A 57,671-nucleotide genomic window follows, 5' to 3' on the forward strand; every position below is an offset into this window, starting at 1 on the left:
ACCGTTGGGATTTTTCGCCTGATCCGAAGCATCATCGCGAGGCTCATGCCGTTCCATTCGCGTCATGCCGTGGGACTTGTCACGGACAATGGCGGCCGGATTCGCAACCGTCAGCATCTGTGCATCCGCCGTGCGAATCTCCAGCGGGACAGCGGGTGTTGGTCGCAACGGCGCCTGCCGCGCATTAACCATCAACGGCTTCAACGCACCCGCATGTCGGGTCAGATCGGGCGCCGAGGTCATCTGCGCCAGTCGCAACGCCGAAGCCGCCAGCCATTCCCGGGCACGCGGCGATTTGATCTTGCCCAGTACTTTGGTGCTCAACCGAAGCGGCACACCCATGCCACCTGACACGCACATCAGCAGAAAACTGACCAGAAGTTCAGCGCGTACCTCAGCCACCACCTCGGCCAGAAATTGCGGCGGCAACATCTTCAGCCAACTGGTAAAGGCCGCCAGGTAAATGAACAGCAACGGCTCGTCGCTGAGCATCAGCAGGCCGTTGGCGATGGCCTCGGTGGACGCCTCGAGCAAGGCATCCAGTTCAACGCTGGACAGGTATTGCAGAAGTTTTTCACTGTTGGCCTGCAAGTCGGCGAGCAAGGCAAACAGCTGTTTCACGTCATCCCAGACACCGTTCAGCGCGGATTCGAAACCGTGCCAGTCAGCCTGTTGCAACTGCCCGTAACGCTCGCTTAAACCGGCGCTGGAAAACTCCGTCCACTGCGGTTGAAACCCTTTCCATTCCTCACGCAACCAGCCTTCCAGACCATCAAGAAGGCCCTGATACGAGGCGTACAACGTCTGGATATGCGCCGCGGAAACATCGGGAAAGAAGGTGATGCGATAACGCTGGCCCCGGTCGCAGTCGTCGACCTTGAGAATGCCGCCGGGGCCGATGGTGTAACGCCGCGGTTCGCCAAAACCCGGAACACCGTCGACGTCGGAAATGACCGGTTCAAGGATCACGGGCGTATCGCCGATCGGCACAAACCGCGCGGCTTCGAACATGTGCACCAGCGTCAGGGAGCCGGTGGCGGAGCACATGGCCACGGAGGAACTGATGGGTTTGCGGCTGGTAACCGCTGCACTGAGCCGGACGTCGTTGCCGACCTGGAACACTTGCTCGACACCCAGCGCGGTTACCGTCCAGAACTGCTCGGCCCAGGCGTCATAGTTGTTGAGACAAAGGCGAAACTCACGAACCAGCTTTTCGACGTCAGGCTTGTCAGGGTTCAGCGCAGCGACCACCAGCAAACCAATGCTGTTGTTCAGTTTCAGGAGCTGGTCAGATGGAAGCATGCAGTCACTCGCGCGCATCAGGGGAATGGCGCGAAACTTTGCGGGGGATCAAACAGGAAAGAAGTCAGCCGAGTAGGCGATGTCTGTAGGGCAATTCTCTAAATGTGCGGGAGAGCGTTCGGCGGACAACCGACATTGCCCGTTGCTCAACCTCGGCCACGCTCGTTATGCTGCTGAACCCTTTAATCAGATCCGAGCAGCGGCGCTCCCCACGCCGCCCGGGATGTCTTTGATAACGGATCCGATGATGAATGCACCGCTGAAGGCGTTCGGCCCGATCAAGGCCGTGATTTTCGATATGGACGGTTTGCTGCTGGACACCGAAGGCATCTACACCGAGGTCACCTCGCTGATTGCCGAGCGTTACGGGCGCACGTTCGACTGGAGCATCAAGCAGAACATTATCGGGCGTGGCGCCGGTGATCTGGCCCGTTATGTGGTCGAGGCGCTGGATCTGCCGATTACCGCCGAAGAGTTTCTGGTGATCCGCGAGCCACTGATGCGCGAGCGCTTTCCCACCGCGCAGGCGATGCCGGGTGCCGAGGAACTGATCCGCCACCTCAAGGCGCACAACATTCCGATTGCGGTCGGCACCAGTTCATCGCGCCAGTCGTTCGGTCAGAAAACCACGTTGCACCGCGACTGGTTCGCGTTGTTCGACTTCATTGTTACCGCTGACGATCCGGAAGTCGGCGCGGCCAAGCCGGCGCCGGACATCTTCCTCACCGCCGCTCGGCGCCTGGGTGTTGCGCCGCAAGATTGCCTGGTGTTCGAAGATTCACCGTTCGGCGTGACAGCCGCGAAAGCAGCCGGCATGACCGCCATCGCCATTCCCGATGCCGCCATGGCCGATGAAAAATACGCACACGCCGACGGGATTCTTCGTACATTGAAAGCGTTCACGCCGAGTGCATGCGGATTGCCGGCGCTCGACTGGGCCTGATCAAACCGCCGACATAAAAACGCCGCCCCTCTGTTAAAGGAGGGCGGCGTTTTTCGTTATCGACCATCTGATCAATCAGGCGCCGAAACCGCCATCGATGGTCAGGCTCGCACCGGTGATGTAACCAGCTTCCGGGCTTGCCAGGTAGGCAACGAAGCTGGCGATCTCTTCGGCCTTGCCGTAGCGACCCACTGCCATCAACGGGATCAGACTGTCGGCAAAATCGCCGTGAGCCGGGTTCATGTCGGTATCGACCGGGCCGGGTTGCACGTTGTTGATGGTGATACCGCGTGGACCGAGGTCGCGGGCCAGGCCTTTGGTCAGGCCGACCAGGGCGGACTTGCTCATCGCATACACGCCGCCACCGGCGAAGGGCATGCGGTCGGCGTTGGTGCTGCCGATGTTGATGATGCGCGAGCCTTCGCCCATGTGTTTGGCGGCTTCCTGGCTGGCGATGAACACGCTGCGTACGTTGATTGCCAGGGTCTGGTCGAAGTCTTCCAGTTTGAAGTCTTCCAGCGGCGCGACGGCCAGCACACCGGCGTTGTTGACCAGAATGTCGAGGCGGCCAAAGGTTTCGACAGTGGCGTTCACCGCGTTGCGGATGGCGTCGGCGTCGGCGCTGTCAGCCTTGATCGCCAGGGCTTTGCCGCCGGTGGCAGTGATGCTGTTTTGCAGTTCTTCAGCCTTGGCGGCCGAGCTGACGTAGGTAAAGGCAACCGCGGCGCCTTCCGCGGCCAGACGTTTGACAATGGCGGCACCGATGCCGCGAGAGCCGCCTTGAATCAGAGCGACTTTACCGCTGAGGTGTTGAGTGGTCATGTTCGATCTCCAGAAGTTTCAAGGCGGGCTGCCTTGGTGTGGTGTCGAGTATCTGCCTCTCGCCCCCAGGCGAGTAGACCGTGGTTGCTATAGTCTGTGTAAACCAAAAGTTTAGAGTGGTGGCCATGGAAACCTTCAGCAGTATCGAATGCTTCGTGCGCAGCGCCGAAGTCGGCAGCTTTGCCGAAGCCGCACGACGCCTGAGCCTGACACCGGCCGCCGTGGGCAAAAGCGTGGCGAAACTGGAAGTGCGCCTCGGCGTGAGGCTGTTCCAGCGTAGCACCCGTCGGTTGACTCTGACGGAAGCGGGGCAATTGTTTCTGAGTGAGGTCAGCGGCAGCCTGACCACCATCCAGAATGCGGTAAACAATCTGGCCAGCGCTGGCGGGCAACCGGCGGGCACACTGAAAGTCAGCATGGGCACGGTGTTCGGCCGCTTGTACATCGTGCCGTTGTTGGGAGAGTTCCTGAAAAGGTTTCCGGCGATCAACCCGGACTGGCACTTCGATAACCGTCAGGTCGATTTGATCGGCCAGGGTTTCGATGCGGCGATTGGTGGTGGTTTCGAATTGCCCCAAGGCGTGGTGGCGCGCAGGCTGACGCCGGCGCATCGGGTATTGGTGGCTTGCGCGGATTATCTGGATCGGTACGCACCGATCAACGAGCCGGACGACCTTAAGTTGCACGACGGTATCCTGATCCGCTCACCGCAAACCGGGCGTGTACGCTCCTGGCAGCTGACGCATCGCACCCGACCACACAGCCCGCTGACCCTCAAGGCCCGAATGACCATGAGCGATTCCGAAGCCGCCTGCGCCACGGCGGCGCAGGGGTTGGGGATCGCGCTGGTGAGCATGCCGTTCGCCGTCGGCTACCTTGAGGCGGGGACTTTGCAGCGCGTCCTGCCGGACTGGTACGTCGACGATGGCAACATCTCCATCTATTACGCTGAACACAAACTGTTGCCGGGCAAGACTCGTGCGTTCGTCGATTTTGTCATCGAGCAGTTTTCAACCCTGGGCCTTGCCGAACGGTTCAACGCGCAAAACGAGCTGGCCAACCGATGATGGTTTTTGGACGCGGCGTCGCATACGTGCGCACCTTGGATGTCGACAGCCCCAGTCGCACCAGCGATTCGGCGATGGTCACGGCCGCAGTGACGCCATCCACCACCGGTACTCCGGTGCGCTGACGAATCTTCTCATCAAGCCCGGCCATGCCGCCGCAGCCGAGGCAGATCACTTCGGCCTTATCCTGAGTGACCGCCAGTTCCGCCTGATGCACGATCGCTTCCAACGCCCGTTGCGGCTCGTGCTCCAGCTCCAGAACCGCCAGGCCACTGGCGCGCACCGAGGCGCAGCGGTCCCACAGGCCGGACAGTTTCAGCCGATCCTCGATCAGCGGCACTGTGCGATCCAGTGTGGTGACCACCGAATATGCATGGCCCAGAAACATCGCAGTGCTCGCCGCCGCATCGGTGATGTCCACCACGGGTACGTTGAGCAGTTCCTGCAAACCTTCGCGACCGTGTTCGCCGTAGCCGGCCTGAATCACGGCGTCAAACGGCTGGTCGTAGGACATTACCCGGTCCATCACGGCGATGGCGGCCAGATAACTTTCGAAATTGCCCTCGACTGAATCGGCGCCGAAATGCGGGGTCAGGCCGACAATCTCGGTGCCGGGCGAGGCGACAGTCTGCGCCGAACGGGCGATGGCCTGGGTGATGGATTCGGTGGTGTTGACGTTGACCACGAGAATTCGCATGGGAAGTCCTTATTACGGTTGGTTCTGCGGCCCAGCGAAGGGCCGCCAAAAGATTCAGTGGCTGACGTTGTCGACGGCAATGGCTTCACCATCCACATCGGCGTAGTGCGGCTGGCGTTTGGCGATGATCAGGTAGAGCATCCCGGCAATGCCGGCGCCGATCAGCCAGGAGAAGGGTGAAACGCTATGGAAGCCCGGCACCAGTGCCAGGACGATGGCGATCAGCGCGGCCGGAATGAATGCCGCGACCGCCCGCAGATTGACCCCGCGGCTGTAGTAATACGCCCCGTTCGGGCTTTCGCTGTACAGCTGCGGCACATGGATCCGGCCTTTGCGGATCAGCCAGTAGTCGACCATGATCACGCCGTACAGTGGGCCGAGCAGGGCGCCGAGGCCGGACAGGAAATACACGATCACAAGCGGGCTGTTGTAGAGATTCCACGGCAGAATCAGCACGGCAATCGTTGCGCTGATCAGCCCGGCGCGACGGAAAGTCAGATACTTCGGCGCCAGGTTGCTGAGCACGAAGGCCGGGGCGACGAAGTTGGCCATGATGTTCACCGCCACGGTGACGATCAGAAAGGCCAGGCAGCCGAGCACCAGAAAGAACGTATTGGGGATCGAAGCGATGATCTCGGTCGGGCTTTCGATGATCCGTCCGTTGATCTGAAATTGCGCACCGCACAGCAGGACGGTGATCCCGGCGAACACCAGAATATTTACCGGCAGACCCCAGAAGTTTCCGACCTTGATCGTTTTGCGGCACGGCGAGGAACGAGCGAAGTCGCAGAAGTTGAGGATCAGCGTGCCGTAGATCGCCAGCCACAAGGCGCCGCCGGCAAAAATGTTGCGCCACATCTCGCCGCCGGTCAGTGGCTCGCGGATTGACCAGGCGATGGTCGCGTTGGCCTGGGTATACATCCACGCTGCGAGGCAGGCGACGGTCAGCAGAATCACCGGCCCGGCGAAGGCTTCGTAGCGGCGGACCATTTCCATGCCGTAGGCGAGGATCGCCAATTGCACGAACCAGATCGCCACGAAACACACCCACCCCAGGCTCGACAGGCCGAGGATCGAGTTGTGGTCGTAATCGGCGAATCCGGGATGGATCGCCGTGAGCAACACGCGAAATACCACCGACGCCAGGTACGTCTGGATCCCGAACCAGGCGATGGCGATCACCGCCCGGATCAATGCAGGAATCTGCGCCCCGTGAATGCCGAAACTGATCCGGCTGATCACCGGAAACGGCACGCCGGTTTTCTGCCCCATGTAACCGGACAGGTTCATGAAGAAGTACACCAGCGCCGCGCCGATCCCCAGCGACAGCAGAATCTGCCAGCCGCCCAGCCCCAGGGCGTACAGACCGATGGCAAACGAGTAGTTGGCGATGTTGTGCACATCGTTGGTCCACAGGGCGAAGATGCTGTATTTGCCCCAGCGCCGTCCTTCGACCCTGGTCGGTGCGAGGTCACTGTTGTGCAGACGCGGGCTCAGTTGCAGCGGTTCGGTGATACCGTCACCGGGCGCGCTGTGGTCGAGGGTGGAAGAGGCGGGCAGATTCAGCGCGATGTTGTTGTTGGAGAGACTCGTACGCATTCCGGCAGGCTCCTGATGTTCAGGCGGCGATGACTGTGCATGAGCGCTCGGGCTCGGCAGATCTTCGTCGCAGCGTTGGAACATCACTGGTTACGGGGCATCTGCAGCCTGTACGGGATAGGGCGCTTCAGGCTTGCGGATCGAAAGTGTGGGTTCATGTTTTGCGGTTTTGTATACAAAACATGTATGCACTAAAGCCAGATCTGTGCCAGTCTGCGATCTATGAAAAAGACCGCTGATTTCGAAAAGTTATTGAAGAGCGCCAAGTCGTTGAAATACGGGCGATATAAATTGACCGTTCGAACAGGTATTTATTTTTCGGAAGGAATTTTTGCGAGCGTCTGGAGGGAGTGCTGCTGAAGTTTGATGTAACTTTTCAGGGCGCAGAAACGAAAAGTGCACACATAAATGGCACCGATGGTGACATTCGTGTGTACACATTTTTCAAGGCGGGTAGAGAACACTGTGGGAGCTGATTGGCTCCCTCAGTCGCATCATCGGGGCTGGGGATTTACCCCTTGCTGATGATATTCCCGGCATGCAACCCGCATTCCTTCTGGGTCGCTTCTTCCCACCACCAGCGACCTTCGCGTTCGTGCTGGTTCGGCAGGACAGGGCGGGTGCACGGTTCGCAGCCGATGCTGATGAAACCGCGCTCATGCAGACTGTTGTACGGCAGCTCCAGCATGCGGATGTAGCCCCAGATTTCCTCACTGGTCATCTGTGCCAGCGGGTTGAATTTGTACAAGGTGCGCTCCGGGGTGGAGAACGCTGTATCGATTTCCATCACCGCAACAGCGCTGCGAGTCCCGGGGCTCTGGTCGCGGCGCTGGCCGGTGGCCCAGGCTTTGACGCCGGACAGTTTGCGGCGCAGCGGCTCGATCTTGCGGATCCCGCAGCATTCGCCATGGCCGTCCTTGTAGAAACTGAACAGGCCTTTTTCCTTCACGAACGGTTCAAGTTTCGTGTAGTCCGGCGAGACCAGTTCGATGTCGATCTTGTAGTGCTCGCGCACCTGATCGATGAAGCGGTAGGTCTCCGGATGCAGGCGGCCGGTGTCGAGACTGAACACCTTGACGTTCTTGTTCAGCTTCCAGGCCATGTCCACCAGCACCACATCCTCGGCGCCGCTGAAAGATATCCACAGGTCATCGCCGAACTCGGCGAACGCGAGTTTGAGGATGTCCTGCGCGGATTTGTTGGCATAGGTCGTGGCGAGTTCCACGACGTCGAACGTTGGGCTCATCAGGGCGGCTTCCTACAGGTCGGTGGCGCTGGGCGCTCTATATGGCGGCGATGGTAACAAAAAGCAACGTCCGCCGGGGTAGCCTCTGCGTTGCGCGCTCCAGATCGAGCCGCTAGAGTTCGGGCTCGCTCGACTCAATAAACATTACAAACGGGAGTGTCTTGTGGAAATCGCCTGTCTTGATCTTGAAGGGGTGCTGGTGCCGGAAATCTGGATCGCCTTCGCCGAAAAAACCGGAATCGAATCGCTCAAGGCCACCACCCGGGACATTCCCGACTACGACGTGCTGATGAAGCAGCGCCTGCGCATCCTCGACGAGCATGGCCTGAAACTTTCGGACATTCAGGAAGTGATCGCCACCCTCAAGCCACTGGATGGCGCTGCGGAGTTCGTCAACTGGCTGCGCGAGCGGTTTCAGGTGGTGATTCTGTCGGACACCTTCTATGAGTTTTCCCAGCCGCTGATGCGTCAGCTGGGCTTTCCGACCTTGCTCTGTCACCGACTGATTACCGATGACACCGGGCGGGTGACGAGCTACCAGTTGCGTCAGAAAGATCCGAAACGTCAGTCGGTTCTGGCCTTCAAGAGCCTGTATTACCGGGTAATTGCGGCGGGGGATTCCTATAACGACACCAGCATGCTGGGCGAAGCGGATGCGGGGATTCTGTTCCATGCGCCGGATAACGTGATTCGCGAGTTTCCGCAGTTTCCGGCGGTGCATACGTTTGCCGAGTTGAAGCAGGAATTCCTCAAGGCTTCGAACCGCGACCTGACTTTGTAGCAACCACATGATCGTTCCCACGCTCTGCGTGGGAATGCCTCAATGGACGCTCTGCGTCCGCTTTGGGACGCAGAGCGTCCCGGGCTGCATTACCACGCGGAGCGTGGGAACGATCACCGCAGTCGCCGCGACACGGGAACGATCAAGCGTCCTGGTCAGAGGTTCTGCAGGGTTTCGAGCAGCACTCTGACCTTGGTGATCGACTCCTGATACTCCGCCTGCCAGTCCGAATCGGCGACGATCCCGCCGCCGCCCCAGCAGCACACCTGTCCATCCTTTACCAGCAGACTGCGAATGGCGATGGAACTGTCCATTTCGCCGCGCACGTCCAGGTACAGCAACGAACCGCAATACAAACCGCGTCGGGTCGGCTCCAGTTCGTCGATGATCTGCATCGCACGGATCTTCGGTGCGCCGGTGATCGAACCGCCGGGGAAGCTGCCGGCGATCAGATCAAGAGCGTCGCGATCTTCCGCCAGCTCACCGGTCACGCTGCTGACCAGGTGATGCACGTTCGGATAACTTTCCAGGCTGAACAACTCCGGCACCCGCACCGAGCCGATGCGGCAAGTGCGGCCCAGGTCGTTGCGCAGCAGGTCGACGATCATCAGGTTTTCCGCGCGATCCTTCGGGCTGGCCAGCAGTTCGGCAGCGTTCGCCGCGTCTTCGGCCGGGGTCGCGCCACGGGGGCGGGTGCCCTTGATCGGGCGGGTTTCGACCTGACGCTGGCTGACTTTAACGAAGCGCTCGGGCGACAGGCTCAACACCGCATTGCCGTCGGGCAGGCTCTGAAATCCTGAAAACGGTGTCGGGCAGGCTTCGCGCAATTTGCAGTAGGCCAGCCATGGATCGCCCTGGCACGGTGCGCGGAAACGTTGAGCGAAGTTGACCTGATAGCAGTCGCCGGCCTGGATGTAATGCTGGATGCGCTCGAATGCCTGACGGTATTCATCGGCCGAAAGATCGGCTGCCATCGGGTTGTTGAGCTTGAACGGGGTCAGAGCGGTGCTTGCCGGTTGGCTGAACACATCGATCAGCCGCTGTTTCTCGCTGGCGCTGACAGAGGGGTGAAACACCAATTGGCTGGTGGCCGATTGGTGATCGCTGATCAAGGCCCAGTCGTACAGACCAAAACGTGCATCGGGCAGTTGCAGGTCATCTCGGGCCTGGCTCGGCAGGTTTTCCAGATGCCGACCGAAGTCGTAGCTCAGGTAACCGATCAGGCCGCCAGCGAAGGGCAATTCGTACCCGTCGGGCAATTGCGCTTCGCCCAATCGGGTCAGATTGTCCCGCAGACGTTGCAGGAAATGGTCGCCGCGCTCGTCCGGCAAAACCGCCAACTGTTCCAGCGGCCAGGCACTGAGCAGGTCATAACGGCCACGGTCGGCACTCGGCCGGCCACTGTCGAGCAGCACGGCGCCGGGCGCGTGGCGGACGGCCGCGAAATAGTCGGCGGGGTTGGCGCGGTAGGGCAGCGGGTGTACGGAACAGGTCAACATGGGCGGGGCAGATCGGCCATCGAGGCGGGGTGGGGATTGTAGTCCCCTCCGGGAATGGCTCCTAGAGGGGATGTCGTGGATTGGCAGATTGGCGGCAGGTATCGCGCTCGATCGCTTGATCGTTCCCACGCTCTGCGTGGGAATGCATCCCGTGACGCTCCGCGTCACAGTGGACGCGGAGCGTCCATGGCGGCGTTACCACGCGGAGCGTGGGAACGATCATGAACGATGTCAGCCTTCGACCGCCGGAACATGTCCAAACAACTCCTGAGCAAACGCCACGCGCTCTTCAACCGACTCCGTCACCCCGCGCGCCTTGAGCTCTTCCAGATGCGCTTCCACCGCATGGGTGCGTAACGTCAGGCCGCAATCATTGGCAATCTGAATGTTCAGCCCCGGCCGCGCATTCAGCTCCAGAATCAGCGGGCCTTTTTCCTGATCCAGCACCATGTCCACGCCGATGTAACCCAGGCCACACAGCTCATAGCAACCGGCCGCGAGCTTCATGAAACCGTCCCAGTAGGGCAGTTGCACGCTGTCCACCGCGTTGGTGGTGTCCGGGTGTTTGGTGATGATGTTGTTCAGCCACGTACCGCGCAGGGTCAGGCCGGTAGCCAGGTCGACGCCGACGCCGATGGCGCCCTGGTGCAGGTTGGCCTTGCCGCCGGATTGACGGGTCGGCAGGCGCAGCATCGCCATCACCGGGTAACCCATCAGCACGATGATGCGGATGTCCGGCACGCCTTCGTAGCTGATGCTTTTGAAGATCTGGTCCGGGGTCACCCGATATTCGATCAGCGCCCGATCGCGATGGCCGCCCAGCGAATACAAACCGGTGAGGATGCTGGAGATATGATGCTCCAGCTCTTCATGGGCAATGATCTTGCCCGACACCGTGCGATAGCGGCCCTCGAAACGGTCGGCGACCACGATGATGCCGTCACCGCCGGCGCCCTGGGCCGGCTTGATCACGAAGTCGTTGCGCCCGCCGATGATCTCGCCGAGCTTGTCGATTTCCTTCTCCGTGGAAATCACGCCATACAGTTCCGGCACGTGAATGCCGGCCTTGATTGCGCGTTCCTTGGTGATGATCTTGTCATCGACGATCGGGTACAGGCTGCGCTTGTTGTACTTGAGCACGTAGTCGGCGTTACGCCGATTGATGCCCATGATGCCCCGGGCTTCCAGGGCCTTCCAGGTCTTCCAGAAACCGAACATCAGCCGTCAGCCTTCTTCAGGAATGCCTTGAAACGCACCAGCTCGGTCAGGCGATAACCGCGGTAGCGACCCATGGCCAGCATGAAGCCCACCAGAATCAGCAGGATCGCCGGGAAGGTGAATACGAAGTACACCAGTTCCGGAACAGTCATGATCAGGTGCGCCAGGGACGCCGCGAACAGCGTGCCGATCGCCACTTTCATGGCATGGCTGGCGCCGCGTTCTTCCCAGGTGATCGACAGGCGCTCGATGGTCATGGTCAGAATCACCATCGGGAACAGCGCTACCGACAGACCGCGCTCAAGTCCGAGCTTGTGACTGAACAGGCTGATCGCCGCAATCAGCACCACCACGAAGGTCAGCACCACCGACAGGCGCGGCAGCATTTGCAGCTTCAAATGTTCCAGATACGAACGCAGTGACAAACCAAGCGCGGTGATCACGGTAAACAGCAGGATGCCGAAGCCCAACTGCGTCTCGCGGAAGGCCAGGGCGATCAGCACCGGCGTGAACGTGCCGAGGGTCTGCAGGCCGATCAGGTTGCGCAGGATCAGGATCACCAGCACGCCGATCGGGATCATCACCATGATCATGAAGGTCTGCTGGGTTTGCAGCGGCAGGCCGTACAGCGAGTATTCAAGGAAGTTGGCGTCGGTGTTTTCGTCGGTCAGCTTGGCCAGACGAATCGCGTTCATCTCGCTGTTGTTCAGGCTGAAGGTCACGTTGGCTTTCTTGCCGCCGTCGACGGTGATCAGGTTTTCATCACCGCTCCACCACAGCAGCCGGTCAGTGGGCAGGCCTTGCTCGCCGGTTTCCGGGTTGAAGTACAGCCAGTCGGTGCCGTTGAAGCTGCGCAGCCACAGTTCAGGGGTTTGCGGTTGATCGGCGACGAGGCGGATGGTGTGGACTTTTTCCACCGGCACGTGGGCGATGGACAGCAGCAGTTCGACGATTTTGGCTTTGTGCGGCGTCGACGGATCGCCGGCCAGCAGCAGTTTCACGTTGTCGTCGTTGACGTTGTTGACGCGTTTGATCGCTTCGCCAATGAAGGTCTCGACGTCGGCCGAGTGTTGACGGATCGGGGCGAGCAGGGCTTCGGCGGCGATCTTTTCCGGGCCTTCGATGGCCATGCTGTCGCGGAACGTCGGGCCCTTGATCTTGGTTTTTTCAGCGGTGTAACGCTTGGTCAGCACCAGACGGTAATAAAGGGTCTGGTTGCCCTTGGCCCGGCGTGCCGACCACGTGACCTTGCGGTTGCCGTCGACCCGGTTGACCGCCACGCCGTAATTGTTGGAGATAAAGCTTTCATTGAGGCTGACGTAATCGCGGCTCAGGGGCGGCACGAACATCTGGATCTTCACCGGATCCTTGGTGCTGGCGACGAACTCGACCTTGGCGTCGATGTTCCACAAGTCGTCGGTGGCGTCTTCGGTCACCGGAATGCCGAGCACGAAAATCTGATAGGCCGTAACCGAAACGCCCAGCAACACCAGGATGGTGATCAAGACTTTCAGGTGGAAGGTTAGAGAACGCATGGAAATTACTCGGCGGTATGAGCGGCGATGGTGCAGGCGGGTTTGCCGGCAGCGTATTTAAGACTGGGATCGACCAGCGCATCGAAGCGTTTCAGCGCCTCGGAGCCAATCAAAAGCGGGTATTGGAACGCACTACGGTCGGTCAGGTTCACTTCGATGCTGCGCATTGCCGAACCCATGCAGATGTCCAGCTCGATCACCGGGCGGGCGGTGTACTTCTTGCCTTCTTCCGGGTCGTAGTCGCCGGCGCGGCGCTTGATCTTGCTGACCCGGGCCAGCGGCCGTTCGATCGGGTGCGAATGCGCGGCGTCGATGGCCAGGTAGAAACGTACCCAGGACTCGCCGTTGCGCTTGAAGCGTTTAATGTCGCGGGCGCTCAGGGAGGCGGTTTTCGCCCCGGTGTCGAGTTTCGCCGCCACTTCCAGGTTGATCCCGTCGAGGGCAGCGTATTCGTTGAGGCCGTACACGGTCTTTTCCCCCGCCGCAGCAAGGCCGGGCAGGCAAAACAATGCAAAGAATGTGGGGAAGGGCTTGAGTCTCATAAATCCTGGCGAGCAGCGTTCCGTTTCTCGGTTCAGGGCCATGGCATCAGGTAATCCTGTCTGCCCATGCGCCTTCGTGTGCCTATCAGCTTTTTATGACAAGCCGTGCAAATGACTCGCAAATGCGGGCGGCATTCTAGCACGGTGGTTTTATGGCGCCAGCGCCGGGACCGGTCTATAACCCTTGGGGTTGATTTGAAGGCTTGTTAGACGATTGTCGACAATCTCGATTTATCCTTTGACTGATGCGGGTTGATTCGCTAGTTTTTGCCGCATTGGATTTTAAGGTGTCGACAATATGCTGGATCAACTCGATCCCCCGGTGATTAATGGCGACGACTCCGAGACGCTCTCGGAAAACGTCTTCCGGCGCATTCAGGCGGCCATCGTCAAAGGTGAGATCGCTCCGGGCAGCAAGATCTCCGAGCCGGAAATGGCGCGCACCTATGGCATCAGCCGTGGGCCGCTGCGCGAAGCGATCCATCGTCTGGAAGGCCAGCGTCTGCTGGTGCGCGTACCGCACGTCGGTGCGCGGGTGGTGTCGCTCAGCCATGCCGAATTGCTCGAACTCTACGAAATCCGCGAATCCCTCGAAGGCATGGCCTGCCGTCTGGCGGCCGAACGCATGAGCGTCGAAGAAATCGACGAACTGCGCCGGGTGCTGGAAACCCATGAGCGCGACGCGGCGTTTCAGGCCGGCGTCGGTTACTACCAGCAGGAAGGCGACTTCGACTTCCACTACCGGATCATCCAGGGCAGCGGCAACCGCACCCTCACGCAAATGCTCTGCGGCGAGCTCTACCAGCTGGTGCGCATGTACCGCATCCAGTTTTCCACCACGCCCAACCGCCCGCGCCAGGCCTTTGCCGAACACCACCGGATTCTCGATGCCATCGCCGACCGTGACGGCGAGCTCGCGGAATTGTTGATGCGCCGTCACATCGGCGCCTCGAAACGCAACATCGCCCGTCACTACCAGGACGGCGCCGACAATAAGACAGCCACTGAACGAGGTGAGTCATGAGTTCCAACAAGAGCACCCCAGGCCAGCGTTTCCGCGATGCGGTCGCCAGCGAACATCCGCTGCAAGTGGTCGGGGCGATCAACGCCAACCACGCGCTGCTGGCCAAGCGCGCCGGTTTCAAGGCGATTTACCTGTCGGGTGGCGGGGTGGCTGCCGGCTCCCTCGGCGTACCGGACCTGGGCATCACCGGCCTGGATGACGTACTGACCGACGTGCGCCGCATCACCGATGTCTGCGACCTGCCGCTGCTGGTAGACGTGGACACCGGTTTCGGCGCCTCGGCGTTCAACGTGGCCCGCACCGTGAAGTCGATGATCAAGTTCGGCGCGGCGGCGATTCACATCGAAGACCAGGTCGGCGCCAAGCGCTGCGGCCACCGCCCCAATAAAGAGATCGTGACCCAGCAGGAAATGGTCGACCGCATCAAGGCCGCCGTCGATGCCCGCACCGACGACAGCTTCGTGATCATGGCCCGCACCGACGCGTTGGCCGTTGAAGGTCTGGAATCGGCACTGGATCGCGCTGCCGCGTGCATCGAGGCCGGCGCCGACATGATCTTCCCGGAAGCCATCACTGAACTGGAGATGTACAAGCTGTTCGCCAGCCGCGTGAAAGCGCCGATCCTGGCCAACATCACCGAATTCGGCTCGACGCCGCTGTACACCACCGAGCAGCTTGCGGGAGCAGATGTGTCGCTGGTGCTGTACCCGCTGTCGGCGTTCCGCGCGATGAACAAGGCTGCGGAAAACGTCTACACCGCGATCCGCCGCGACGGCACTCAGCAGAATGTCATCGACACCATGCAGACTCGCATGGAGCTTTACGATCGCATCGATTACCACACCTTCGAGCAGAAGCTCGACGCGTTGTTTGCGGCGAAGAAGTAAGCCGCAACCGTACTCCCTAATAAATTCAAGATTGGAGACAACAATGGCTGAAGCAAAAGTACTCAGTGGCGCCGGGCTCCGGGGCCAGGTTGCCGGGCAAACCGCACTGTCCACCGTGGGCCAGGCCGGTGCCGGGCTGACCTATCGCGGCTATGACGTGCGCGAACTGGCGGCAGACGCACAATTTGAAGAAGTGGCGTACCTGCTGCTCTACGGAGAGCTGCCGACCCAGGCACAACTCGCCGACTATCAAGGCAAACTGAGCAAGCTGCGCGACCTGCCGCAAGCGCTGAAAGAAGTGCTGGAACGCATCCCCGCCGACGCCCACCCGATGGACGTGATGCGTACCGGTTGCTCGTTCCTGGGCAACATCGAGCCGGAGAAAGACTTCTCCGAGCAACGCGACAAGACCGACCGCCTGCTGGCCGCGTTCCCGGCGATCATGTGCTACTGGTATCGCTTCAGCCACGACGGCAAACGCATCAATTGCGTGACGGACGAGCCGTCCATCGGCGGCCACTTCCTGCACCTGCTGCACGACAAGAAACCGAGCGAACTGCACGTCAAAGTGATGAACGTGTCGCTGATCCTCTACGCCGAGCACGAATTCAACGCCTCGACCTTCACCGCTCGGGTGTGTGCTTCGACCCTGTCCGATCTGTACTCGTGCGTCACGGCAGCCATCGGCTCGCTGCGCGGCCCGCTGCACGGCGGCGCCAACGAAGCGGCGATGGAAATGATCGAGCGCTTCTCGTCGCCGGAAGAGGCGATCAAAGGCACCCTCGGCATGCTCGAGCGCAAGGACAAGATCATGGGCTTCGGCCACGCGATCTATAAGGACAGCGATCCGCGCAACGAGGTGATCAAGGGCTGGTCGAAAAAACTCGCCGACGAAGTGGGCGACAAGGTGTTGTTCCCCGTTTCCGAAGCCATCGACAAGACCATGTGGGAGCAGAAGAAACTGTTCCCCAACGCCGACTTCTACCATGCCTCGGCGTACCACTTCATGGGCATCCCGACCAAGCTGTTCACCCCGATCTTCGTCTGCTCGCGCCTGACCGGCTGGGCGGCGCACGTGTTCGAACAGCGCGCCAACAACCGCATCATCCGTCCAAGCGCCGAGTATGTAGGCGTCGAACAGCGCAAGTTCGTGCCAATCGAACGTCGCTGAATGGTGGGCTGACCTGGAGCTTGAGAACACCGATACACCCTGTGGGAGCGAGCTTGCTCGCGATTGCGGTACATCAGTCGACATCAGTGTTGAATGTCAGTCCGCTTTCGCGAGCAAGCTCGCTCCCACAAGGGGCTGTGTGAATCTTGAGACCCGTGCCAGGCCCCACCTTTTTGTTATCACCGTGACCGAGTCCTGACCGATGAACACAGAATTTCGCAAGAACCTGCCCGGCACGCCGCTGGACTTTTTCGACGTCCGTGCGGCTGTCGATGCGATCCAGCCCGGCAGCTACGACACCCTGCCGTACACCTCCCGCGTGCTGGCGGAAAACCTCGTGCGTCGCTGCGACCCGGCCACGCTCACCGATTCCCTGAAACAACTGATCGAGCGCAAACGCGACCTCGACTTCCCGTGGTTCCCGGCTCGCGTGGTGTGCCACGACATTCTCGGCCAGACCGCGCTGGTGGATCTGGCCGGCCTGCGCGACGCGATTGCCCAGCAGGGCGGCGACCCGGCGCAGGTCAACCCGGTGGTGCCGACCCAACTGATCGTCGACCACTCGCTGGCGGTAGAGGCGGGCGGTTTTGACAAGCAGGCGTTCGAGAAAAACCGCGCCATCGAAGACCGTCGCAACGAAGACCGATTCCACTTCATCAACTGGACCAGGAAGGCGTTCAAAAACGTCGACGTGATCCCGCCGGGCAACGGCATCATGCACCAGATCAACCTGGAGAAAATGTCCCCGGTGATCCAGGTGCGCGACGGCGTGGCATTCCCGGATACCTGCGTCGGCACCGACAGCCACACCCCGCACGTCGATGCACTGGGCGTGATCGCCATCGGTGTCGGTGGGCTTGAAGCCGAGAGCGTGATGCTTGGCCGCGCGTCGTGGATGCGCCTGCCGGAAAGCGTCGGCGTCGAACTGACCGGCAAGCTGCAACCGGGTATCACCGCCACCGACATGGTACTGGCGCTGACCGAGTACCTGCGCAAACAGAAAGTGGTCGGCGCATGGCTGGAGTTCTTCGGTGAAGGTGCTAGCGCGTTGACCCTAGGCGATCGCGCCACGATCTCCAACATGGCTCCGGAATACGGCGCTACGGCGGCGATGTTCTACATTGACCAGCAGACCATCGATTACCTGAAACTCACCGGCCGTGAAGACCAGCAAGTGCAACTGGTCGAGCAGTACGCCAAACAGATCGGTCTGTGGGCCGACAGCCTGAAAGGTGCGCAGTACGAGCGCGGCCTGACCTTCGATCTGTCTTCTGTGGTGCGCAACATGGCCGGCCCGAGCAATCCGCACGCCCGTGTGGCGGTGTCGGATCTGGCGGCCAAAGGTATCGCCGGCCAGTGGGAAGACGTGCCGGGGCAAATGCCCGACGGCGCAGTGATCATCGCTGCCATCACCAGTTGCACCAACACCAGCAACCCGCGCAACGTGATTGCCGCCGGCCTGCTGGCGCGCAATGCCAACAAGCTCGGGCTGACCCGCAAGCCGTGGGTCAAGTCGTCGCTGGCCCCGGGTTCGAAAACCGTGGCGCTGTACCTCGATGAAGCGGGGCTGACCACGGAGCTGGAGCAGCTCGGTTTCGGCGTCGTCGCGTTTGCCTGCACAACCTGCAACGGCATGTCCGGGGCACTGGATCCGGTGATTCAACAAGAAATCATCGACCGCGATCTGTACGCCACCGCTGTGCTGTCCGGCAACCGCAACTTCGACGGGCGGATTCACCCGTACGCCAAGCAGGCGTTCCTCGCTTCGCCGCCGCTGGTGGTGGCCTACGCGATTGCCGGGACCATCCGTTTCGACATCGAAAAAGACGTGCTCGGCGTGGTCGACGGCAAGGAAATCCGCCTGAAAGACATCTGGCCGAGCGACGAAGAAATCGACGCGGTGGTGAAATCTTCGGTCAAGCCTGAGCAGTTCCGTCAGGTCTACATTCCGATGTTCGCCGTCCATGAAGACACCGGCCCGAAAGTCACGCCGCTGTACGACTGGCGCGAAATGAGTACCTACATCCGCCGCCCGCCTTACTGGGAAGGTGCGCTGGCCGGGGCGCGGCCGCTCAAGGGCATGCGCCCGCTGGCGGTGCTGCCGGACAACATCACCACCGATCACCTGTCGCCGTCGAACGCGATCATGCTTGACAGCGCCGCCGGTGAGTACCTGGCGAAAATGGGCCTGCCGGAAGAGGACTTCAACTCCTACGCGACCCACCGTGGCGACCACTTGACCGCGCAGCGTGCGACCTTCGCCAACCCGAAACTGTTCAACGAAATGGTCGTGGAAAACGGCAAGGTCAAGCAGGGTTCGCTGGCGCGCGTTGAGCCGGAAGGCAAAGTGATGCGCATGTGGGAAGCCATCGAAACCTACATGGAGCGCAAGCAGCCGCTGATCATCATCGCCGGCGCCGACTACGGCCAAGGTTCATCCCGCGACTGGGCGGCCAAAGGCGTGCGTCTGGCGGGTGTGGAAGCGATTGTCGCCGAAGGTTTCGAGCGCATTCACCGCACCAACCTGGTGGGCATGGGCGTGTTGCCGCTGGAATTCAAACCGGGCACCGACCGCAAGATCCTGGGCATCGACGGCAGCGAAACCTACGACGTGATCGGCGAGCGCACCCCTCGCGCCGACCTGACGCTGGTGATCCATCGCAAGAACGGCGAACGCGTCGAAGTGCCGGTGACCTGCCGCCTCGACACCGCCGAAGAAGTGTCGATCTACGAGGCCGGCGGCGTGTTGCAGCGCTTCGCTCAGGACTTCCTCGAAGAGTCGGCGGTTGCCGTTTAAATCAGTTAGTGCGAGCGCGGGTCGGTAGACCCGCGTTTGCGGATAAGGAGCACCATGGCTCACGCAGCTAAGTTCGCACCGCAGATCAAAATCCCCGCCACCTACATGCGCGGCGGTACCAGCAAAGGCGTGTTTTTCAGCCTCACCGACCTGCCTGAAGCGGCGCAGATTCCCGGCCCGACCCGCGATGCCCTGTTGTTGCGGGTAATCGGCAGCCCCGACCCCTACGACAAACAGATCGACGGCATGGGCGGCGCCACTTCCAGCACCAGCAAAACCGTGATCCTGTCGAAAAGCATCAAGGCCGATCACGACGTCGATTACCTGTTCGGTCAGGTGTCCATCGACAAGCCGTTCGTGGACTGGAGCGGCAACTGCGGCAACCTGTCGGCAGCGGTCGGTTCGTTCGCCATCAGCAATGGCCTGGTGGACGCCAGCCGCATTCCGCACAACGGCGTGGCGGTGGTTCGCGTGTGGCAGGCCAATATCAGCAAAACCATCATTGCCCACGTGCCGATCACCAATGGCGAAGTCCAGGAAACCGGTGATTTCGAACTCGACGGCGTGACCTTTCCGGCGGCCGAAGTCCAGGTCGAATTCCTCGACCCGGCGGCGGAAGAAGAGGGCGGCGGTGGCTCGATGTTCCCCACCGGCAACCTGATCGATGAGCTGGAAGTGCCGGGCGTCGGCACGTTCAAGGCGACGATGATCAACGCGGGTATCCCGACGATCTTCGTCAACGCTGAAGATATTGGTTACACCGGGACCGAATTGCAGAGCGCGATCAACAGCGACCCGAAAGCGTTGCAGATGTTCGAAACCATTCGCGCTTACGGTGCTTTGCGCATGGGGCTGATTTCCAATCTGGATGAAGCGGCCAAGCGTCAGCACACGCCTAAGGTGGCTTTCGTGGCCAAGCCTGCGGATTACGTGGCGTCCAGTGGCAAGACGATTGGCGCCGGCGATGTGGATTTGCTGGTGCGGGCGTTGTCGATGGGCAAGCTGCACCACGCGATGATGGGCACGGCGGCGGTGGCGATTGGTACCGCAGCGGCCATTTCCGGCACCTTGGTAAACCTCGCGGCGGGCGGTATTGAGCGGAATGCGGTGCGGTTCGGGCATCCGTCCGGAACGTTGCGCGTCGGGGCTGAGGCCAGTCTGGAAAACGGTGAATGGATCGTGAAGAAAGCGATCATGAGCCGTAGTGCGCGCGTCCTGATGGAAGGTTACGTCCGCGTGCCTGGGGATTCGTTCTGACGAACATTCGCTGAGAGCGAGCCTGATCGCTCTCAGCGCTTTGCGCATTTCAATAACAAGAAAAATTAGCCCTGAACCGAGGTCCCATCAACGAACCACTTTGAAGAGTGAATCGAACATGAGCGCCAACGTCGACCTGAACAACCGTCCCGACTACGACCGTGTCCTGCAGGACATCGCCGATTACGTCCTCACCTGTAAAATCGAATCCGCCGAAGCCCTCGACACCGCCCGCAACTGCCTGATGGACACCCTGGGCTGCGGCCTGCTGGCCCTGCGTTTCCCTGAATGCACCAAACACCTTGGCCCCATCGTCGAGGGCACCGTCGTGCCGTTCGGCGCCCGAGTGCCTGGCACGTCCTACCGCCTCGACCCGGTGAAAGCCGCGTGGGACATCGGCTGCATCGTTCGCTGGCTCGATTACAACGACACCTGGCTCGCCGCTGAATGGGGTCATCCGTCGGACAATCTCGGCGGGATTCTTGCGGTGGCCGATCACCTGTCGCAAAAGCGTCTGGCCAATGGCGAGGCGCCGCTGACGGTGCGCGATGTGCTTGAAGCGATGATCATGGCCCACGAGATTCAGGGCGTGATTGCCCTGGAAAACTCCTTCAACCGCGTAGGACTCGATCACGTCATTCTGGTGAAAGTCGCCTCGACTGCCGTGACCGCCAAACTGATGGGCGCCAACCGTGAGCAGCTGTTATCCGCGTTGTCCCATGCGTTCGCCGATGGTCAGGCATTGCGTACTTACCGCCATGCGCCGAACGCCGGCTCGCGAAAATCCTGGGCGGCAGGGGATGCATCGAGCCGGGGCGTGCGGCTGGCGGATATCGCGATGCGTGGAGAAATGGGGATTCCCGGCGTCTTGACTGCCAGACAATGGGGCTTTTACGACGTTCTGTTCAGCCACACCAACAACGATCTGGCGCTCAAGCCCGAAGACAAACGCGCCTTCAGCTTCTCGCGGCCGTTCGGCAGTTACGTGATGGAAAACGTTTTGTTCAAGATCAGTTTCCCCGCCGAATTCCACGCGCAAACCGCCTGCGAAGCCGCCGTGGCCCTGCACCCGCAAGTGCGCAATCGTCTGCATGAAATCGACCGGATCGTCATCACCACCCACGAATCGTCGATCCGCATCATTTCCAAGGTCGGGCCGTTGGCCAACGCCGCCGACCGTGATCACTGTCTCCAGTACATGACCGCTGTGCCGCTGGCGTTCGGCAATCTGGTGGCCGAGCACTACGAGGATGATTTCCACAAGGCCCATCCGGTCATCGACGTGCTGCGCGAGAAAATGGTCATCGTCGAGGATCCGCGTTTCACCCGCGAATACCTCGAAGCCGACAAACGCTCGATTGCCAATGCGGTGCAGGTGTTTTTCAAGGACGGTTCGAGCACGGAAAACGTGGTGGTGGAATACCCGATCGGGCATCGCCGGCGCCGCGCCGAGGGTATCCCATTGCTGGAGGACAAGTTCAGAGCAAATCTGGCCACCCGGTTCACCGGGCAGCGCAGCGGGGAGATTGTGGCGCTGTGCAAGGATCAGGCGCGGCTTGAAGCCACGCCGGTGAACCGGTTTGTCGATTTGTTTGTTATCTGAGGGACTGCGTGATCGTTCTTCGCGGGCAAGCCACGCTCCCGCAGGGTTGTTGTGAATGCAAGATCTGCGTACACCACAAAACCCTGTGGGAGCTGGCTTGCCAGCAATGGCGGCTGCAAGGGCGCTACAAATCTATTTGAAACGCCGCTCCACGCCTTTCTCCACAAGGATCTTCGCGGAGATTTCTTCAACGGAGAAATGCGTGGAGTTGATGTGCGGAATGTTCTCGCGGCGGAACAGGTTTTCCACCTCGCGGACTTCGAACTCGCACTGGGCGTAGCTCGAATAACGGCTGTTGGGCTTGCGTTCGTTGCGGATCGCGGTGAGGCGGTCCGGGTCGATGGTCAGGCCGAACAGCTTGTGCTGGTGGGCGCGCAGGGCGGCCGGCAGTTGCAGGCGTTCCATGTCGTCTTCGGTCAGCGGGTAGTTGGCCGCGCGGATGCCGAACTGCATCGCCATGTACAGGCACGTCGGCGTCTTACCACAACGCGACACGCCCACTAGTATCAGATCGGCCTTGTCGTAATAGTGCGTACGGGCGCCATCGTCGTTGTCGAGGGCGAAGTTCACCGCTTCGATCCGCTCCATGTAGTTGGAGTTGTGGCCGATGGAGTGGGATTTGCCGACGGTGTAGGAAGAATGCTCGGTCAATTCCTGCTCGAGCGGGGCGAGGAACGTCGAGAAGATGTCGATCATGAAACCATTGGAGGTTGCGAGAATCTCACGGATGTCCTGATTGACGATGGTGTCGAAGATGATCGGCCGGAAACCGTCGGTTTCAGCGGCTTTGTTGATTTGTTGTACCATGGCCCGCGCTTTTTCAACGCTGTCGATGTACGGCCGCGTGAATTTGCTGAAGGTAATGTTTTCGAACTGCGCCAGAAGGCTTTGACCCAGGGTTTCGGCGGTGATACCGGTGCCATCGGAGATAAAGAAAGCAGATCGTTTCATTTGCACCTTGGGCCTTAAGCTAATGAGCATTTCTGGATATGATAGGCGCGATTTGCCGGCCGCCATCGGCCCGCATTCTCACTTATTTTCCAGGTCCAGGCCATACAGCCGGCCAACGCTCCCCCGAGCCGCCGGTTTCTGAGCTTTTCCAACACAGTTAGTGGAGAGATCACCTTGGTAGAGTACGTAGTTTCCCTCGATAAGCTCGGCAAACACGATGTTGAGCATGTGGGGGGCAAGAACGCATCCCTGGGCGAGATGATCAGTAACCTGGCCGGTGCCGGTGTTTCGGTCCCCGGCGGCTTCGCCACCACGGCGCAAGCCTATCGCGACTTCCTGGAACTGAGCGGTCTGAACGATCAGATCCACAAGGCCCTCGATGCGCTGGACGTCGATGACGTCAATGCCCTGGCCAAGACCGGCGCCCAGATCCGCCAATGGATCATGGAGGCCGAATTCCCTGAAAAACTGAACACCGAGATCCGCACCGCGTTCGCCGCGCTGTCGGCCGGTAATCCTGATGTGGCCGTGGCCGTGCGTTCCTCCGCCACCGCCGAAGACTTGCCGGACGCTTCGTTCGCCGGTCAGCAGGAAACCTTCCTGAACATCCGTGGCGTTGACAACGTCATCCGCGCGGCCAAGGAAGTGTTCGCCTCCCTTTTCAACGACCGTGCCATTTCCTACCGCGTGCACCAGGGCTTCGACCACAAGCTGGTCGCCCTGTCGGCCGGCGTGCAGCGCATGGTGCGTTCGGAAACCGGCACCGCCGGCGTGATGTTCACCCTCGATACCGAATCCGGCTTCCGTGACGTAGTGTTTATCACCGGCGCCTACGGTCTGGGCGAAACCGTCGTACAAGGCGCGGTGAACCCGGACGAATTCTATGTCCACAAGGGCACGCTGGCTGCCGGTCGTCCGGCGATCCTGCGTCGCAACCTGGGCAGCAAAGCCATCAAGATGATCTACGGCGACGAGGCCAAGGCCGGTCGTTCCGTGAAAACCGTTGAAGTCGACAAGACCGATCGCGCACGTTTCTGCCTGACCGACGCTGAAGTCAGCGAGCTGGCCAAGCAGGCGATGATCATCGAGAAGCACTATGGCTGCCCGATGGACATCGAGTGGGCCAAGGACGGTGACGACGGCAAGCTCTACATCGTGCAGGCCCGTCCGGAAACCGTGAAAAGCCGCACCCAGGCCAACGTCATGGAACGTTACCTGCTGAAAGAAACCGGCACCGTATTGGTTGAAGGCCGTGCCATCGGTCAGCGCATCGGCGCGGGCAAGGTACGGATCATCAAGGACGTCTCCGAGATGGACAAGGTCCAGCCGGGCGACGTGCTGGTCTCCGACATGACCGACCCGGACTGGGAACCGGTCATGAAGCGCGCCAGCGCCATCGTGACCAACCGTGGCGGCCGTACCTGCCACGCGGCGATCATCGCCCGTGAGCTGGGTATTCCGGCAGTGGTCGGTTGCGGCAACGCCACCCAACTGCTGAAGGATGGCCAGGGCGTGACCGTGTCCTGCGCCGAAGGCGACACCGGTTACATCTTCGAAGGCGAACTGGGCTTCGACGTCAAGAAGAACTCCGTGGACGCCATGCCGGAGCTGCCGTTCAAGATCATGATGAACGTCGGCAACCCGGACCGCGCCTTCGACTTCGCGCAACTGCCGAACGCCGGTGTGGGCCTGGCCCGCCTGGAATTCATCATCAACCGCATGATCGGTGTCCACCCGAAAGCGCTGCTGAACTACGACGGCCTGCCGCAGGACATCAAGGAAAGCGTCGACAAACGCATCGCCGGTTACGACGATCCGGTCGGCTTCTACGTCGAAAAACTGGTTGAGGGCATCAGCACCCTGGCTGCTGCGTTCGCACCGAAGAAGGTCATCGTGCGTCTGTCGGACTTCAAGTCCAACGAATACGCCAACCTGATCGGCGGCAAACTGTACGAGCCGGAAGAAGAAAACCCGATGCTGGGCTTCCGTGGCGCTTCGCGTTACATCAGCGAATCGTTCCGTGACTGCTTCGAACTCGAGTGCCGTGCGCTGAAGCGCGTGCGCAACGAGATGGGCCTGACCAACGTCGAAATCATGGTGCCGTTCGTCCGTACCCTCGGCGAAGCCAGCCAGGTGGTGGATCTGCTCGCCGAAAACGGCCTGGCCCGTGGCGACAACGGTCTGCGCGTGATCATGATGTGCGAACTGCCATCCAACGCGATCCTGGCTGAAGAATTCCTCGAATTCTTCGACGGTTTCTCGATCGGCTCCAACGACCTGACTCAACTGACGCTGGGTCTGGACCGTGACTCCGGGATCATCGCGCACCTGTTCGACGAGCGTAATCCGGCGGTCAAGAAGCTGTTGGCCAACGCGATTGCCGCGTGCAACAAGGCCGGCAAGTACATCGGCATCTGCGGTCAGGGCCCTTCGGACCACCCGGACCTCGCCAAGTGGCTGATGGAGCAGGGCATCGAAAGCGTGTCGCTGAACCCGGACACCGTGCTGGAAACCTGGTTCTTCCTTGCCGAAGGCCAGGCGGCGGAATAAGCCGTGAATGAAGCCTCGGCCCGGTGAACCGGTTCGGGGCTTTAAGATTGAAGTAGGGCGAGCTCTCCGGATGCCGCCCTTTTTTGTGCAAGAGCATCATGCAAAGCAGCAGCAACCTATTTCCTGTCGCCCTGATCAGCGCCGAACGACGCGGTGATCTGAGCGAAGACGTTTACCGTTTGAAACCGGGCAACAGCCCTGACTGGTCCGTGGAAATCGCAGTGACCCGTCTCGGCATGGCCGATGAGCCGGCATCGCGCGGCGTGCCGGTGATCTTGCTGCACGGCAGTTTTTCCAACCGGCGCTTCTGGTTTTCGCCGAAGGGCCTGGGCCTGGGCGCGTATCTGACGCGTCTGGGATTCGATGTGTGGATCCCGGAAATGCGCGGTCACGGTTTGTCCCAGCGTAACGAGGACTACCGCCGCAACCGCGTCGCCGACTACGCCCGTTACGATCTGCCGGCGATTGCCGCGTTTGTGCGTGAGCAGAGCGGGCAGATTCCGCACTGGATCGGCCACTCGCTGGGGGGCATCACGTTGGCCGCCGCACTGGGCGGCGAATACCTGGGTGAGCCTGCGGTGGCGTCGGCGGCGTTTTTCGGCACCCAGGTCAGCCGCACGTACTGGCCGCTGAAGATTCCGCCGGTGGAATGGAGCGGGCGCTTCATTCTCAAGCGTTTTGCCCAATTGTCAGGCTCGCGGCTCAAGCGCGGCCCGGAAGACGAACCGATCGGTCTGGCGCTGGAAAGCATGCGCTGGTACGGCCTGTTCGGTCGTTTCGGCGACAAGGACAAGGATTGGTGGGCAGGCCTTGCCGATGTGCGGGTACCGGTGTTGGCGGTGAGCGCGGCAGGCGATCACCAGGATCCGGCCTGGGCGTGCCGCAAGCTGTTCGAGCAGATCGGTTCCGAGCACAAGCAGTTCATCAACCTGGGCCGTGAGCAGGGTTTCAATGATCAGTTCGGGCATGTCGAAATGCTGGTGAGCAAGGCGGCGCAGGCTGAAGTCTGGCCGCTGGTGGCGCGTTGGCTGGCGGATCAGCACACGTCGTTGCTCGGTGAGAAGCCGGATCTGGCGGCAGCGGTCTGAGTGCGGCGCCCTGAAAAGGGCATTTCGTTCGGGTCGGCTTGCGGCTAACATATGACGCGCTGGACGGTTCTGGTCATATTTAGTGACTGTTTCGCTATTCCGTTTCAGCTTGTGTTCAGGTTCGTTCAGTGACCATGACATGGGCTAAGGTAAACAGCGACCGCCGGAACTCGTCTCAGAAGTGTGCGACATCCTTGATCGTCTTCCTTGTTACAGGAGTTATTCGATGAACCATTACCTTACGCCTGACCTGTGCGACGCCTATCCGGAGCTGGTTCAGGTGCTGGACCCGATGTTCAGCAATTTCGGCGGCCGTGATTCGTTCGGCGGCGAGATCGTGACCATCAAGTGCTTCGAAGACAATTCGCTGGTCAAGGAGCAGGTCGAACTCAAGGGTAATGGCAAGGTGCTGGTGGTGGATGGTGGCGGTTCACTGCGCCGTGCATTGCTGGGCGACATGCTCGCCGAGAAAGCCTCGAAAAACGGGTGGGAAGGGCTGGTCATCTACGGCTGCATCCGTGACGTCGACGTCATCGCCCAGACCGATCTTGGCGTGCAGGCCCTGGCCAGTCACCCAATGAAAACGGACAAGCGCGGTATCGGCGACCTCAACGTGCCGGTGACGTTCGCGGGTGTCACTTTCCATCCCGGCCAGTACATCTATGCGGACAACAATGGCGTGATCATCTCGCCAAGTCCGCTGAAAATGCCTGAATAAATCGCGGTAACCATAGGGGTGAGGATGTTCGAGGAAGAAAACGCGCAGTGGGGGCTGGTGCATGCCCTGGTGCTGGACGGTAAAGGCGGTGCGCGTTCGATAGCCCGGACTGATCTCGACGATCTGCAGTTGCAGGCTCATGAAAGCCTGTGGCTGCACTGGGATCGCAGTCACCCGCAGACCCAGACCTGGCTGCGCAAATCCAGTGGGCTCAACGAGTTCGCTTGCGATCTATTGCTGGAAGAAAATACTCGTCCACGTCTGTTGCCGTTGCCGGATTCCGAGCTGCTGCTGTTTTTGCGCGGGGTCAATCTCAACCCGGGCGCCGAGCCGGAAGATATGGTGTCGGTGCGCATTTTCGCTTCGGCCCAGCGAGTGATTTCCCTGCGATTGCGTCCGCTGCGAGCCACCGACGAGTTGCTGGTGATGTTGGGCGAGGGCAAAGGGCCGAAAACCTCGTCCGAACTGATGCTGTATCTGGCGCAACTCCTCACCAACAAGGTGCAGGATCTGGTGACTTGCCTCTCTGAAGTGGTCGATGAAGAGGAAGAAAAACTGGATGCCGACGAACGGTATACCCCCGAGCATGGCGCCATTTTGCACATCCGTCGCAGGGCCGCCGGACTCAAGCGTTTTCTGGCACCGCAGCGGGATATTTTCGGACAGCTGACAAGGATAAAACTGCCGTGGTTCGTCGATGACGATGCCGACTACTGGAACGAATTGAACAACAGCCTGACCCGTTATCTCGAAGAGCTCGAATTGACCCGAGAGCGCGTGGGGCTTGTGCTGGACGCCGAAGACCGGCGCTTGAGCGTGCGCATGAACCGCACCATGTACCGCTTCGGGATCATCACCTGCATCTTTCTGCCGATGAGTTTTCTGACCGGTCTGCTGGGCATCAACGTTGGCGGCATTCCGTTCTCGAGCAGCCCTTATGGTTTCCTGATCGCCTGCCTGACAGTGCTCGCCCTGGCCCTCGGACAATGGTGGTTGTTCCGCCGTTTGCGCTGGGTATGAAGATGCGCCATGTGACCCGACCAAATTTGCCCGCGTCTTTCACAGACATCACGAGAGGTGCGTATGCACGATCCGTTTGAACAGTCTTTGCGCGACATGCTCAACGCCTCGCCGTCCGGCCGCGACGACGATGCCTGCCTGGGCCGCGTACTCAAAACCGCCAACCGCCAGGTGGGCGCCGGCGATCTGTTCAGCCTGCTGGGCCGCTGGCTGCCCGCGCTGATGATCGCCCTGAACAACGGCTCGGCCCATGTCGCGCCGGTCTCCCGTCTCCGTAAACCTACCGCTCGCACTGCTGATAAGGCTGATTGAATATGGAACTTGATCTCTGGACTCAGAGCCTCGTCACTGCAATGACTGCGTTGTGGACCAAAGTCGCTAATTTCATTCCGAACCTGTTCGGCGCACTGGTTGTGCTGCTGTTGGGTTTTGTCGTGGCCAAGCTGCTGGACACCTTGCTGTCCAAATTGCTGGCCAAACTGGGTCTCGATCGCCTGATGGGCGGCACCGGCCTGACAAAGTTGATGTCCCGCGCGGGGCTGCAAGTGCCGATCTCGACCCTGATCGGCAAGATCGTCTATTGGTTCGTTCTGCTGATTTTCCTGGTATCGGCAGCAGAATCCCTTGGACTTGAGCGAGTTTCAGCTACGCTTGACATGCTCGCGCTGTATTTGCCGAAAGTATTCGGTGCCGCGCTGGTGTTGCTGGTGGGCGTCCTGCTCGCGCAACTGGCCAATGGCCTGGTTCGCGGGGCGGCAGAAGGCGTAGGTCTGGACTACGCTTCAGGACTTGGGCGAATCGCCCAGGGCCTGGTGATCATCATCAGCATTTCGGTCGCGATCAGTCAGTTGGAGGTCAAGACCGACCTGCTGAACCATGTGATCGTCATCGTATTGATTACCGTTGGTCTGGCTGTTGCCTTGGCCATGGGTTTGGGAAGCCGGGAAATTGCCGGTCAGATTCTTGCGGGAATCTATGTGCGTGAGTTGTATCAGGTTGGGCAACAAGTGCGTATTGGCGAGGTCGAAGGCCAGATCGAAGAGATCGGCACGGTTAAGACCACATTGCTGACCGATGAGGGTGAGCTAGTCTCTCTCTCGAATCGGATCCTGCTGGAGCAGCATGTGAGTAGCCGCTAACCCGGCAAACCCTGCTAATGTATGCCGCCGCAAAATGCCAGCTGATGCTGGCTGCGGTGGACATTGACCTGACTGTCGGCACGACTTGTTTTGAATAAAGCCCAAACGCTATCCACGCGCTACGACCCCCGCGAGCTCTCTGACGAGGAGTTGGTCGCGCGCTCGCATACCGAGCTGTTTCACGTGACGCGCGCCTATGAAGAACTGATGCGGCGTTACCAGCGGACATTATTTAACGTCTGTGCACGATATCTTGGGAACGATCGCGATGCAGACGATGTCTGTCAGGAAGTGATGCTTAAGGTGCTGTACGGCCTGAAGAACTTCGAGGGGAAATCAAAGTTCAAGACATGGCTCTACAGCATCACGTACAACGAATGCATCACACAGTATCGGAAGGAACGGCGAAAGCGTCGCTTGATGGACGCACTGAGTCTTGACCCCCTTGAGGAAGCGTCTGAAGAAAAGGCGCCAAAACCCGAGGAAAAGGGTGGACTGGATCGCTGGCTGGTGTATGTGAACCCGATTGATCGGGAAATTCTGGTGCTACGATTTGTCGCAGAGCTGGAGTTCCAGGAGATCGCAGACATCATGCACATGGGTTTGAGTGCGACAAAAATGCGTTACAAACGTGCTCTTGATAAATTGCGTGAGAAATTTGCAGGCATTGCTGAAACTTAGTTCGGCGCAAATATCTCTTACGTGTAGGCAAGTTCTGATAGACTTGCCGCCGAGTTGTCCCCCGGTTTGCGGGACTGCTTCACAATCACCAGATGGGGATTTAACGGATGAAACTGAAAAACACCTTGGGCTTGGCCATTGGTTCTTTGATTGCCGCCACTTCTTTCGGCGCTCTGGCACAAGGCCAAGGCGCAGTTGAAATCGAAGGCTTCGCAAAGAAAGAACAATTCGACAGCGCTCGTAACTTCAAGAACAACGGCAACCTGTTCGGCGGTTCGATCGGTTACTTCCTGACCGACGACGTTGAACTGCGTCTGGGCTACGACGAAGTGCACAACGTGCGTTCCGACGACGGTCGTAACATCAAGGGCGCCAACACCGCTCTGGACGCTCTGTACCACTTCAACAACCCAGGCGACATGCTGCGTCCATACGTATCGGCTGGTTTCTCCGATCAGAGCATCGGCCAGAACGGCACTGGCGGTCGTAACCGTTCTACCTTCGCCAACGTTGGCGGCGGTGCCAAGCTGTACTTCACCGAGAACTTCTACGCCCGTGCTGGCGTTGAAGCTCAATACAACATCGACCAGGGCGACACCGAGTGGGCTCCTAGCGTCGGTATCGGTGTGAACTTCGGTGGCGGCTCCAAGCCAGCTGCTGCTCCAGTTCCAGCTCCGGCTGAAGTCTGCTCCGACAGCGACAACGACGGCGTATGCGACAACGTTGACAAGTGCCCAGACACCCCAGCCAACGTAACTGTTGACGCTGATGGCTGCCCGGCAGTTGCTGAAGTTGTTCGTGTTGAGCTGGACGTGAAGTTCGACTTCGACAAGTCGGTTGTGAAGCCAAACAGCTACGGCGACATCAAAAACCTGGCTGACTTCATGAAGCAGTACCCATCCACCACCACTACTGTTGAAGGTCACACTGACTCCGTCGGTCCTGACGCTTACAACCAGAAACTGTCCGAGCGTCGTGCAAACGCCGTTAAGCAAGTTCTGACCAACCAGTACGGTGTTGAATCGTCCCGCATTCAGTCGATCGGCTACGGCGAATCCCGCCCAGTTGCTGACAACAAAACTGAAGCTGGCCGTGCTGTTAACCGTCGCGTAGAAGCGCAGGTTGAAGCTCAAGCTAAGTAATTAGCTGCCGCTGCGAGAAAAGCCCGGCTTATGCCGGGCTTTTCTTTGCCTGCGATTTGGGTAAACCGAGGATTGTCAGGCCAGGCGTTCGGCTGCCCAGTCAATCGAATCGACCTGGGTCGCAGCGGCTGCGACGGCGCCTATGACCAGAATCGCAGGGCTCTTGAGCCGGAAATCAAGGGCATCGTTTTCCATGGCTGCCAGGTCGCTACGGCATTCGCGTTGTTCCGGCAACGAGGCATTCTCGATCATCGCCACTGGCGTATCCGCCGCCATCCCCCCCGCCAAGAGCTGCTCGCGAATCTCGCCGAGCTTCGCCACCCCCATGTAAATCACCAGCGTCGTTCCGCCTTGCGCCAGCGCCCGCCAGTTCAACTGGCTGTCGTCCTGGGTGTGAGCGGTGACCAGCGTCACGCCCCGGGCCACGCCGCGCAACGTCAGCGGAATATCACATTGGGTCGCGCCCGCCAGCCCGGCGGTGATGCCATTGACCAACTCCACCTCGACCCCGCGCTCACGCAACCACTGCGCTTCTTCACCGCCACGCCCGAAAATGCACGGATCGCCGCCCTTGAGTCGCACCACGCATTTGCCCTGACGGGCGTAACGCAGCATCAGCCGATGGATGAACGCTTGGGGCGTTGAGCGGCAGCCGCCGCGTTTGCCGACCGCAATGATTCGCGCAGCAGGGCAGTGCTCAAGTACCGCCTCATTGACCAGATCGTCGATCAGCACCACCTCGGCTTCGCGCAAGGCACGCACTGCTTTAAGCGTCAGCAGCTCAGGATCACCGGGACCTGCGCCCACCAACCAGACTTTCGCGCTCATGGTGTTTCCTCTTCAAATGACGGCGACCGGACGCACTTCGGCGGCCAGCAAACGCTTGATTTCCGGGACGCAGGAACCGCATTGCGTGCCGCATCCCAACTTGTTTTTCAAACCCTGCAGATCCAGACCTTCACCAATACCGGCGCAGACCGCGCTGTGGCTGACGTTCTTGCAGTTGCACAGGGTTTTGTCCGCCACAACCGGCGCGCCGGCATTGCCCGGCGGTGCACTCATCGGTGCCAGCAGCCAGCGCCGCAGTTGTTCGTCGGCGCGACCCTCCAGCCACAGGCCTTGCAACCAGTGCTGAGCGAGGGTTTCGCCAGCAAGGCGAATCGCAGTGATTCGTCCGTTTTCGATGCGTACCCGCTTGCCGATGGCACGGCGTGGATCGTCATAAGCCAGCACCGGCCCCTCGATCAGGGCCAGGCATTGGTCGATTTCATGCAGCAATTGCGGCTCTGGCGCCATAACGCTGGCTGCACGTATCAACAACGCAGGCCGTTCACGTCCGACAAGGCTGATACTTGTGTAGGAAAAAGCCTCACAGAGCGGTCGAAGCGCCTCGAAGTGCCGTTGAACATCGCCCTCGATCAGTGCGAACAGTTGCCATGGCAACTCCACCGGTTCCAGCCGCACACCGCTGTGCTTGAGTTCCGGTTGTTTCGACAAAGGATCAAAAGCCGGCAGGGTCAGGCTGTTCACGCCGCCCTTGAGGAAACGATCGCCCCAGTGCATCGGCAGGAACGCCTGGCCCGGACGTACGCTGTCATCGCTGGCGACCGCCACGATCACCGCGCCCCGACGACTTTTCAGATTCACCAAATCCCCCGACTGCAAGCGGTGGCGGCGCAACTCGTCCGGGTGCAGGCCCAACACCGCTTCGCTGACATGGCCGAACAACTGCGCCGCCGTACCCGTGCGGCTCATACCGTGCCATTGATCACGCAGGCGGCCGGTGATCAGGGTCAGGGGAAAGCGCGCGTCGCGTTGTTCCTTGGCGGCGCGATAGGGATCGGCAACGAATTGCGCGCGCCCGTTCGGCGTAGGAAAGATCCCGTCGCCATACAACCGGGCCGTACCCAGGCGGGCGCCAGCGGGGAAGGGCCATTGCTGTGGCCCCAGCTCATCAATCAATCCGTGGCTGATCCCGGACAAATCCAGATCGCGCCCCCGGGTCAGTTGTTTGTACTCGTCAAACAGCTGCGCCGATTGCTCGAAGGCAAACAGCCCCGGTTGTTGCGGGCGCAGACGTTTCTCCAGGCGTTGTGCGAAATCTACCGTGATCGCCCAGTCCGGACGCGCTTCACCCGGTGCGGCAATAGCTTTGCGTACGTGGGAAATCCGCCGTTCAGAGTTGGTCACCGAACCTTCCTTCTCGCCCCAACTGGCCGCCGGCAACAGCAGGTCGGCAAACGCCGCGGTTTCGGTGGTACGAAACGCTTCCTGCAATACCACGAACGGACAAGCTTCCAGCGCGGCGCGCACGGCGTTCTGGTCCGGCATCGATTGCGCGGGGTTGGTGCAGGCGATCCACAGCGCCTTGATCCGGCCGCTGCGCACCTGTTCAAACAGTTCGATGGCGCTGAGCCCGGTGTTTTCCGGCAGCTTATCCACACCCCAGTACGCTGCCACTTCGGCGCGATGCTCCGGATTGGTCACTTCGCGATGACCGGGCAACAGGTTGGAGAGACTGCCGGTTTCCCGTCCTCCCATGGCATTCGGCTGACCGGTCAAAGAGAAAGGTCCTGCCCCCGGTCGGCCGATCTGCCCGGTGGCCAGGTGCAGGTTGATCAGCGCACTGTTCTTCGCGCTGCCGGCGGTGGACTGGTTCAGGCCCATGCACCACAGCGAGAGAAAACTCGGCGCGGTGCCGATCCATTCGGCGCATTGCTGCAACTGCTCGGCACTGATCCCGCACAGCTGCGAAACCATGGCCGGGGTGTAATCGCGCACCAGACTTTTCAGCCCGGCGAGTCCTTCGGTGTGGGCCTTGATGAAGTCACGGTCGATCCAGTCTTCCCACAACAGCAGATGCAAAATCCCATGGAACAAGGCGACATCGGTGCCCGGCAGAATCGCCAGATGCAGGTCGGCCAGATCGCAGGTGTCGGTGCGTCGAGGGTCGATGACGACGACTTTCATGTGAGGGCGGTGGGACTTGGCTTCTTCGAGGCGGCGAAAAAGTACCGGATGGGCGTAAGCCATATTACTGCCGACGATCACCACGCAATCGCTCGATTCCAGGTCTTCATAGCTGCACGGTGGGGCGTCGGCGCCGAGGCTGCGCTTGTAGCCGACCACCGCCGAAGACATGCACAGCCGCGAATTACTGTCGATGTTGTTGGTACCGACCAGCGCCCGCGCCAGTTTGTTGAAGGCGTAGTAGTCCTCGGTCAGCAACTGCCCGGAGATGTAGAACGCCACGCTGTCCGGGCCGTGTTCAGCGATGGTTTCGGCGAAGACCTGGGTGGCATGGTCCAGCGCGGTGTCCCAGTCGCAGCGGCTGCGCGCCAGGCCTTTGCCCAGGCGCAATTCCGGGTACAACGCCCGGGCCGCAAGATCACCGGTCAGATGCAGGGTCGAGCCTTTGCTGCACAGTTTGCCGAAGTTGGCCGGGTGCGCCGGATCGCCGCTGACGCCGAGGATGCGCTCGCCGTCATGCTCGATCAGCACGCCGCAGCCGACCCCGCAATAGCAGCAGGTCGAGGCGGTCGTCTGGCGGTTCATCAGACGGCGTCCCGCAGGGCCAGTTGCACGCGGCCGTTTTCCACCCGGGCCGGGTGATGATGTGCGCAACCGACGTCCGGCGCCTGGGCTTCGCCGGATTGCAGATCGATCTGCCAGTTATGCAGTGGGCAGGCCACGCGCTTGCCGTAAATCAGGCCTTGGGACAATGGGCCGCCCTTGTGCGGGCAGCGGTCATCGAGTGCGAAGACTTCGTCGTCGCTTGTACGAAAGATCGCAATGTCACCTTTGGGCCCGGCGATGATCCGCGAACCGAGGGCGTTGATCTCTTCCAGGGCACAGATATCGAGCCAGTTCATGCCGGCACCTCCAGGTTTTTCACAGGGATCACGTCGAATTCTTTCTTAAGTTGCGGCTGGGCGAGGCGTTCTTTCCAAGGGTCCTGTTCGAACGACAGGGAGAATTGCAGGCGCTCGTTCAGGGCCTTGCGGCGCTCGGGATCTTCCAGCACGGCTTTCTTGATGTGCTCCATGCCGACCCGTTGCAGGTAATGCACGGTGCGTTCGAGGTAGAAGGCTTCTTCGCGGTACAGCTGCAGGAACGCGCCGTTGTATTCGCGGACCTCCTCGGCAGTCTTGAGCTTGACGAAGAATTCGGCGACTTCGGTCTTGATCCCGCCGTTGCCACCGATGTACATCTCCCAGCCGGAATCGACTCCGATGATTCCTACGTCTTTAATCCCCGCTTCCGAACAGTTGCGTGGGCATCCGGAGACCGCCAGTTTCACTTTGTGCGGCGACCACATGTTGAACAGGTCGTGTTCGAGGTCGATGCCCAACTGGGTCGAATTCTGCGTGCCGAAGCGGCAGAACTCGCTGCCGACGCAGGTTTTCACGGTGCGGATCGATTTGCCGTAGGCGTGGCCCGACGGCATGTCGAGGTCTTTCCACACGCCGGGCAGATCCTGCTTCTTGATCCCCAGCAAGTCGATGCGCTGACCGCCGGTGACCTTGACCATCGGCACCTGATATTTGTCCGCCACGTCGGCGATCCGCCGCAGTTCCGACGGGTTGGTCACGCCGCCCCACATCCGTGGTACCACCGAGTAGGTGCCGTCCTTCTGGATGTTGGCGTGGGCCCGTTCGTTGATCAGGCGCGACTGCGGATCGTCCTTGGCTTCGCCGGGCCAGGTGGAAATCAGGTAGTAGTTGAGGGCCGGCCGGCAAGTGGCGCAACCGTTCGGCGTGCGCCAGTTGAGGTAGCTCATGGTGCCGGCGATGGTCAGCAAATGCTGTTCGCGAATGGCCTGGCGAATCTGGCCATGGTTGAGATCGCTGCAACCGCAGATGGCTTTTTCGCTTTTCGGTTTGACGTCTGCCGCGCCGCCGACGGTGTTGATCAGGATCTGCTCGACCAGGCCGGCGCAAGAGCCACAGGAGCTGGCGGCCTTGGTGTGTTTCTTCACTTCGTCGACGCTGAACAGCCCGTGTTCCTGAATCGCCTTGACGATGGTGCCCTTGCACACGCCGTTACAGCCGCAGACTTCGGCGTTGTCGGCCATGCTCATGGCTTTGTCCTGGCCCTGATGTCCTACGTCGCCAATCGCGTTTTCTCCGAACATTAAGTGATCGCGGATCTCGCCGATGGCGTGATTCTCACGAATCTGCCGGAAATACCAACCGCCATCTGCCGTATCGCCGTACAGACACGCGCCGACCAGCACGTCATCCTTGATCACCAGTTTTTTGTACACCCCGCCGATCGGGTCGGAGAGGGTGATGGTCTCGGTGCCTTCGCCGCCCATGAAGTCGCCGGCGGAAAACAGGTCGATGCCGGTGACTTTCAACTTGGTCGACGTCACTGAGCCCTGATAGCGCGCGAAACCCAGTTGCGCCAAGTGGTTGGCGCAGACCTTGGCCTGTTCGAACAGCGGCGCCACCAGGCCGTAGGCAATGCCACGGTGGCTGGCGCATTCGCCGATGGCATAGATGCGCGGGTCGTAGGTTTGCAGGGTGTCGTTGACCAGAATCCCGCGATTGCACGGGATGCCGGCCTTTTCCGCGAGTTCGGTGTTGGGGCGAATGCCGGCGGCCATGACGACCAGATCGGCAGGAATGATGTCGCCGTTCTTGAATTGCACCGCGCCGACCCGACCATTGCCGGCGTCGTGCAGGGCCTGGGTCTGTTCGCACAGGCGAAAGTGCAGGCCACGGGATTCGAGGGCGGTTTGCAGGAGCTGGCCACTGGTCTTGTCCAGTTGCCGCTCCAGCAGCCATTCACCGAGGTGCACCACGGTGACGTGCATGCCGCGCAGCATCAGGCCGTTGGCCGCTTCGAGCCCGAGCAGACCGCCACCGATCACCACGGCGTGTTTGTGAGTCTTGGCGGTATCGATCATCGCCTGGGTGTCGGCGATGTCGCGGTACCCGATCACGCCCTGCAAGGTGTTCCCGGGGATCGGCAGGATGAACGGGGTCGAGCCAGTGGCGATCAGCAGGCGGTCGTATTCGGCCTCAGTGCCATCCTCGGCGATCACCCGGCGTTTGACCCGGTCGATCTCGACCACTTTGCGGTTGAGCAGCAGTTTGATGCCGTTTTCCAGGTACCAGTCGAGGTCGTTGAGCACGATCTCTTCGAAGGTCTGTTCGCCGGCCAATACCGGCGACAACAGGATGCGGTTGTAGTTGGTGTGCGGTTCGGCGCCGAAGACTGTGATGTCGTACAGCTCGTTGCTGAGCTTGAGCAGTTCTTCCAGGGTACGAACCCCGGCCATGCCATTGCCGATCATCACCAGTTTGAGTTTTTTCATCAGATTCTCCGGGAGCATCGGGCTTGCCTCCTGTGGGCAGTCAGGCCTTGCTCGACAAAAATGGCGCAAACAAAAAAGGCGTCCCGCCAGTTACCTGGCGAGGACGCCTTTGTCCTTGTCCCGTTCTCTCGGGAAGCCCGGCCTTCGTCGTTGAAGGTCGGGCTTTTATGTCAGTTGAAAACGTTAATGCAGTGGCTGTGCCAAGTCGCGGTAAGCCGCGAATTCACTGGGGTAATGCAGGAATTGGCCAGATGTTCATTGTGGTTTTTGCACTGAATGGAAGCGGCACGCCCGTTTATGGAGCGCCGCATCAGCCATGAAACAACAGAAACAGCAGCACCAGATTGCCCAGCAACGCCAGCAACGCCAAAGTCCGCCAGACCTTCAGCGGCTCACGTTCCAGCAAGGGGCGAGGGCGTACGTTCAGGCTGCGGCGCTCACCTTGCTCCAGAATCAACAGCCATTCCTCGGCGGTTTCATAGCGTTGCAAGGGATCGGCCGCCACACCGCGCTCCAGACACTGCGCCAGCCACTCCGGCAGATCCGGGCGATATCGCCCGGCACTCACCGGCACCCCGAAACGCGGGCGCTGGAAGGCTTCGATCTCGCCATAGGGAAAGTGCCCGGTGAGCAGGAAATACAAGGTCACGCCCACCGCATACAGATCCTGTTGCGCGCTGGGTGCTACGCCTTGAAAGGCTTCCGGCGCGATGTAGCTCGGGGATCCGGGCAAGGTCGACGGTGCGTCCTGCGACAGGCCGGGGCAATACGCCAGGCCGAAATCCAGCAGACGCAGCTCGCCGTCGTCCCCCAGATGCAGGTTTTCCGGTTTGATGTCGCGGTGCAGGATCTGCCGTCGATGCAACAGGCCGACTGCCCGCAGCAGACGTTCGGCCAGATCCTGCCATTGAGCCAGTGGCAGCGGGCCGCGTTGTTCAAACAACTGCGCCAGGGTTGTTCCCGAATATTCACGCATCACGTAGTACAAATGCTGACGCTGTCCGGCGCTATGGACTTCAGGAAAATGCCGCCCGGCGACGCGTTTGAGAAACCATTCTTCCGCCAGCAAGGCCTGGCCGGCCTGGGCATCGTCCGCCCATTGTGCGGGCAAGGTTTTCAACAGCCAGGCCTGGCCCTGACCATCGAGCACTCGATACAGCAACGATTGTTGGCTGCGCCCTATAACCTCCTGAACCCGCCAGCCTTCAAAGACCTGACCCGGTTTCAGCTGCGGGGGCAGAGGCCACTGCTGCAAATGAACCAGCGCATCGCCAAGGCTGGCCTCCCCGACGGCATCTACCCGCACCAACAGCGCACTGGCGTTGTCCTGACTGCCGGCCAGGTGCGCAGCGTTGACCAGTGTTTGCGCAGCGCTGTGCAGGTCCGGCTGATCGCGCAAAATTGCGGCGATGGCGGTGTCGCCGAGCGCTGCCCACACGCCATCACTGAGCAGCACGAAACATTCGCCGTCACGCAGCTCGCCGTCGAGAAAATCCAGCACCAGATGCTGATCCAGTCCCAGTGCGCGCTTGAGCACGTGCTGCATGCCCGGCTGATCCCAGACGTGATCCTCGCTGATCCGCTGCAAGGTCGCTGCGTGCCAGCGATAGACCCGGCAATCACCGACGTGCGCCAGGGTAAACCGCCGGCCACGCAGGACCAGTGCACTGATCGTGGTGAGCAGCGGCTGACCGCCACCGTTGGCCTGCAACCAGCGGTTTTGTGCGAGCAACAGACGATCGAGGGCCTGGGCCACGCTCCAGGTTTCCGGGGTGGCGTAGTAATCCAGCGCCAATGCCTGCAAAGTCGAGCGCGCGGCCAGCCCGCCATCGGCGCACTGGCTGACGCCGTCGGCGATGGCGAACAGAAAACCTTTGCTCGCAGCCAGCGCCGGGGCCGGCGTGACCAGGCGCAAGGCATCCTGGTTTTCCGCGCGTGGTCCGGTGGCGCTGGCTTCGGCGAAACTCAGTTGCAGAGCCATTCGGGCCTCAGACCCGGGCAGCGGTCACGGCCGCCGAACCCCAAGTGGTTCGCCAGCGACGTTTGACACCGTGCAGACCGAACCACGCCAATACGCCAAGGCTGGCGAACAACCACAGCGCCAGTTGATAGCTGCCGGTGCTCTGTTTGATCGCGCCCATGCCTGCCGCCAGGGCAAACCCGCCGATGCCGCCGGCCATGCCGATCAGCCCGGTCATCACGCCGATTTCGCGACGGAAACGCTGCGGCACCAGTTGAAAAACCGCGCCATTACCTGCGCCGAGGCCGAGCATGGTGCAGACGAAAAGTGCCAGCGCCGCGTAGGAACTTGGCAGGTTGAAGCCGACCGCTGCAATACAAACCGCTGCAACCGTGTACATCGCCAAGAGGGTGCGGATGCCACCGAAACGGTCAGCCAGCGCGCCGCCCAGTGGACGCATCAGGCTGCCACCGAACACGCAGGCGGCGGTGTAGTAACCGGCGGTCACCGGGCTCAGGCCGTATTGATCGTTGAAGTAGCCGGGCAGGGCGCTGGCCAGGCCGATGAAGCCGCCGAAGGTGACGCTGTAAAAAAACATGAACCACCAGCTGTCGCGATCACCCAGGGCCTTGAAATAGTCGGCCATGGATTTGGCTTTCGGCCGCTCGGGCGCGTTCTTCGCCAGCCAGGCGAACAGCACCAGGGTCAGGATCAGCGGAATCAGGGCGAAACCGAACACATTGCTCCAGCCGAACGCCGCCGCCAAAACCGGGGCAATCAACGCCGCGAACACGGTGCCGGAATTGCCCGCCCCGGCGATGCCCATCGCCTTGCCTTGATGCTCCGGGGGATACCACTGCGAGGCCAGCGGCAGGGCCACAGCGAACGAGGCGCCGGCCATGCCGAGGAACAGGCCAAGCAGCAAAGCCTGTTCATAACTGTGGATGCCGAGTTTCCAGGCGCCGAGCAGCGCGCAGATCACGATCACCTGACCGATCAGCCCGGCGGTTTTCGGCGACAGGCGATCGGCGAGCATGCCCATCGCAAAGCGCAGCACCGCGCCGGCCAGAATCGGCGTCGCCACCACGAGCCCGCGCTGTTGGGTGGTCAGATGCAGGTCGGCGGCAATCTGCACCGCCAGCGGGCCGAGCAGGTACCAGACCATGAAGCTCAGGTCGAAATACAGGAAGGCCGCGAACAGAGTCGGGGTGTGGCCGGATTTCCAGAAGCTTTTATTCATCGCGCACCTCAGCTGTAGAGAATCTCGAGAAGGAGTCAGAACCAGCACAGTGGGGCGCCGCCACGGCCGCACCACCGGCCCCGGGCTGTGGGGCCAAAACGCAAAAACGCCGCTACCCGGATCGCCGAAGGGGGCGAAGAAGGTGAGCGACGTCTTTGTCGTGGGTGGGGCAACCGCCGTTGGTTACCTGTGCGTAATGCTTAGCGAGATTTGTGCCAGATCGGTGTGGCTTGTTTCCACGCTTTGCGTGCAAACGCATCCGTCACGTTCAGAAGCGGACGCGGAGCGTCCATGGCTGCATTCCCACGCGGAGCGTGGGAACGATCAATGTGGGGGAGCACTTCAGCCCAGCAACTCGCTCATGGCAATGATCTGTTCAGCGACCTGAATCAGTTTCTGCTGACGGCTCATGGCCTGGCGGCGCATCAGGGTGTAGGCCTCTTCTTCGTTGCAGTCCTTCATTTTCATCAGTAACCCCTTGGCCAGTTCGATGCGCTTGCGCTCGGCCAGTTGCTGGTCGCGGGCCTGTAGCTGGGCGCGCAAGGCCTGATCGCTTTCGAAGCGGGCCATGGCCACATCGAGAATCGGCTGCAAGCGTTGTGCGTGAATGCCTTCAACAATGTAGGCACTGACCCCGGACTTGATCGCCTGACGCATCACGCCAGGATCATGTTCGTCGGTGAACATCACGATCGGCCGGGGCTGGTCGCGGCTGACCAGCACCACTTGCTCCATTACATCGCGGCTCGGTGACTCGGTATCGATCAGGATTACGTCCGGACGCACCGTTTCGACGCGCGCCGGCAGGTCGATGGTCAGACCCGACTCGTCGATCACCTCGAAACCGGCCTCGGTCAGCGCGGCTTTCAGGCGTCCGACTTTTTTCGCGGTGTCGTTGATCAGCAGAATGCGCAACATGTTCGCGGTCTCCTGTCAGCGCTGGGCGAGAAGGGGCGCGCTGTCGCTCAGCGCGTGCAGCTTGAAGCTTCGGGCATAGGCGGCCGGGTCGCTGCCGTCCCAGATTTTGCCGTCGATCAACTGGCTGCTGCGCATGTCCTTGCCCCGGGCCGCGACGCCCATGGCAGTCGCCGCGTCGCGATAGATCTCCAGTTGTTGCACCTGACGGGCGACGGCGAGGTAATCCGGGTCATCGCGCAGCAAACCCCAGCGGCGGAACTGGGTCATGAACCACATCCCATCTGACAGGTACGGCAGATTCACCGCGCCATCGTCATGAAAACGCAGTGCGTGCGGATCCTGCCAGCGATGACCGAGGCCATCGTCGTAGTCGCCGAGAAAGCGCGGTTCGATGCAGGACAGCGGGGCGTCGAGGTATTCCGCCGCGCTCAGCAACTGGGCGGTGCTGCGGCGGTTTTCCGGGCTTTCTTCGATGAAGCGGCTGGCCTCGAGGATCGCCATCACCAGCGCGCGGGCGGTGTTGGGATATTGGTCGACGAAGGCGCGGGTGCAGCCAAGGACTTTCTCCGGGTGATCGGGCCAGATGGTCTGGCTTGTCGCCAATGTGAAGCCGAGATCCTGCTGTACGGCGCTGGCCGCCCACGGCTCGCCGACGCAGAAGCCATCAATGCGTCCGGCTTGCAAGTGCGCGACCATTTGCGGCGGCGGCACGACCACGCTGTCGACATCCTGCAACGGATGAATGCCCTGGCTCGCCAGCCAGTAATAAAGCCACATGGCATGGGTGCCGGTCGGGAAGGTCTGGGCGAAGGTCAGTTTTGCGCGGGTTTGGTGCACATGCCGGTGCAGCGCTTCAGGACCGGTCACGCCCAGGCCCTGCAAACCGTGGGACAGGTTGAGGCTCTGACCGTTCTGGTTCAGGCCCATCAGCACCGCCATGTCGGTCGGCGCGACACCGCCGATGCCCAGGTGCACCGCGTAGATCAGGCCGTAGAGGCTGTGGGCGGCATCGAGGTCGCCGCTGACCAGGTTGTCCCGCAGGTTGGCCCAGGAGCTTTGGCGCTTGAGGTTCAGGGTCAGGCCGTAAGGCTGGGCAAAGCCTTGGGTGGCGGCGACCACCAGCGAGGCGCAGTCGCTCAAGGCCATGAAGCCGAGGTTGATCGCGCTTTTTTCCGGGGCATCGCTGCCGTTGACCCAGGCCAGCGGCCCGGCGGAGGTTAGAGTCATAAAAGCCACCCTCAAAAAAAACGTCGTCCTAGGCTTTGCCCGCGCAAAACCGAGAGACGACGCCATTGTCCTTGCCTGCACGCCACCATTGGCCTGCGGGCTGATGCCGGGGAGGGTGCAAGGCATATGCCATGCGCACGGATTTACCCGTGCGCCTCGCGCGGTGGGGCGATGCCCGGCTATAATCGCCGCCTCTTTTCGCCGCCCGAGTCATAGCCGCCCATGTACACCCTGGCCCGTCAGCTGTTGTTCAAACTTTCCCCGGAAACCTCCCACGATCTGTCGCTGGATCTGATCGGCGCGGGCGGGCGTTTGGGCCTCAACGGCTTGCTGTGCAAGGCTCCGGCGTCGCTGCCGGTGAATGTCATGGGCCTGCAATTCCCGAACCCTGTCGGTCTGGCGGCCGGTCTGGACAAGAACGGCGCGGCCATCGACGGCTTCGCGCAGCTGGGTTTCGGTTTTGTCGAAATCGGCACCGTGACCCCGCGCCCGCAGCCGGGCAACCCGAAACCACGGATTTTCCGCCTGCCGGAAGCCGAGGCGATCATCAATCGCATGGGGTTCAACAACCTCGGTGTGGATAACCTGCTGGCGCGGGTGGCGGCGGCCAAATACAAGGGCGTGCTGGGGATCAACATCGGCAAGAACTTCGACACCCCGGTCGAGCGCGCGGTTGAGGACTATCTGATCTGCCTGGACAAGGTCTACGCCCACGCCAGTTACGTCACGGTCAACGTCAGTTCGCCGAACACTCCGGGCCTGCGCAGCCTGCAATTCGGCGATTCGCTCAAGCAATTGCTGGCAGACCTGGCCACCCGCCGCGCCGAACTGGCCCTGCGCCACGGCAAACATGTACCGCTGGCGATCAAGATCGCGCCGGACATGACCGACGAAGAAACCGCGCAAGTCGCCCAGGCGTTGATCGAAACCGGGATGGACGCGGTGATCGCCACCAACACCACCCTCAGCCGCGTGGGTGTCGAAGGCATGGAACACGGTGACGAGGCGGGCGGTCTGTCCGGCGCTCCGGTGCGTGAGAAGAGCACCCACACCGTGAAAGTGCTGGCGTCCGAGCTGGGCGGCAAGCTGCCGATCATCGCGGCGGGCGGCATCACCGAAGGCAAGCATGCGGCCGAGAAGATCGCTGCCGGCGCGAGCCTGGTGCAGATTTATTCCGGCTTCATCTACAAGGGCCCGGCGCTGATCCGCGAATCGGTGGACGCCATCGCCGCCAAACGCTGATCCTTTGTGAGAGCGAGCTTGCTCGCGATGGCGTCCGTTCAGTCAACATTTCGTGTGACTGATGCACCGCCATCGCGAGCAAGTCGAGTCGTCGCAACGTCGCTCCCACAGGTTTTGTGTATGGCATAAATAATGTGGCAGGCATAAAAAAGGGCTCCTCGAAGGAGCCCCTGGGCCGTGGCCCGCCGTCCGGGAAGGACGTGCATGGTGATCAGGTTTTTACGAAATCAGATTGTCGTGTCGCAATAAGTGCCCTGTGTCAGCCGACGGCGTGAAGTTCGTTGAGTCTGTGGATTCCCGCAGTGCCGGTCATACCGTCCCAGTTGTCGCCGCGTCCTTCTCGCCAGCCGTTGATCCAGGCTTGACGTACCGACGGTAGAGTAAATGGGCAAAGCTCACGGGATTTGCCACCAACGCCATATTGATATCCGCGCAAAAAAGCTCTTTCCAACGGATCACGCTTAAGTCTTCTCATAGGGTGTTTCCCTCACTTGTTGACTGTTTTTGTCGCGTCGACCTCAATTGAGGTCTGGCAGAAAAACTCTGCCGTTGGCGGCTCGCTGCCGGCGTGGCGAGCCAAGGTGTTGACGCCGTTGCGACGTCAACCTGTGTGCAGTTCTAACCAATGAGTCACATCGATGGAATGACCGTTTTGTCATAAGGACGTAACGAAAAAGATGCTATGGCCATAAGTAACCGCGTATTTATCCAGTGTTTATTGGCCAAACCCCGGTATGATCGGCCCCGCGCTGGATGATGAGGTTAATCCTTTAGTGAGAATGACCCACGTTTACGCTGGGTTACTATTCGACGAAGGGTTGCTTTGAGTCATTTTGTTGCTTCAACTTCTTTATCTGTCCCGGCATCTAAGCTCTTTTAACCCGAGCAGCGGGGATGGAACGGCACACCTTCGTGCCACGCGGGCGTTCTTGTAGAAAAGCGCCTGATTGAAAACCGGACCGGCAATGCGTTGCCGGTTCATTAGCCAAAGGCTGTGAAAAAACCATGTCCGACCGTTTCGAACTCTTCCTCACTTGCCCCAAAGGCCTTGAAGGCCTGCTCATCGAGGAAGCCGTCGGGCTTGGCCTTGAAGAGGCCCGCGAACACACCTCCGCCGTGCGTGGCATGGCGACCATGGAAACCGCTTATCGTCTGTGCCTCTGGTCGCGTCTGGCCAACCGGGTGCTGCTGGTGCTCAAGCGTTTCCCGATGAAAAACGCCGAAGACCTGTACCACGGCGTACTCGACCTCGACTGGCAGGATCACATGCTGGCCGACGGCACCCTGGCCGTGGAATTCAGCGGCCACGGTTCAGGCATCGACAACACTCACTTCGGCGCCCTGAAGGTCAAGGACGCCATCGTCGACAAACTCCGCACCCCGCAGGGCGACCGACCAAGCATCGACAAGCTCAACCCGGACCTGCGCATTCACCTGCGTCTGGATCGCGGCGAAGCGATTCTGTCCCTCGACCTTTCCGGCCACAGCCTGCACCAGCGCGGCTACCGCTTGCAGCAGGGCGCTGCGCCGCTGAAGGAAAACCTCGCGGCCGCGATCCTGATCCGTTCCGGCTGGCCGCGCATTGCCGCCGAAGGTGGCGCGCTGGCTGACCCGATGTGTGGTGTCGGCACGTTCCTGGTAGAAGCCGGCATGATCGCCGCCGATATGGCGCCGAACCTGCGTCGCGAGCAATGGGGCTTCACCGCCTGGCTCGGTCACGTACCGGCGCTGTGGAAAAAACTCCACGAAGAAGCCGTCGAGCGCGCCGCCGCCGGTCTGGCCAAACCACCGCTGTGGATCCGTGGTTATGAAGCCGACCCACGGCTGATTCAGCCAGGCCGCAACAACGTCGAGCGCGCCGGCCTGAGCGAGTGGATCAAGATCTATCAGGGCGAAGTCGCGACCTTCGAACCGCGTCCGGATCAGAACCAGAAAGGTCTGGTCATCTGCAATCCGCCGTACGGTGAGCGTCTGGGTGATGAAGCCAGCCTGTTGTACCTCTACCAGAACCTTGGCGAGCGTCTGCGTCAGGCCTGCCTGAACTGGGAGGCGGCGGTGTTCACCGGTGCACCGGACCTCGGCAAGCGCATGGGCATCCGCAGCCACAAACAGTATTCGTTCTGGAACGGCGCGCTGCCGTGCAAGCTGCTGTTGATCAAAGTCCTGCCGGATCAGTTTGTCACTGGCGAGCGCCGTACTCCGGAGCAACGTCAGGCCGAGCGCGAGCAAGCCGCTTACGACCAGACGCCGAACGAGCCGCAAGAGCGCAAGTTCAACAAGAACGGCAACCCGATCAAACCGACGCCGGCCCCGGCGCCAGTGATCGAGCAGCCGCGCCTGAGCGAAGGCGGGCAGATGTTTGCCAACCGCCTGCAAAAGAACCTCAAGGCGTTGGGCAAGTGGGTCAAGCGCGAAGGCATCGATTGCTACCGCGTCTACGATGCGGACATGCCGGAATACGCGATGGCCATCGACCTGTACCACGACTGGGTGCACGTTCAGGAGTACGCCGCGCCGAAGTCGATCGACCCGGAAAAGGCCTCGATCCGCATGTTCGATGCGTTGGCGGCCATCCCGCAGGCGCTGAACATCGACAAGAGCCGCGTGGTGGTCAAGCGCCGCGAGCGTCAGAGCGGCACCAGGCAGTACGAGCGTCAGGCGGCCCAGGGCAAGTTCAATGAAGTGACCGAGGGCGGCGTGAAGTTGCTGGTCAACCTCACCGATTACCTCGACACCGGACTGTTCCTCGATCACCGGCCGATGCGCATGCGGATCCAGAAAGAGGCCGCCGGCAAGCGCTTCCTCAACCTGTTCTGCTACACCGCGACCGCTTCCGTCCACGCAGCCAAGGGTGGCGCGCGCAGTACCACCAGCGTCGACCTGTCGAAAACCTACCTCGACTGGGCGCGCCGCAACTTGTCGCTCAACGGCTTCTCCGACAAAAACCGTCTGGAGCAGGGCGACGTGATGGCGTGGCTGGAAAACTGCCGCGAAGAGTACGACCTGATCTTCATCGATCCACCGACCTTCTCCAACTCCAAGCGCATGGAAGGCATCTTCGACGTGCAGCGTGACCAGGTGCAGTTGATCGACCTGGCCATGGCGCGCCTGGCAGCGGGCGGGGTGTTGTACTTCTCCAACAACTTCCGCAAGTTCCAGCTCGAGGACAACCTGGCCGAGCGTTACGCGGTCGAGGAAATCACCGCCAGCACCATCGACCCGGATTTCGCCCGCAACGGCAAGATCCATCGCGCCTGGAAAATCACGGCTCGTTGACACTCTGCAAAATTGGATCCACAGAGCCTTGATTTTTAAAGGCTCTTGGATCCGTCCAGAGCTAGCCAAATTAGTGGCTAATAGCTATAACTCACACACGGCCGATGGGGTTTTTCCCGCAGATGCTGACGTAGTGAGTGGCTTTTATGTCGTTGCACCCCGTGCGCCCGAAGATATTGGGTTTCATCAGCGAAGAAGTCTCGGCCTGGCTGGTCGCGCTGCTGGTATTGCTCGCCGGCGGGATTCTCACGGGGCTGCTCGCCTGGGGCACCCTCAATCAGTTTCACAGCCAGTTGCGCCAACGCTTTCAGCTACTGGCCAACGAGCGCTACAGCCGCATCGAAGAACGTTTTCAGGATCAGGAGCAACGCCTCGATGGCCTGCGACGGTTCTTCGCCAACTCCGAATCGGTGTCCCGCGCCGAATTCGACGGCTACACCCGACCTTTGTTACTGCGTACCCAGGCCTATTCGTTCGCCTTGCGGGTGAGCGGCGCCGAGCGTGCAGCGTTCGAGAAACAGGTGCGAGACGAGGGCCTGACCACCTTCAGCGTGCGCGAACTCAATGCACGCGGCGAACTGCAACTGGCCGCGGCTCGCGATGAATACGTCGTGGTGGTGTACAGCCAGACCCAGAGTCGGCTCGGATCTCCGCTGGGGTATGACTTGCTGGCGCAACCTTTGCGCCGATCGACCCTTGAACGGGCTGACCAGCTGCACGGGCTGGCGGTTTCGCAGCCGATGCATCTGGTGTCTATCGAGCCGGCTTATGCACGCGGCGTCCTGCTGGTCGCGCCAGTGGTTCGTCAGGGCGAAAACGTCTCTTTCGGTTATGTGATGGCAGTGATCAGCATGCGTCAACTGCTGGCGGACGGCTTGCCGGACGCACTCAATGACTATCTGTCAGTGCGCATTCTCGATCTGTCCAACAGCGATCAACATGAAGTGTTGTTCGAGTCGACCAATGAACCGGCGACAAGCGATCTGTCCGCCACCCGGCTGGTGCGCATGGCCGATCACGACTATCAGGTGGATATTCTTCCCAGCGAAGCGTTCATGCAGGCCAACCATTCGTCGGTTGGCAGCGTGGTGGTGCTGGGCGGATTGCTCAGTCTCCTGCTGAGCGCGCTGCTTTATGTGCTGGTCAGTCAGCGCCAGCGCGCGTTGCGCATGGTCGAGTTGCGCACTCAGGAACTGCATGAGCGTGAACAGGAACTGCGCGGCACTCACGGCCAGTTGCGCGGGGTGCTGAACGCGGCAACCCAGGTTGCAATCATCGCCACCGATCTGCGCGGCGTGATCAACACCTTCAACCCCGGCGCCGAGCAGATGCTCGGTTATCACAGCAACGAAGTGGTCGGCCACATGACCCTGGAAAATCTGCACTTTCCACGGGAACTGGTGGCTCGTGCGGCGGAGCTCAGCACCCGTTATGGCAAGGTCATTCCGACCTGTCAGGCGATGCTGGTGGAGGGCGGCGAAGTCGGCGGGCACGAAGCGCGGGAGTGGACGCTGGTACGCAAGGATGGCAGCCACCTGCCGGTGAACATGCTTGCCACACCGGTGCTGGACGAGCAGGGGCTGTGGGTCGGACACCTGGCGATCTGCATCGACATCACCGAGCGCAAGCGCGTGCACGAAGCGCTGGCCGCACGGGACGTGCTGTTGAAGAAGCTCAGCGCCCACGTTCCCGGCGGGATCTATCAATTCAAAATGGAGTTCGACGGGCGCTTCAGTGTGATCTACGCCAGCGACGGGATTCGCGAAATCTACGAGCTGGAGCCGGACGTGCTGCTGCTCAACGCCGAAGCGATCTTCACCCGCATCCATCCGCAGGACGTCAGTCGTGTGCGCAAGTCGATCCGCGCCTCGGCGGACAACCTCAGTCCGTGGCGCGAGGAATACCGCGTGCAGTTGCCCGAACGCGGCCTGCGCTGGGTTCGTGGCGAGGCGACCCCGGAGGAACTGCCGGGCGGCGGCGTGCTGTGGCACGGTTACATTTCCGACATCTCCGATCTGAAGCGCGTCGAAGAAGAGTTGCGTGCATTGTCGGTGACCGACGCTCTGACCGGGATTCACAACCGGCGCTATTTCCAGGAGCGCCTGACCACCGAAATGGCGCGGGTAGAGCGTGGCGGCGGTGAGTTGTCGGTAATCATGCTCGACATCGACCACTTCAAACGGATCAACGATCAGTACGGTCATGCGGTGGGCGACCGCGTGTTGCAGGCGGTCTGCGAGCGCATCGGCCATCGTCTGCGGCGTACCGACGTGTTCTGCCGGTTGGGCGGCGAGGAGTTCATGGTGCTGTGCCCGGACATCGACGGTGATCACGCCCTCATGCTGGCCGAAGAGTTATGGCACAGCCTGCGCAGTGCGCCGATCGACGTGGTGGGGGTGGTGACGGCCAGTTTCGGGATTGCCAGCTGGCGACCGGGAGAGGGCGCGGACGCGCTGTTGCTGCGGGCGGATTCCGGGGTGTATGCGGCGAAGCAGGGCGGACGGGATCGGGTCGAGCGGCAGATGAACTGAGCCCCTCTGCCACCTGATCGTTCCCACGCTCTGCGTGGGAATGCCTCCGGGGGCGCTCCGCGTCCAGTGACGCAGAGCGTCACGGGCTGTATTCCCACGCGGAGCGTGGGAGCAATCATTTACAGGGTTACAAAACCGAAGCGGTCTGCGGCGTCCGCGGCTGTTTATACAGATCCAGCAGCACCTGATCCAGCACCGACGAGGCGCCGAACGGGGCCTTGTCGTTGAGGATCGCCACCACCGCCCAGGTGTTGCCGTTGACGTCGCGGCTGAAGCCGGCAATCGCCCGTACGGTGTTCAGGGTACCGGTCTTGACGTGGGCTTCGCCGCGCATCGCGGTGGTCTTCAGGCGTTTGCGCATGGTGCCGTCGGTGCCGGCAATCGGCAGCGAGCTGATGTATTCGGCAGCATATGGGCTGTGCCAGGCCGCTTGCAGCATGTTGGCCATTTCCCGGGCGCTGACTCGCTCGGAACGCGACAGACCGGAGCCGTTCTCCATCACCAGGTGCGGCGCGGTGATGCCTTTCTTCGCCAGCCACTGACGGACCACGCGTTGCGCAGCCTTGGCGTCATCGCCATCGGCGTCGTTGCGGAATCTCTGGCCCAGGCTCAGGAACAGTTGCTGAGCCATGGTGTTGTTACTGTATTTGTTGATGTCGCGGATGATTTCCGCCAGATCCGGCGAGAACGCCCGGGCCAGCACTTTGGCGCTGCTCGGGGTCGGGGCCAGACGATCCTTGCCCTGGATGCTGCCGCCCAGTTCCTTCCAGATCGCCCGCACGGCGCCGGCGGTGTAGGTTGCGTGGTCGAGCAGCGACAGATAAGTCTGCGAGCTGCAGCCTTCGCCCAATTGGCCGGCCACGGTCACGGTCACGCTGCCATCGGCCTGCGGCACCGGGTTGTAGCGCACGCCGCCGGTGCATTGTTTGGAATTGAGTGCCTTGACGGTGTTTTGGATATTGATGCTGGCAATCGGCGGCTCGACCGAGATCAACACCCGGCCATTGTCATTGCGGGCCACGAAACGCAGGGCCTTGAGGTTGACCAGCAGCGAATCCGGCTTGACCAGAAACGGCTTGTTCTCGTCGTTGCCGTCATCGTTGAATTCCGGCAGTTGCGGCTGCACAAAGAAGCTGCGATCCAGTACCAGATCACCGGTGACCTGAGTCACGCCGTTGGCGCGCAGGTCGCGCATCAGCAGCCAGAGTTTTTCCATGTTCAGTTTCGGATCGCCACCACCCTTGAGGTAGAGGTTGCCGTTGAGAATCCCGCCGTTAAGGTCGCCGTCGGTGTAGAACTCGGTTTTCCACTGGTGGTTGGGGCCGAGCATTTCCAGCGCCGCGTAAGTGGTGACCAGCTTCATGGTCGAGGCCGGGTTGACCGACACGTCGGCGTTGTACACGGTCGGCGTGCCCGGGCCGTCCAGCGGCACCATCACCAGCGACAGGGCAGTGGGCTGCAGCTTGCTGGCCTTGAGGGCTTTTTCGACGTTGGGGGTCAGGGCGGTGTTGATGGTGGCAGCGGAGACGGGCAGGGCCAGCGGGAGAAGAAGACCGGCCAGGAGCAGAGGACGCAACGATTTGATCATATGAAATAAAACCCTACAGCCGAGGGGAAAAAAGACGAGGACATGGATGAAAAGGCCCTCAGTGGTCATGAAAGTGTCGGCATTATGCCCCAAGGTGTAACAGCTTGTGCCTTTCGCAAGGGCGTCAATTCGTTATTTTTTTACAGGCGGTCGTACGCACGTCCCGGATAGGCGGGCAATCGCCGCCTTAAACTGGTAAAGTGCCGGCCGTTATTACTTAAGAGGATTGTTCCAATGGCGACTAACCGTTCCCAGCGTCTGCGCAAAAAACTGTGCGTCGATGAATTTCAAGAGCTGGGTTTCGAACTGAACCTGGACTTCAAAGAAGATCTGTCCGAAGAAGCCATTGATGCTTTCCTCGAAGCTTTCATCAAAGAAGCCATGGACGCCAATGGTCTGGGCTATGTCGGCGGCGAAGGCTTCGGTCTGGTTTGCCTGCAGAAGCGTGGTTCGGTTTCCGAAGAGCAGCGCGCTGCCGTGGAAGCCTGGCTGAAAACCCGCACCGAGCTGACCAAGACTGAAATCAGCCCGCTGCTGGACGTCTGGTATCCGGAAAAGCCGATCAACAAGGCTTGATTCCGAAATGAAGAACGGCGACCCGAAGGTCGCCGTTTTTTTATGCCTTTCGCCAGTTGAGGATCAGCAAGGTCAACACCCCCGCGACAATCCCCCAGAAGGCCGAACCGATGGAAAACAGCGTCAGCCCCGACGCCGTGACCATGAAGGTGATCAGCGCCGCTTCCCGTTCCTTCACTTCGGTCATGGCGATGCTCAAGCCGTTGATGATCGAGCCGAACAGGGCCAAAGCGGCAATCGACAGCACCAATTCCTTGGGCAGCGCGGCAAACAGCGCCGCCAGTGTGGCGCCGAACACCCCGGCAATCCCGTAGAAAATCCCGCACCACACGGCTGCCGTGTAGCGTTTGTTGCGATCCTCATGGGCATGCGGCCCGGTGCAGATCGCCGCGCTAATCGCTGCGAGGTTGATGCCGTGGGAACCGAACGGCGCCAGCAGCAGCGACGCGATGCCGGTGGCGGTGATCAGCGGCGAGGCCGGAACGTTGTAGCCATCGGCCCGCAATACGGCGATGCCGGGCATGTTTTGCGAGGTCATCGCTACCACAAACAGCGGGATGCCGATGCTGATGGTCGCGGCCAGGGAAAAATGCGGCGTGGTCCAGACCGGTGTCGCCACCTCCAGGTGAAAACCGCTGAAGTCCAGCAACCCCATGACGCCTGACAGCGCGGTGCCGATCAGCAGCGCAGCGAGCACCGCATAACGGGGCGACAGGCGTTTAACGATCAGATAAGTGAAGAACATCCCCAGCACCAGGCCGGTGCGGTGCTGCGCGGCGACGAAAATTTCGCTGCCGATCTTGAACAGAATCCCTGCCAGCAGCGCCGCGGCGAGGGAGGCCGGGATCTTTTTCACCAGCCGTTCGAAGCTGCCGGTCAAGCCGCAAATGGTCACCAGCACCGCGCAGGTGATATAGGCGCCAATCGCTTCGCCATAGGTCACGCCGCCAAGGCTGGTGATCAACAGCGCCGCGCCGGGCGTCGACCAGGCGATGGTGATCGGCGTGCGATAACGCAGCGACAGGCCGATCGAGCACACCGCCATGCCGATGGATATCGCCCAGATCCACGAAGAAATCTGCCCGCTGGTCAGGCCCGCCGCTTGCCCTGCCTGGAACATCAGCACCAGCGAACTGGTGTAGCCGGTCATCATCGCGATGAACCCGGCGACGATGGCGGAGGGCGATGTGTCCGCCAGCGGGCGCAGTCGGGTGTGGGTAATTTCGTTCATGACAGCGGTATTCCTTGTACCAATGAAGATATTTGCTGCTATGCGAAACCCTTGTGGGAGCGAGCTTGCTCGCGATGACGGCGGAACAGTCGACATTAGAGTTGAATGTCCAACCGCTATCGCGAGCAAGCTCGCTCCCACAGGGATCGCGGATTCTGCGATCAAGCCTAAACTCAAACGTAACGAAGCGTTGCAATACAGCCAAAGCCACAAACAGCCGTACAGTCGTGTTGCCACCTTCCATTGTGTACAATCGCGCTGTTTTTTACGCGATACTTGCCAGCGACCCACTGTGCCGTATTACAGTCACGGTCAATTCGCCGCCGTTCTTCCCGACTCGAGTGCCCATGAACGAACAGTTGCAACCCCTCAAGAAACAACCGCGAGCAGGCAAAGCCGGCCGCAGCGGAACCCAGGACGACATTGTCTATGCGCATATCTTCGAGGCCATCCTCGAACAGCGCCTGGCGCCCGGCACAAAGTTGAGCGAAGAAGCGCTGGGGGAAATTTTCGGGGTCAGCCGCACCATCATTCGCCGCGCGCTCTCGCGTCTGGCCCATGAAGGCGTGGTGCTGTTGCGGCCGAACCGTGGCGCGGTCGTCGCCAGCCCGAGCGTTGAAGAGGCGCGTCAGGTGTTTCTCGCCCGGCGTCTGGTGGAGCGCGCGATCACCGAGCTGGCAGTGCAACACGCCACCGCCGAGCAGATCGCCGAATTGCGCCAGATGGTCAACGACGAGCGCGACAGCTTCTCCCGTGGCGATCGCGGCGCCGGCATCCGTCTCTCGGGTGAATTCCACCTGAAACTGGCCGAGGCAGCGAAGAATGCGCCGTTGATCAGTTTCCAGCGCAGCCTGGTTTCGCAGACGTCGCTGATCATCGCTCAATATGAAAGCGGCAACCGTTCGCACTGTTCCTACGACGAGCACACCCAGTTGATCGACGCCATCGAAGCGCGCAACGGCGAGCTGGCGGTGGACCTGATGATGCATCACATGGATCACATCGACAGCAAGCTCAACCTCGACGAAGAAAGCGCTTCGGACGATCTGCATGCAGTGTTCTCGCACCTGTTGCAGACCAAGAAGCCGGGGCGGCCGGCGGTCAAGCTCTGAGGCGAATCGACAGGCAATAAAAATCCCCCGGACTGCAAAGTGCCGGGGGATTTTTTTGCTCTCCTGATCGTTCCCACGTCGAGGCGTCGAACCGTCCGCGTGGGAATGCAGCCCGTGACGCTCCGCGTCACTGGACGCGGAGCGTCCCCAGAGGCATTCCCACGCAGAGCGTGGGAACAATCGAGCAATCAGTTAGCGCTGGTGCACCAGCGCGCCCGCCGCGTAGGTCTGAGCTATGGTGCGGTCATCGCCCAGGGTCATCAGTACGAACAGCGTTTCAGCAATGTTGTTGGCCTGCTTCAAGCGATAGCTCATCAGCGGCGTGGCGTTGTAGTCCAGCACCAGGAAGTCGGCGTCGGAGCCCGGTTGCAGGTTGCCGATCTTGTCTTCCAGACGCAGGGCCCGCGCGCCACCGAGGGTGGCGAGGTACAGCGACTTGAACGGGCTCAGGCGTGCGCCTTGCAACTGCATCACCTTGTAGGCTTCGTTCAGGGTTTGCAGCAACGAAAAACTGGTGCCGCCGCCGACGTCAGTCCCGAGCCCGACGTTCAGTTTGTGCTTCTCGGCCATCGGCAGGTTGAACAGGCCGCTGCCGAGGAAGAAGTTCGAGGTCGGGCAGAACGCGACCGCCGAACCGGTCTGCGCCAGGCGTGCGCATTCGTCGTCGCACAGATGCACGCCGTGGGCGAACACCGAGCGCTCGCCGAGCAATTGGTAGTGATCGTAGACGTCCAGATAGCCCTTGCGCTCCGGAAACAGCTCCTTGACCCACTCGACTTCCTTGAGGTTTTCGCTGATGTGGGTCTGCATGTACAGATCCGGGTATTCGCTGAGCAACTGACCGGCGAGCGTCAGCTGTTCCGGGGTGCTGGTCGGGGCGAATCGCGGGGTGACGGCATAGTGCAGACGGCCCTTGCCGTGCCAGCGCTCGATCAGCGCCTTACTGTCGACGTAGCTCGATTCCGGGGTGTCGGTCAGGTAGTCCGGCGCGTTGCGGTCCATCATCACTTTGCCGGCGATCATCCGCAGGTCCAGTTTCTCTGCCGCTTCGAAGAACGAGTTCACCGATTGCGGATGCACGCTGCCGAACACCAGCGCGGTGGTGGTGCCGTTGCGCAGCAGTTCCTTGATGAAGATGTCCGCCACTTCATCGGCGTGGGCCTTGTCGGCGAACTGGCTTTCGCACGGGAAGGTGTAGGTGTTCAGCCAGTCCAGCAGTTGCTCGCCGTAGGCGCCGACCATGCCGGTCTGCGGCAGGTGGATGTGGGTGTCGATGAAGCCCGGGGTGATCAGCGCATCCTTGTGATGCGTGATCTCGATGTCCGCCGGCAGGGTCGGCAGCAGTTCGCTGGCGTGGCCGAGGGCGCTGATCTTGCCGCCATCGACCACCAGCAGGCCATCCTCGAAATACTCGTAGGAGGCTTCGATGCCGACCTCGGCAGGGTCGGCGATGCTGTGCAGGATGGCGGCGCGGTAGGCTTTGCGAGTCAGAGGCATGAGGGTTCTCTAATCAGTTTGAGGCTTTGAGTGTGGCGGCCTGACTGCGCCGGGAAACCGGCAGCAGTTTGGCAATCGGTTCGGCGCTGGCGGTGTGCTGGCCGAAATTGGCGTTATAGGTGGCGATGATTTCGCCGGCGATGGAGATAGCGATTTCTACAGGCAACTTGCCTTTGACTTCACCGATGCCCATCGGGCAGCGCATGCGTTGCACGACGCTGGCGTCGAAACCACGGTCACGCAGGCGATGTTCGAACTTGGCCCGTTTGGTTTTCGAGCCGATCAGGCCGAACCAGGTGAAGTCGTTGCGCTTGAGGATCGCGGCGGTTAGTTCCAGATCCAGCTGATGGTTGTGGGTCATGACGATGCAATAGCTGCCGGCGGGCAGGTCGTCGATTTCATCCACAGGCTCCTCGGCGACGATTTTGCGCACGCCGTGGGGAATCTGCTCGGGGAATTCCTCCTCCCGGGAATCGATCCAGCGCACCCGGCAGGGCAGGCTGGCGAGCAAGGGCACCAGTGCGCGACCGACATGACCGGCGCCGAACACGGCGATCTGCGCCTGCACCTGGCCCATCGGTTCGAACAGCAGCACCGTCGCGCCGCCGCAGCACTGGCCCAGACTGGCGCCGAGGCTGAAGCGCTCCAGATGGGTGTCCTGCTTGCCGCTGGCGAGCATCTCGCGAGCGATCTGCATGGCTTTGTATTCCAGGTGCCCGCCACCGATGGTGTCGAACGTCTGGCGGGCGCTGACGACCATTTTCGAGCCGGCATTGCGCGGCGTCGAGCCGAGCTCTTCGATGATCGTCACCAGAACACAGGGTTCGCCCTGGTTCTGCAGGTCGGCGAGGGCGTCGATCCAGTTGTACATATCTCACCTCTCAGATCGTTCCCACGTCGAGGCGTCGAACCGTCGCGTGGGAATGCATCACTGGACGCTCCGCGTCCGCTGTTCAGGATGCGACGCAGAGCGTCGCGGGCTGCATTCCCACGCAGGCGTGGGAACGATCATCAAACAACCTCGGTTTCAGCTTCGACGGCCTTCACCGCCTTGAGCTGACGCATCTGCTCGCAACCCCACAACACCCGCTCCGGGGTCGCCGGCGCGTCGATCTTCGGCTGATGCTTGTAGTCGCCGAGGCTGGCCACCGCATCCTTGATCGCGCACCACGCGGCGATGCCGAGCATGAACGGCGGCTCACCCACTGCCTTGGAGTGGAACACCGTGTCTTCCGGGTTCTTGCGGTTTTCCACCAGTTTCACCCGCAGGTCCAGCGGCATGTCCGCCACGGCCGGGATCTTGTAGCTGGCCGGGCCGTTGGTCATCAGCTTGCCCTTGTTGTTCCACACCAGTTCTTCCATGGTCAGCCAGCCCATGCCCTGGACAAAGCCGCCCTCGACCTGGCCGATGTCGATGGCCGGGTTCAGCGAGGCGCCGACGTCGTGGAGGATGTCGGTGCGCAGCATCTTGTACTCGCCGGTCAGGGTGTCGACGATCACTTCGCAGCACGCCGCGCCGAAGGCGAAGTAGTAGAACGGCCGACCACGGGCCTGGCTGCGGTCGTAGTAGATTTTCGGGGTCTTGTAGAACCCGGTGCTCGACAGCGACACCTGATTGAAATACGCCAGCTGAATCAACGCTTCGAAGGTCATGATGTGGTCGCGCACACGG

At 60.9% G+C, this 57,671-nt stretch carries 45 protein-coding genes and 1 pseudogene (1 of these 46 running past the window's edge); 22 read left to right on the plus strand and 24 right to left on the minus strand.

The features are described 5' to 3' along the window. A pseudogene (locus AC1MDC_RS17485) lies at positions 1-1,302 on the minus strand (type IV secretion protein Rhs); the annotation flags it as partial. Positions 1,303-1,549: 247 nt separating this feature from the next. Between AC1MDC_RS17485 and AC1MDC_RS17490 the strand changes: the two are divergent. Continuing rightward, the gene (locus tag AC1MDC_RS17490; RefSeq protein ID WP_085700262.1) at positions 1,550-2,245 is read left to right on the plus strand and encodes an HAD-IA family hydrolase; all 696 of its coding nucleotides are present in this window, start codon (positions 1,550-1,552) and stop codon (positions 2,243-2,245) included. Positions 2,246-2,320: 75 nt separating this feature from the next. On the opposite strand, the gene AC1MDC_RS17495 is transcribed toward AC1MDC_RS17490, so the two are convergent. Next, complete coding sequence (locus AC1MDC_RS17495) at positions 2,321-3,067, minus strand: 3-oxoacyl-ACP reductase family protein (protein ID WP_085700261.1); 747 nt, start codon at positions 3,065-3,067, stop codon at positions 2,321-2,323. Between the two features lie 125 nt (positions 3,068-3,192). Between AC1MDC_RS17495 and AC1MDC_RS17500 the strand changes: the two genes are divergently transcribed. Beyond that, a complete protein-coding gene (locus AC1MDC_RS17500; RefSeq protein WP_085700260.1) occupies positions 3,193-4,134 on the plus strand; it encodes a LysR family transcriptional regulator in 942 nt (313 codons plus the stop codon). Here the strand turns inward: AC1MDC_RS17500 and AC1MDC_RS17505 are convergent. The 3 genes from AC1MDC_RS17505 to AC1MDC_RS17515 form a co-directional block, all read right to left on the minus strand. Beyond that, the gene (locus AC1MDC_RS17505; RefSeq protein WP_227235010.1) at positions 4,103-4,831 is read right to left on the minus strand and encodes an aspartate/glutamate racemase family protein; all 729 of its coding nucleotides are present in this window, start codon (positions 4,829-4,831) and stop codon (positions 4,103-4,105) included. The genes AC1MDC_RS17500 and AC1MDC_RS17505 overlap by 32 nt on opposite strands. A 54-nt stretch (positions 4,832-4,885) precedes the next feature. Beyond that, positions 4,886-6,430 carry an NCS1 family nucleobase:cation symporter-1 gene (locus AC1MDC_RS17510; protein ID WP_480393409.1) on the minus strand — a complete coding sequence of 515 codons (1,545 nt, stop codon included), beginning with the start codon at positions 6,428-6,430 and terminating at the stop codon, positions 4,886-4,888. 511 nt (positions 6,431-6,941) lie between these two features. Then, the gene (locus tag AC1MDC_RS17515; protein ID WP_347907781.1) at positions 6,942-7,676 is read right to left on the minus strand and encodes a phosphoadenylyl-sulfate reductase; all 735 of its coding nucleotides are present in this window, start codon (positions 7,674-7,676) and stop codon (positions 6,942-6,944) included. A 163-nt stretch (positions 7,677-7,839) separates the two neighbouring features. Between AC1MDC_RS17515 and thrH the strand changes: the two genes are divergently transcribed. Beyond that, positions 7,840-8,457: a bifunctional phosphoserine phosphatase/homoserine phosphotransferase ThrH gene (gene thrH / locus AC1MDC_RS17520; RefSeq protein ID WP_085700257.1), complete on the plus strand. Its 618-nt coding sequence runs from the start codon at positions 7,840-7,842 to the stop codon at positions 8,455-8,457. A 155-nt stretch (positions 8,458-8,612) separates the two neighbouring features. On the opposite strand, the gene pabB is transcribed toward thrH, so the two are convergent. The 4 genes from pabB to rloA form a co-directional block, all read right to left on the minus strand. Then, entirely contained in the window at positions 8,613-9,956 is a 1,344-nt protein-coding gene (gene pabB / locus AC1MDC_RS17525; protein WP_085700256.1) for an aminodeoxychorismate synthase component I, read from the minus strand. Positions 9,957-10,187: 231 nt separating this feature from the next. Then, positions 10,188-11,174 (minus strand): alpha-L-glutamate ligase-like protein, encoded by a 987-nt coding sequence (locus tag AC1MDC_RS17530; protein WP_085700255.1) that lies wholly within the window; start codon positions 11,172-11,174, stop codon positions 10,188-10,190. Then, on the minus strand, positions 11,174-12,709 hold the full coding sequence (gene rloB / locus AC1MDC_RS17535) for an osmotic stress tolerance membrane protein RloB (RefSeq protein ID WP_085700254.1): 1,536 nt from the start codon (positions 12,707-12,709) through the stop codon (positions 11,174-11,176). The genes AC1MDC_RS17530 and rloB overlap by 1 nt, the downstream gene beginning before the upstream one ends. Positions 12,710-12,714: 5 nt before the next feature. Next, the gene (rloA, locus tag AC1MDC_RS17540) at positions 12,715-13,251 is read right to left on the minus strand and encodes a retropepsin-like aspartic peptidase RloA (protein ID WP_085690221.1); all 537 of its coding nucleotides are present in this window, start codon (positions 13,249-13,251) and stop codon (positions 12,715-12,717) included. A 301-nt stretch (positions 13,252-13,552) separates the two neighbouring features. Here rloA and AC1MDC_RS17545 point away from each other — a divergent pair, with 301 nt between their 5' ends. The 6 genes from AC1MDC_RS17545 to prpD all read left to right on the plus strand — a co-directional run bounded on the left by AC1MDC_RS17545 (position 13,553) and on the right by prpD (position 21,990). Continuing rightward, a complete protein-coding gene (locus AC1MDC_RS17545) occupies positions 13,553-14,275 on the plus strand; it encodes a GntR family transcriptional regulator (protein WP_170929768.1) in 723 nt (240 codons plus the stop codon). After that, positions 14,272-15,162, plus strand: a complete 891-nt coding sequence (prpB, locus tag AC1MDC_RS17550) for a methylisocitrate lyase (RefSeq protein ID WP_007951973.1) — start codon at positions 14,272-14,274, stop codon at positions 15,160-15,162. Before AC1MDC_RS17545 ends, prpB begins: the two co-directional genes overlap by 4 nt. A gap of 43 nt (positions 15,163-15,205) precedes the next feature. Then, entirely contained in the window at positions 15,206-16,333 is a 1,128-nt protein-coding gene (gene prpC / locus AC1MDC_RS17555; protein ID WP_085700251.1) for a bifunctional 2-methylcitrate synthase/citrate synthase, read from the plus strand. 202 nt (positions 16,334-16,535) lie between these two features. Beyond that, complete coding sequence (acnD, locus tag AC1MDC_RS17560; RefSeq protein WP_085700250.1) at positions 16,536-19,130, plus strand: Fe/S-dependent 2-methylisocitrate dehydratase AcnD; 2,595 nt, start codon at positions 16,536-16,538, stop codon at positions 19,128-19,130. Positions 19,131-19,184: 54 nt separating this feature from the next. Beyond that, positions 19,185-20,387 carry a 2-methylaconitate cis-trans isomerase PrpF gene (gene prpF / locus AC1MDC_RS17565; protein ID WP_085700249.1) on the plus strand — a complete coding sequence of 401 codons (1,203 nt, stop codon included), beginning with the start codon at positions 19,185-19,187 and terminating at the stop codon, positions 20,385-20,387. Between the two features lie 118 nt (positions 20,388-20,505). Continuing rightward, positions 20,506-21,990 carry a 2-methylcitrate dehydratase gene (gene prpD / locus AC1MDC_RS17570; RefSeq protein WP_480393410.1) on the plus strand — a complete coding sequence of 495 codons (1,485 nt, stop codon included), beginning with the start codon at positions 20,506-20,508 and terminating at the stop codon, positions 21,988-21,990. Between the two features lie 132 nt (positions 21,991-22,122). Here prpD and ppsR read toward each other — a convergent pair whose 3' ends face one another. Next, entirely contained in the window at positions 22,123-22,941 is an 819-nt protein-coding gene (ppsR, locus tag AC1MDC_RS17575) for a posphoenolpyruvate synthetase regulatory kinase/phosphorylase PpsR (protein ID WP_011333245.1), read from the minus strand. Positions 22,942-23,115: 174 nt separating this feature from the next. Here ppsR and ppsA point away from each other — a divergent pair, with 174 nt between their 5' ends. The 8 genes from ppsA (at position 23,116) to AC1MDC_RS17615 (ending at position 31,279) form a co-directional block, all read left to right on the plus strand. After that, positions 23,116-25,491 (plus strand): phosphoenolpyruvate synthase, encoded by a 2,376-nt coding sequence (ppsA, locus tag AC1MDC_RS17580; RefSeq protein WP_085700247.1) that lies wholly within the window; start codon positions 23,116-23,118, stop codon positions 25,489-25,491. A gap of 98 nt (positions 25,492-25,589) precedes the next feature. Next, complete coding sequence (locus tag AC1MDC_RS17585; protein ID WP_085700246.1) at positions 25,590-26,579, plus strand: alpha/beta fold hydrolase; 990 nt, start codon at positions 25,590-25,592, stop codon at positions 26,577-26,579. A 226-nt stretch (positions 26,580-26,805) separates the two neighbouring features. Continuing rightward, positions 26,806-27,297 (plus strand): ribonuclease E activity regulator RraA, encoded by a 492-nt coding sequence (gene rraA, locus AC1MDC_RS17590; RefSeq protein WP_007951984.1) that lies wholly within the window; start codon positions 26,806-26,808, stop codon positions 27,295-27,297. Positions 27,298-27,321: 24 nt separating this feature from the next. Continuing rightward, positions 27,322-28,317 (plus strand): zinc transporter ZntB, encoded by a 996-nt coding sequence (locus tag AC1MDC_RS17595; protein ID WP_085700245.1) that lies wholly within the window; start codon positions 27,322-27,324, stop codon positions 28,315-28,317. Between the two features lie 63 nt (positions 28,318-28,380). Further along, positions 28,381-28,629, plus strand: coding sequence for a CrfX protein (locus tag AC1MDC_RS17600; RefSeq protein ID WP_085700244.1), 249 nt, complete (start codon positions 28,381-28,383; stop codon positions 28,627-28,629). Positions 28,630-28,631: 2 nt separating this feature from the next. Continuing rightward, a complete protein-coding gene (locus tag AC1MDC_RS17605; RefSeq protein ID WP_007951987.1) occupies positions 28,632-29,456 on the plus strand; it encodes a mechanosensitive ion channel family protein in 825 nt (274 codons plus the stop codon). Between the two features lie 90 nt (positions 29,457-29,546). Beyond that, positions 29,547-30,137 carry an RNA polymerase sigma factor SigX gene (gene sigX / locus AC1MDC_RS17610; protein ID WP_011333251.1) on the plus strand — a complete coding sequence of 197 codons (591 nt, stop codon included), beginning with the start codon at positions 29,547-29,549 and terminating at the stop codon, positions 30,135-30,137. 107 nt (positions 30,138-30,244) lie between these two features. Further along, on the plus strand, positions 30,245-31,279 hold the full coding sequence (locus AC1MDC_RS17615; protein ID WP_085700243.1) for an OmpA family protein: 1,035 nt from the start codon (positions 30,245-30,247) through the stop codon (positions 31,277-31,279). 75 nt (positions 31,280-31,354) lie between these two features. Here the strand turns inward: AC1MDC_RS17615 and cobA are convergent, their stop codons facing one another. The 8 genes from cobA to AC1MDC_RS17655 form a co-directional block, all read right to left on the minus strand. Beyond that, positions 31,355-32,107 carry a uroporphyrinogen-III C-methyltransferase gene (gene cobA / locus AC1MDC_RS17620; RefSeq protein WP_085700242.1) on the minus strand — a complete coding sequence of 251 codons (753 nt, stop codon included), beginning with the start codon at positions 32,105-32,107 and terminating at the stop codon, positions 31,355-31,357. 12 nt (positions 32,108-32,119) lie between these two features. Next, entirely contained in the window at positions 32,120-34,834 is a 2,715-nt protein-coding gene (locus AC1MDC_RS17625; RefSeq protein ID WP_085700241.1) for a nitrate reductase, read from the minus strand. Beyond that, the gene (nirD, locus tag AC1MDC_RS17630; protein ID WP_007951992.1) at positions 34,834-35,151 is read right to left on the minus strand and encodes a nitrite reductase small subunit NirD; all 318 of its coding nucleotides are present in this window, start codon (positions 35,149-35,151) and stop codon (positions 34,834-34,836) included. Before nirD ends, AC1MDC_RS17625 begins: the two co-directional genes overlap by 1 nt. Beyond that, entirely contained in the window at positions 35,148-37,601 is a 2,454-nt protein-coding gene (gene nirB / locus AC1MDC_RS17635; protein ID WP_085700263.1) for a nitrite reductase large subunit NirB, read from the minus strand. Before nirB ends, nirD begins: the two co-directional genes overlap by 4 nt. Positions 37,602-37,911: 310 nt before the next feature. After that, positions 37,912-39,582: a bifunctional protein-serine/threonine kinase/phosphatase gene (locus tag AC1MDC_RS17640; RefSeq protein WP_085700240.1), complete on the minus strand. Its 1,671-nt coding sequence runs from the start codon at positions 39,580-39,582 to the stop codon at positions 37,912-37,914. Positions 39,583-39,589: 7 nt separating this feature from the next. Next, positions 39,590-40,801, minus strand: a complete 1,212-nt coding sequence (locus AC1MDC_RS17645; protein ID WP_085690197.1) for a nitrate/nitrite transporter — start codon at positions 40,799-40,801, stop codon at positions 39,590-39,592. 342 nt (positions 40,802-41,143) lie between these two features. Then, on the minus strand, positions 41,144-41,719 hold the full coding sequence (locus AC1MDC_RS17650) for an ANTAR domain-containing response regulator (protein ID WP_007916390.1): 576 nt from the start codon (positions 41,717-41,719) through the stop codon (positions 41,144-41,146). 15 nt (positions 41,720-41,734) lie between these two features. Beyond that, entirely contained in the window at positions 41,735-42,946 is a 1,212-nt protein-coding gene (locus tag AC1MDC_RS17655) for a CmpA/NrtA family ABC transporter substrate-binding protein (protein WP_085700238.1), read from the minus strand. A 222-nt stretch (positions 42,947-43,168) separates the two neighbouring features. Here AC1MDC_RS17655 and AC1MDC_RS17660 point away from each other — a divergent pair, with 222 nt between their 5' ends. Then, entirely contained in the window at positions 43,169-44,188 is a 1,020-nt protein-coding gene (locus AC1MDC_RS17660; RefSeq protein ID WP_085700237.1) for a quinone-dependent dihydroorotate dehydrogenase, read from the plus strand. A gap of 259 nt (positions 44,189-44,447) precedes the next feature. Here AC1MDC_RS17660 and rmf read toward each other — a convergent pair whose 3' ends face one another. Next, positions 44,448-44,663: a ribosome modulation factor gene (gene rmf, locus AC1MDC_RS17665; RefSeq protein ID WP_003223300.1), complete on the minus strand. Its 216-nt coding sequence runs from the start codon at positions 44,661-44,663 to the stop codon at positions 44,448-44,450. 530 nt (positions 44,664-45,193) lie between these two features. On the opposite strand from rmf, the gene rlmKL reads away from it, so the two are divergent. Together rlmKL and AC1MDC_RS17675 are read left to right on the plus strand one after the other, a co-directional pair. After that, positions 45,194-47,464 (plus strand): bifunctional 23S rRNA (guanine(2069)-N(7))-methyltransferase RlmK/23S rRNA (guanine(2445)-N(2))-methyltransferase RlmL, encoded by a 2,271-nt coding sequence (gene rlmKL / locus AC1MDC_RS17670; protein ID WP_085700236.1) that lies wholly within the window; start codon positions 45,194-45,196, stop codon positions 47,462-47,464. A 146-nt stretch (positions 47,465-47,610) separates the two neighbouring features. After that, a complete protein-coding gene (locus AC1MDC_RS17675) occupies positions 47,611-49,995 on the plus strand; it encodes a sensor domain-containing diguanylate cyclase (RefSeq protein WP_085700235.1) in 2,385 nt (794 codons plus the stop codon). Between the two features lie 127 nt (positions 49,996-50,122). Here AC1MDC_RS17675 and dacB read toward each other — a convergent pair whose 3' ends face one another. Then, on the minus strand, positions 50,123-51,583 hold the full coding sequence (dacB, locus tag AC1MDC_RS17680; RefSeq protein WP_085700234.1) for a D-alanyl-D-alanine carboxypeptidase/D-alanyl-D-alanine endopeptidase: 1,461 nt from the start codon (positions 51,581-51,583) through the stop codon (positions 50,123-50,125). A gap of 234 nt (positions 51,584-51,817) precedes the next feature. On the opposite strand from dacB, the gene AC1MDC_RS17685 reads away from it, so the two are divergent. Beyond that, positions 51,818-52,159, plus strand: coding sequence for a YggL family protein (locus AC1MDC_RS17685; protein WP_085700233.1), 342 nt, complete (start codon positions 51,818-51,820; stop codon positions 52,157-52,159). 40 nt (positions 52,160-52,199) lie between these two features. On the opposite strand, the gene AC1MDC_RS17690 is transcribed toward AC1MDC_RS17685, so the two are convergent. Beyond that, positions 52,200-53,390, minus strand: coding sequence for a benzoate/H(+) symporter BenE family transporter (locus tag AC1MDC_RS17690; protein ID WP_085700232.1), 1,191 nt, complete (start codon positions 53,388-53,390; stop codon positions 52,200-52,202). A gap of 347 nt (positions 53,391-53,737) precedes the next feature. On the opposite strand from AC1MDC_RS17690, the gene AC1MDC_RS17695 reads away from it, so the two are divergent. Then, positions 53,738-54,502, plus strand: coding sequence for a GntR family transcriptional regulator (locus AC1MDC_RS17695; RefSeq protein WP_007952027.1), 765 nt, complete (start codon positions 53,738-53,740; stop codon positions 54,500-54,502). Between the two features lie 192 nt (positions 54,503-54,694). Here the strand turns inward: AC1MDC_RS17695 and guaD are convergent, their stop codons facing one another. The 3 genes from guaD to xdhB form a co-directional block, all read right to left on the minus strand. Then, on the minus strand, positions 54,695-55,999 hold the full coding sequence (guaD, locus tag AC1MDC_RS17700) for a guanine deaminase (protein ID WP_085700231.1): 1,305 nt from the start codon (positions 55,997-55,999) through the stop codon (positions 54,695-54,697). 13 nt (positions 56,000-56,012) lie between these two features. After that, positions 56,013-56,870, minus strand: a complete 858-nt coding sequence (gene xdhC, locus AC1MDC_RS17705) for a xanthine dehydrogenase accessory protein XdhC (RefSeq protein WP_007952025.1) — start codon at positions 56,868-56,870, stop codon at positions 56,013-56,015. A 140-nt stretch (positions 56,871-57,010) separates the two neighbouring features. Then, positions 57,011-57,671: the 3' portion of a xanthine dehydrogenase molybdopterin binding subunit gene (gene xdhB, locus AC1MDC_RS17710; protein ID WP_085700230.1), read on the minus strand. It continues 1,733 nt past the right edge of the window; the window shows 661 of its 2,394 coding nt (coding positions 1,734-2,394); the start codon falls outside the window, past its right edge — the gene reads right to left on this strand; the stop codon is at positions 57,011-57,013.

The sequence above is a fragment of the Pseudomonas sp. 1 genome (assembly GCF_056626735.1).

Excerpts from the sequence above, each read along its gene's own strand:
- guaD (WP_085700231.1), bottom strand. The coding sequence starts at position 55,999 with ATGCCTCTGACTCGCAAAGCCTACCGCGCCGCCATCCTGCACAGCATC.
- AC1MDC_RS17675 (WP_085700235.1), top strand. The coding sequence starts at position 47,611 with ATGTCGTTGCACCCCGTGCGCCCGAAGATATTGGGTTTCATCAGCGAA.
- AC1MDC_RS17530 (WP_085700255.1), bottom strand. The coding sequence starts at position 11,174 with ATGTTCGGTTTCTGGAAGACCTGGAAGGCCCTGGAAGCCCGGGGCATC.
- AC1MDC_RS17490 (WP_085700262.1), top strand. The coding sequence starts at position 1,550 with ATGAATGCACCGCTGAAGGCGTTCGGCCCGATCAAGGCCGTGATTTTC.
- AC1MDC_RS17645 (WP_085690197.1), bottom strand. The coding sequence starts at position 40,801 with ATGAATAAAAGCTTCTGGAAATCCGGCCACACCCCGACTCTGTTCGCG.
- AC1MDC_RS17660 (WP_085700237.1), top strand. The coding sequence starts at position 43,169 with ATGTACACCCTGGCCCGTCAGCTGTTGTTCAAACTTTCCCCGGAAACC.
- AC1MDC_RS17510 (WP_480393409.1), bottom strand. The coding sequence starts at position 6,430 with ATGCGTACGAGTCTCTCCAACAACAACATCGCGCTGAATCTGCCCGCC.
- nirD (WP_007951992.1), bottom strand. The coding sequence starts at position 35,151 with ATGAACTGGCTCGATATCTGTGCCCTGGAAGAGATCAACGCCCTCGGT.
- pabB (WP_085700256.1), bottom strand. The coding sequence starts at position 9,956 with ATGTTGACCTGTTCCGTACACCCGCTGCCCTACCGCGCCAACCCCGCC.
- rraA (WP_007951984.1), top strand. The coding sequence starts at position 26,806 with ATGAACCATTACCTTACGCCTGACCTGTGCGACGCCTATCCGGAGCTG.
- AC1MDC_RS17600 (WP_085700244.1), top strand. The coding sequence starts at position 28,381 with ATGCACGATCCGTTTGAACAGTCTTTGCGCGACATGCTCAACGCCTCG.
- nirB (WP_085700263.1), bottom strand. The coding sequence starts at position 37,601 with ATGAAAAAACTCAAACTGGTGATGATCGGCAATGGCATGGCCGGGGTT.
- AC1MDC_RS17505 (WP_227235010.1), bottom strand. The coding sequence starts at position 4,831 with ATGCGAATTCTCGTGGTCAACGTCAACACCACCGAATCCATCACCCAG.
- AC1MDC_RS17650 (WP_007916390.1), bottom strand. The coding sequence starts at position 41,719 with ATGTTGCGCATTCTGCTGATCAACGACACCGCGAAAAAAGTCGGACGC.
- ppsR (WP_011333245.1), bottom strand. The coding sequence starts at position 22,941 with ATGAAACGATCTGCTTTCTTTATCTCCGATGGCACCGGTATCACCGCC.
- AC1MDC_RS17640 (WP_085700240.1), bottom strand. The coding sequence starts at position 39,582 with ATGGCTCTGCAACTGAGTTTCGCCGAAGCCAGCGCCACCGGACCACGC.
- AC1MDC_RS17625 (WP_085700241.1), bottom strand. The coding sequence starts at position 34,834 with ATGAACCGCCAGACGACCGCCTCGACCTGCTGCTATTGCGGGGTCGGC.
- AC1MDC_RS17595 (WP_085700245.1), top strand. The coding sequence starts at position 27,322 with ATGTTCGAGGAAGAAAACGCGCAGTGGGGGCTGGTGCATGCCCTGGTG.
- AC1MDC_RS17495 (WP_085700261.1), bottom strand. The coding sequence starts at position 3,067 with ATGACCACTCAACACCTCAGCGGTAAAGTCGCTCTGATTCAAGGCGGC.
- prpD (WP_480393410.1), top strand. The coding sequence starts at position 20,506 with ATGAGCGCCAACGTCGACCTGAACAACCGTCCCGACTACGACCGTGTC.
- rloA (WP_085690221.1), bottom strand. The coding sequence starts at position 13,251 with ATGAGACTCAAGCCCTTCCCCACATTCTTTGCATTGTTTTGCCTGCCC.
- dacB (WP_085700234.1), bottom strand. The coding sequence starts at position 51,583 with ATGATCAAATCGTTGCGTCCTCTGCTCCTGGCCGGTCTTCTTCTCCCG.
- acnD (WP_085700250.1), top strand. The coding sequence starts at position 16,536 with ATGAACACAGAATTTCGCAAGAACCTGCCCGGCACGCCGCTGGACTTT.
- prpB (WP_007951973.1), top strand. The coding sequence starts at position 14,272 with ATGAGTTCCAACAAGAGCACCCCAGGCCAGCGTTTCCGCGATGCGGTC.
- AC1MDC_RS17685 (WP_085700233.1), top strand. The coding sequence starts at position 51,818 with ATGGCGACTAACCGTTCCCAGCGTCTGCGCAAAAAACTGTGCGTCGAT.
- AC1MDC_RS17605 (WP_007951987.1), top strand. The coding sequence starts at position 28,632 with ATGGAACTTGATCTCTGGACTCAGAGCCTCGTCACTGCAATGACTGCG.
- rloB (WP_085700254.1), bottom strand. The coding sequence starts at position 12,709 with ATGCGTTCTCTAACCTTCCACCTGAAAGTCTTGATCACCATCCTGGTG.
- AC1MDC_RS17585 (WP_085700246.1), top strand. The coding sequence starts at position 25,590 with ATGCAAAGCAGCAGCAACCTATTTCCTGTCGCCCTGATCAGCGCCGAA.
- AC1MDC_RS17695 (WP_007952027.1), top strand. The coding sequence starts at position 53,738 with ATGAACGAACAGTTGCAACCCCTCAAGAAACAACCGCGAGCAGGCAAA.
- prpF (WP_085700249.1), top strand. The coding sequence starts at position 19,185 with ATGGCTCACGCAGCTAAGTTCGCACCGCAGATCAAAATCCCCGCCACC.
- cobA (WP_085700242.1), bottom strand. The coding sequence starts at position 32,107 with ATGAGCGCGAAAGTCTGGTTGGTGGGCGCAGGTCCCGGTGATCCTGAG.
- AC1MDC_RS17615 (WP_085700243.1), top strand. The coding sequence starts at position 30,245 with ATGAAACTGAAAAACACCTTGGGCTTGGCCATTGGTTCTTTGATTGCC.
- prpC (WP_085700251.1), top strand. The coding sequence starts at position 15,206 with ATGGCTGAAGCAAAAGTACTCAGTGGCGCCGGGCTCCGGGGCCAGGTT.
- AC1MDC_RS17690 (WP_085700232.1), bottom strand. The coding sequence starts at position 53,390 with ATGAACGAAATTACCCACACCCGACTGCGCCCGCTGGCGGACACATCG.
- xdhC (WP_007952025.1), bottom strand. The coding sequence starts at position 56,870 with ATGTACAACTGGATCGACGCCCTCGCCGACCTGCAGAACCAGGGCGAA.
- AC1MDC_RS17655 (WP_085700238.1), bottom strand. The coding sequence starts at position 42,946 with ATGACTCTAACCTCCGCCGGGCCGCTGGCCTGGGTCAACGGCAGCGAT.
- rmf (WP_003223300.1), bottom strand. The coding sequence starts at position 44,663 with ATGAGAAGACTTAAGCGTGATCCGTTGGAAAGAGCTTTTTTGCGCGGA.
- AC1MDC_RS17500 (WP_085700260.1), top strand. The coding sequence starts at position 3,193 with ATGGAAACCTTCAGCAGTATCGAATGCTTCGTGCGCAGCGCCGAAGTC.
- AC1MDC_RS17515 (WP_347907781.1), bottom strand. The coding sequence starts at position 7,676 with ATGAGCCCAACGTTCGACGTCGTGGAACTCGCCACGACCTATGCCAAC.
- rlmKL (WP_085700236.1), top strand. The coding sequence starts at position 45,194 with ATGTCCGACCGTTTCGAACTCTTCCTCACTTGCCCCAAAGGCCTTGAA.